We start from the raw sequence: 56,423 nt of genomic DNA, 5'->3' as shown, positions 1-56,423 counted from the left end.
AGCGGATGGTTTGCGTTGTCATGGTGAACCCGGGGACATTGCGGATCAGGCGCGCGTTACGAGAGGGGCGCGCCAGCACCGGCCTCGCGCACGTAGATCGCCATCCAGTTCCGAAGATAGCACCGCTTGCCGCAGGAAAGTATTTCCCCCGCAAGATGGGGGTTATGTGAGTTGGGTCATGACGACGTCACAGCGCGCGCGGCGTTGCAAAGCCATTGCGTGCGGTGATCGCGCCCGCAAGGAGGGGATGGTGCGGAAGTCGTGCGCGATTCGATGCTGCCGTGCGAGGCTGGCGCTCGAATCGCGCTGGCGTGCGCGCTGCCCGATGGCTGGGCGGCGGAAGCGATAGAAGAGCCGGTGGAGCTTGAAAAGGCGCGCCGCGCCCTTTCCCCGGTCAGCGGCGGATGCCGGGCCACGACACCTGGCGGCGCCGGTTACGCCACAGGCTCAGGATCACGACCAGGAACGCGATGACGAAGGCGAGCAGCGACCACACCGGCATGGTCAGGCCAAGCGTCGGCGGATAGGTGGTTTCGCAAAGGCCTTGCACCTTGAACACGCCGGGCAGCCAGTGCGCGAAAGGCAGGCCATCGACGATGGGCTGCAGCGTGTCGAAACCGCAGCTGTAGTTGGGGAACGCCTGCACCCAGACGAGCTTCGCGGACGCAATCGCGCCGCCTGCCGCCGAAAGCACCACGAGCGCTTCGAGCACGCGCACGCCGCGCCAGCTCGTCATGCGCGCGCCGAGAAAGGCGAAGACCGCGATCAGAATCAGGAAATAGCGCCCCAGGATACACAGCGGGCACGGGTCCTGATGCTCGACATACTGGAAGTACAGGGCGCCGCCCAGGAGCGCGAGGCAGATCAGGCCAAGGAGGACCAGCAGGCCGCGCTCGCGGCGCAACAGCGCGTTATCGTCGTTCATGAGGCTCATTCGTTCGGGTTATCTGGCGCAGCGCACAGGTGGCTGCGACGGCGTGACGGGATTCTAGCGCGAAGGTTGCGCGCGGCGCGGACGTGTCCTTGCCCGCACGCAGCAGGGGCTCGAGCGATTCCCGCTCAAATCAGCGCAGCGGCGCGAGCACGGCCTCGACGCCGCGTCCAATGGCGAGCAGCGCGTCATCGTTGTCAGGCGCGGCGGCGAGCATCAGTCCGACCGGCGCTGCGCCGTAGTGGTGGCACGGCAGCGAGAGCGCGCAGGCATCGAGGAAGTTGAACGCGCTCGGGTTACGCAGCACGAGCGCGTTGGTGCGCGCGAAGACATCGTCGTCGGCGACAAGCGGGGCGGCGGGCGGCGGCGCGATGGGGACGGTCGGCGCGATCACGGCGTCGAAGCGCGACCAGAGCGTGGCCTGGGCCTCAGCCATGACCGCTGCGCGCGCGGCGATCAGGTCCAGATAGTCGGCGGCCGTAGCGTGCTCGCCCTTCAGGATGCGCACCAGCACGCGCGGGTCGTACTGGTCCCGATGCTTCGCAATCAGCTCGCGATGCCACGCATACGCTTCCATCGGCGAGAAGCCGATACGGTTGATTCCGGCGAGGCGCTCGAAGGCGGCAAAGCGGACTTCGCTCACGATCGCGCCGGCCGCATCCAGATGCTTGAGCGCCGTATCGATCGTCTCCGCGACTTCGGCGTCCACGTCGTCGGTCACGTAGTTGGTGAGCACGCCGAGGCGCACGCCTTCGAGGTGGCGCGCGGCCGGCACGTGCGGCGCGAGTCCGGCGAGCACGCGGTCCGTGAGCGCGCAGCACGCCACCGTGTTGCCGATCGGGCCAAACGAGTCGAGCGTGGGGGAGAGCGGCACGCCGCCCGTTTTCGGAATGCGCCCGGCGGTGGGCTTGAAGCCCGTAAGGCCACAGAACGCGGCGGGAATGCGGATCGAGCCGCCGGTATCGGTGCCGAGCGCGACGGCGGCCATGCCGTCCGCGACCGAGGCCGCCGCGCCCGAGGACGAGCCGCCCGCCACGCGCGCGTCGCCTGCCACGCCGCGGCGCCAGGGCGAGAGCGGTGTGCCGTAGTGCGGATTCAGGCCGAGCCCCGAGAACGCGAATTCGCTCATGTTGGTGCGGCCGACCAGCACCGCGCCCGCATGGCGCAGCCGCGCGACGGCGGTGGCGTCCTCTTTGGCGGGCGCCGCATTCGCGAGCGCCGTGGAGCCCGCGCGCGTGACTTCGCCTGCTACGTCGAACAGATCCTTTACCGAGACGGGGATGCCCGCGAGCGGCGAAAGCACCGTGCCGGACGCGCGCAGGCGGTCGTGTGCGTCGGCGGCGGCGCGCACGCGCTCGGCATCGACATGCGTGAAGACGGTCGCGCCCTGGCCGGCCGGGTCGGCGATGCGCTCGAGCGCGGCTTCGGCGAGCGCGCGGCTCGTCGTGCGGCCCGCGGCGAGGTCGGCCGCGAGCCGGGCGAGGGGAGGGAACGGGGTAAAAGCGGGCGTGAAAGCGGTGGTCATGGCGGCGGAAGACTCGGTCAATGCGCGGCGGCGCGCTGCGCGAAGGTCAGCGGAGCAGGCGGGCGGCCCGCCGGCGAAGGGCGCCGAGGGCGGGCCGCGCCTGCAAGGGTCGCATCATTGTAGGTCGGCTTTTTTCCTTGCGTGCGATTTGGCTCACGCCGCGCATCGGGTAATATGCGCAGAATCGATAGCTATTTGTAAGGAAAGACCTTCATGCACCACGGAATCGGCTTCATTCAGGATCTGGCAGTCGTGATGGCGCTGGCAGGCGTCGTCACCGTGCTGTTTCATCGCCTGAAGCAGCCGGTCGTGCTCGGCTATATCGCGGCGGGCGTGATCATCGGGCCGTACACGCCGCCGTTCCAGCTCATTCACGACGAGCAGACCATCCAGACGCTCGGCGAGCTCGGCGTGGTATTCCTGATGTTCTCGCTCGGCCTCGAATTCAGCCTGCGCAAGCTCTTCCAGGTGGGCGCGACCGCCATCGTCGCGGCGCTCTCGGAAATCGTGCTGATGCTGTGGCTCGGCTACGAGATCGGCCGCGCGTTCGGCTGGGCCACGATGGATGCGCTGTTCCTCGGCGCGATTCTCGCCATCTCTTCGACCACGATCATCGTCAAGGCGCTCTCCGATCTCGGCGTGAAGCGCGAGCCGTTCGCGCAGCTCGTGTTCGGCATCCTGATCGTCGAGGACATTCTCGGCATTGCGATGCTCGTGCTGCTCGGCGGCATCGCGCAGACGGGCGAGCTCTCGCCGGGCATCGCGCTCATCACGCTCGGCAAGCTGCTGCTCTTCATGCTGGTCTCGCTGCTCGCGGGCATCCTGATCGTGCCGCGCGTGCTCGGCTATATCGCGCGCGTGGGCAACGACGAAATGCTGCTCGTCTCGGTGCTGGGCTTTTGCTTCGGCTTTTGCCTGCTGGTCGTGAAGCTCGATTATTCGATTGCGCTCGGTGCGTTCCTGATCGGCGCGGTCATGGCCGAGTCGCGCCATCTGCATCGCATCGAGCATCTCGTCGCGCCGCTGCGCGACGCGTTCTCCGCCATCTTCTTCGTGACGATCGGGCTCATGCTCAACCCGCTCGTGCTGGTCGATTACGCCTGGCCGATCGCCGTGATCTCGCTTGCCGTGGTGCTCGGCAAGCTCGTGTCGTGCGGCCTCGGCACCTTTCTCGCGGGCCACGACGGACGCACCGCCATGCGCGTGGGTATGACCGTCTCGCAGATCGGCGAGTTCTCGTTCATCATCGCCTCGCTCGGTCTCACGCTGAAGGTGACGAGCGGATTTCTCTATCCGATCGCCGTGACCGTTTCGGCCATCACGACGCTCACCACGCCTTACCTGATCCGCATCGCCGATCCGCTCTCGCAGCGCCTCGCGCGCGCCATGCCGCCTGCCGTCTCGAACGTGTTCGGCATGTACAGCCAGTGGCTGCGCTGCCTCGTGCCGCGCTCGGACGGGCCCACGATCTTTTCGCTCACGAAGCGCATCGTCGTGCAGATTGCCGTGAATCTCGCGCTCGTTTCGGCGATCTTCATCGGCGTTTCGTATGGCGCGCGCTACGCGTCGCCGTTGCTTGCGCACTGGATCGGTGACGAGCGCATTCAGCGTGTCGTGCTGTGGAGCGCGGCGCTCGTGCTCGCGATGCCGTTTCTCGTGGCGGTGTGGCGCAAGACGCAGTCGCTCGCGCTGTTGCTCGCCGAAGTGAGCGTGCAGCCGGAGAAGGCCGGGCGCTTTACGCGCGCGATCCGGCATGTGATTGCGGAACTGGTGCCCGTGGTCTCGATGTTCGGCGTGTTCCTGCTCGTGGCGGCGCTCTCGGGCACGATCCTGCCGCCCACGGGCTTTCTCGTCGGCGTGCTGGTGTGCGCGGCGGCGCTCACCATGCTGTTGTGGCGCTGGTGCGTGAAGATCCACGCGTCGATGCAGATTGCGTTGCGCGAAACCTTCGACGAGCGGCCGGATGCCTGACCAGGCGAGTTCGAGGTGCCGCTGGTGCGACGGGATGTGAGCAATTGTGTGCGGGGGTGGCGGCGGCGTGCCGTGCGACGGATAATCAAAGCCTGTTCATTCGTTCGCGCGCCGCGCGCCTGACCCCACGTCATGAGCGATAACAAATCAGACCACCCCGAGGTCCCTGACGGCGCAAGCCGTCCTGCCGATGCCGGTCCTGCCGGCGCCCCCGCGCCCTCGTCCTCGTCCTCTCCTCCTGCTGGTTCTCCCTCTGCATCGCCTTCCGCTTCGCCCTCCGGGGAAGCCGCGCAACGCGCTTCGACCGATGCGCCCGAAAGCGCTTCGACCGTCACGCCCGGCGCTGAAGGGGCGGCAGCGGCTTCCGCGCCTGGCGAGTTGCCGAAGCAGGCGCCGGCGGGCACGACGCCGAGTATTCCGATCAGCGAAACCGCCGAGGCCGGCAAGTCCGCGCCCGCGCCGGCCCCGCATACCGAACCGGCGAGCACTGGCGAGGCGGCAGCCTCTGCTGCGCCGCAACGTCCTGGTGCTGCGCCGGCCGGCTTCGGCCAGGCGCCCGACTTCACTGCACATCACCCGCCGCCGCCCGGCGCCATTCCGCCGGAACCGCCGCGTTATCTGCGCGCGAGCGATTCGGCCTGGGCGGTGTTCGGCCGCATCGTCGTGGCGCGGGCGCGGCAAATGTTCGACCGCGCCGGTCAGCGCATCACGCAGCGCACGTTGCGCATCGGCGTCTCGGCGCGGATCTTCCACCCGGAGCCGGGCGCACTAGGGCTGCGCGGCAAGACGCTGCAATACCTGGAGGAATCGATCGCACACTGGGTGATGTCTCGAGACGTCATCGTGTTCATGATCCCGACGGTCGGGCATCAAGGGATGCTGCACCCGAGCAATATCCGCTTGCGCGATTACGCGAAGCATCTCGACGGCCTGCTGCTCCAGGGAGGCGCCGACGTCTCGCCGCAGACGTATGCGGAAGTCTCGCCGCGCCCCGAATGGCCGGGCGACCGCGTGCGCGACATGTACGAACTCGAACTGCTGCATGAGTTCGTCGAATCGGGCAAGCCGGTGCTGGGCGTGTGCCGCGGCTGCCAACTCATCAACGTGGCGTTTGGCGGCACGCTTTTTCAGGACATCGCGACCGAAGTGCCGACGGCCGGCGTGCACGTGAGCGAGCATTACGACCAGCATCGCCACGCGGTCACGTTCCCGGCGGGCTCGACGTTCGCGACCATGTTCCCTGGGCGGCGCGAGGCGATCGTCAACTCGATTCACCATCAGGCGGTGAAGAGCCTCGGACGCGACCTGACTGTCGAGGCCGTTTCGGCGGGCGACGGGCTCATCGAGGCGGTGCGTTACCGGCGTTCGCCATTCGTCGTGGGCGTGCAGTGGCACCCCGAGTTCCATCGTGCGGGCGGCCCCGAACTGCTCGACTGCACGCCGCTGCTCGACACCTTCTTGCGATCTGCGCGCGAAACCCGCTTCTGATTGCAAACCACGGGCGATCACTGCGAATCGCAGCCACCCCCTCCTGGCCGCGTGACGTACTACGTCGTGCTGTTTCAGGACAAGCACTTCTGGCGCGTGATCCGTTCGCAGGACGAAGCACGTTCCGAGGCGATCTACGCAGACTTCGCGCGGCAAACCGAGCAGCTTTCGCAGTTAGAGATACGCCGGACGGAGCTGGAGGCGCAAAAGACCTTCATCGAACGCATCGGGAATGGCTTAAAAGCCTCGGTTGTTTGCGCTGAGTCTGGCGGACTTCACTGGCCGCCGAGCCGGTACACGTAACGCAGTGCGGTGATGTCGATGCCGCCCATGCGGTCGGGCTCCGAGCCCGAATAGGTCCAGCCCTGGCGCTCGTAGAACGCAATCGCTGGCGTGTTGCCGTCGAGCACGTAGAGATAGAGCTGCGTCTCGCCCTGGGCGCGCGCCCAGTCCTGCGCCGCGCGCATGAGCCGCTTGCCGACGCCGGTGCCCTGGTGCGCCGGCAGCGCATGAAGATTGTCGAGCAGGACGCCCCAGGGAGAGCCGGGCTGGCGTTCGACGCACACGAAGCCCACGGCCGCACCCGATGCAAGCTCGGCGATCAGGACGAGCCGCCGTTCGCTGCCTGGCGCTTCCATGCGCGCGCGCCAGTAAGCCGCGCGCTCGGCGTCGACTTCGCGTTCGAGAAACGCAGCGGGCAGCAGTGCGCGATACGTCGCCTGCCAGCTTGCGGCATGCATGGCGGCGAGCAAGGGAGCATCGGCGACGGTGGCCGGGCGCAGCGTGAGGGCTGGGATGTCGGTCATGCGGATGGCGGACGTGTGGGCGTCTGAATCAGGGCGCGCGTCGGGGGCCGCGCGCCAAGCCCTGCTGCAAGACATTTTGCCCCATTCGAGGACGCTCGCGGCGGGGTCGCCCGCAATGAAAGAATAATGAATTTATGTCGTAATAAATATGGAAGAATTGGGCTCTGTTGATGCTTTTTGCTAGCCTCTTTTAAGGAAATGCCCGAATATCTGAGTCCCGGCGCGTATCGCACAATAAAATGCCCGCGCGCGCGCGCGACCCTCGTTTTACCGCGAGTGATTGTTTTTCACTGTCCCGCGAGCCGCTCAGGCTTCCCGGACAGTCTCTTCAGAGAGTGTCATGTCTACCGCGTCCCACGCATCCCCTGGCGAATCAAAATTCCGGACCGTTTTCCGCGTCGTCAGCGGCAACTTCCTGGAAATGTACGATTTCATGGTCTACGGCTACTACGCTTCGGCGATCGCCCGGACCTACTTCCCGAGTGACAATGCGTTCGCTTCGCTGATGCTCACGCTGTCCGTGTTCGGCGCGGGCTTCCTCGTGCGTCCGCTCGGCGCCATCATCCTCGGCGCGTACATCGACCATCACGGCCGCCGCAAGGGCCTCATGCTTACGCTCGGCCTGATGGCGTTCGGCACGCTCGCGGTCGCCGTCGTGCCGGGCTACGCGACCATCGGCATACTCGCGCCGGCGCTCGTGCTGCTGGGGCGGCTGCTGCAGGGTTTCTCGGCGGGCGTGGAACTGGGCGGCGTCTCGGTCTATCTCTCCGAAATCGCGACCAAGGGCAACAAAGGCTTCTACGTCTCGTGGCAGTCGGGCAGCCAGCAGGTCGCCGTGGTGTTTGCCGCGCTGCTGGGCGTGCTGCTGCATCGCCTGCTGCCCGTCGAGCAGATGACGAATTGGGGCTGGCGCGTGCCGTTCCTCATCGGCTGCCTGATCGTGCCGTTCCTCTTCATCATTCGCCGCTCGCTCCAGGAAACGGAGGAGTTCGCGAAGAAGAAGCATCGTCCGTCGATGGGCGAAATCATGGCGTCGATGGTGCAGAACTGGGGCGTCGTGATCGCCGGTATGGGCATGGTCATCATGACCACCGTGTCCTTCTACCTCATCACCGCCTACACGCCGACCTTCGGCAAGGAAGTGCTCAGGTTGAACGAGATCGACACGCTGATCGTGACGGTCTGCATCGGCTTGTCGAACCTCTTCTGGCTGCCGGTTTCCGGCGCGGTTTCGGACCGTGTGGGCCGCCGCCCGATGCTGATCACCTTCACCGTGCTCACGATCCTCACCGCCTATCCCACGGTGCAGTGGCTCGTGGCGGAGCCGTCGTTCGGCCGCCTGCTCACGGTCGAGTTGTGGCTGTCGTTCCTCTACGCCTGCTACAACGGCGCGATGGTCGTGGCGCTCACCGAAGTCATGCCCGCCGATGTGCGCACGGCCGGCTTCTCGCTTGCCTACAGTCTCGCGACGACGATCGGCGGTTTCACGCCGGCGATCTCGACCTACCTCATCCACGTGAGCGGCAACAAGGCGGCGCCGGGGGCTTGGATGGGCGTCGCCGGCGTGTGCGGCCTCATCGCGACGCTCGTGCTCTATCGCACGCCGGAAGCGCGCAATCAGTACAAGGCTGCCTGATCGGCGGATTGACCGATTGAGCCGGCACTCTCGCGGCGAAAGCAATAAAAGGACGGGGCGCTCAGGCGCTCCGTTTTTCATTGTGCCGCTTACGCGTCGCGCAACTCGCTCGCGACCGTTTCCACGACTTCCGCCCATGCATGTGGGCGTGGCTGACGGACGAGCCGCGCGTGCGGGTACCACGGGCTTTCGTCGGTGCCCGCAAACCAGCGCCAGTCCGCGGCGAACGGCAGCATGACCCAGAGTTTCGCGCCCAGCGCGCCCGCGAGGTGGGCGATCGAGGTATCAATCGACACGACGCCGTCCAGACGTTCGATCACGGCCGCGGTATCCGCGAAATCCTGCAGCTTGCCGCCGAGCCGGTGGATCGAGCGTGCCCGTGGATGCGCGTCGAGCGCCGCGTGTTCCGCGGCGCTGAGTTCGGGTTGCAGGACGATCCAGTCGATACCATCGAGCGCGAAGAGCGGTTCGAGCGCGGCGAGCGCAATCGCGCGATTCTCGTGCTTCTGGATGCGTCCGGACCACGCAAGGCCGATCTTGCGCCGCGCCTGGCCGCCCAGCGAGCCGCGCCACTTGCGCCCGTAGGCCGCGCTGGTGTTGAGGTAGGGCGTGCGCGCGGACAGTGTGTCGATGCTCGTGCCGAGCGCGAGCGGCAGCGAGAGGAGCGGGCAGTGCAGGTCGGCGGCGGGCCGGGGCGTGCCCTGCTCGACGAGCGTGACGCGCCAGGCTTCAGCTGCGGGCGCGATGAGCGGCACGAGTGCGCGCTGCACTTCGAGCACGACGCGTGCTCCGGTTTTCTGTGCCGTTGCGACGACTTGCGGCACGAAGCGCACGAATTGAAGTGTGTCGCCGAAACCCTGTTCGGCCTCGATCAGCAGCGTGCGTCCGTTCAGGGGCTCGCCGTGCCAGCGTGGCAGCGTGCTTTGCGTCGTGCGCGGCGCAATCGGCGCAATCGGTGCAATCGGTGCGTTCACCTGCGGGGGCAGAATGTAGCCTGCGCCGCGCGGTGCGTTGGCGTGTGCCTCGTCGCGTGCGGCCGGATCGAGCCGCCATTCGTACTCGGGCAGTCCACGCCGGAAGTCGCCGAGCGTGAGCCACGTGAGCGCGCGATTCAAATGCGCGGCGGCCAGATCGGGCCGCACGCGCAGCGCTTCGTCGAAGGCGCGCAGCGCGGCCGCATGCCGGCCGAGCGCGTGATGCGCCACGCCGAGCGCGAGCCAGGCGAGGGCAAATTTCGGATCGAAGCCGATCGCACGCTCGTAGGGCCCGATGGCTGCGTCGTGGCGGCCGAGCGCGACAAGCGCATTGCCGAGCCCGAACAGGGCCGGCGGGAAATGCGGCTGCAGCGAAAGCGCCGTTTCGAAGGCAGCCACGGCTTCGCCGTGATGGCCGGTCGCGTCGAGCGTATTCGCAAGATTGAAATGCGCGGCGACGAAGCGCGGCTGCACGCGCAGCGCCTTCTGGAATTGTTCGACCGCGCTCGCGCTGTCGCCAAGCGCGTTGAGCGACATGCCGAGGTTGTTGTGCGCCCCGGCGTGGCCCGGGCGGATCTTGAGCGCGCGGCGAAACGAGTCGGCGGCTTCGGCATGGCGGCCGAGCGCGTGCAGCGCATTGCCGAGGTTGTTGTGCGACGAGGCGTCGCCGGGCTGCAGGCGCACGGCCTGGCCGAACGCGTACATCGCGTCCTCGTGACGGCCGATCACCGCATAGGCGTTGCCGAGGTTGTAATGCGCGAGGGCAAACGCAGGCGCGAGTGTGAGCGCGTTGCGAAAGCGCTCGATTGCGCCTTCCAGTTCGCCGAGCGCCTTGAGTGCGTTGCCGAGGTTCAGCTGGAGCGCGGCGTCGTCAGGGCGCAAAGCGACCGCGCGACGCACGAGGTCCGCGGCTTCGGCGTGCTGGCCTCGCTGATGCCGTAGCACGCCGAGCAGATGCAGCGCATCGACGTGCACGGGATCGGCGGCGAGCGTCGCGCGGTAGTCGCGCTCGGCGTCGTCCAGCCGGCCGTCGCGATGTGCGGCGTACGCGCGGACAAAAAGCTGTTCCATAACTGAAGAAGCAAAACGTTCGGGACACAAAGGCGGCATTTTCCCACACTCGCGGACCCGTTCCCGAAGTTGGCCGAATGTTGATCGAAAGTTGACTGGCATCCGTTGCTGAACTAACATTTGAACACCTGTTCATATGTATTGTGTGTATTCATGACCCCAGTTTCCGATGACGAGCGCGTCGTTCCGCTCGCCGACCTCTTCCGTCTGCTCGGCGACGCCACGCGCCTGCGTATCGTGCTCGCCTGTGTTCAGGACCGGATCGCCGTGGGGGCGATTGCCGACACGCTCGGTTTGTCGCCGTCGCTGGTGAGTCACCATCTACGGCTTTTGCGCGCCGCGCGCGTCGTGCGCGCCGAACGCGAGGGCAAGCAGGTGTTCTACGCGGCTGCGGACGCGCATATCAGCGCGATGATCGCCGGCATGCTGGAACACGTGGCCGAGCCCTCGGCGCAATGGCAGGAGGGCGCATGAGCGCAGCGGATCACGAACACGCACAAGACGCCGCAGGCGCCAGGAAGCACGAGGGCGATCACGATCACGCCCACGGCCATGCCCACGACGCCCACGCGCCGCACGGGCATGGTCACGCGCACGGCCACCATCACCATCATCACGCGCCGGTCGCGGGGCACGGCCGCGCGTTCGCCATCGCCGTCGCGCTGAACGTCTTCATCGTCGTCGTGCAGACGGTGTATGGCGTGCTCGCGCATTCCACCGCGCTGCTCGCCGACGCCGGCCACAATCTCTCCGACGTGCTCGGCCTGCTGCTCGCCTGGGGCGCCGCGTGGCTCGCAACGCGCCGTCCGTCGGCGCGCTTCACGTTCGGGTTCGGCAACTCGTCGATTCTCGCCTCGCTCGCCAACGCCGCGCTGCTCCTGCTCGCGTGCGGCGCGATCCTCGCGCAAGCGCTTGGCCGCCTGTTTTATCCGGCGCCGGTCGCGGGCTTCGACGTGTTCGTCGTGGCGACCATCGGTATGGTGGTCAACGGTTTTTCGGCGTGGCTTTTCATGCGCGGGCAAAAGGACGACCTGAACATTCGCGGCGCCTTCCTGCACATGGCCGCCGACGCCGGCGTTTCCGCCGCCGTGGCCGTGAGCGGTCTGCTGATTCTTGCGACCGGCTGGAGCTGGATCGATCCGCTCATGTCGATCGCGGTCGTGCTCGTGATCGTGTACGGCACCTGGGGGCTGTTGCGCGAGTCGGTGCGGCTTGCCCTTGCGGCCGTGCCCGAGAACGTCGACATCGTGCGCGTGCGCGGCTTCCTCGCGCAGCAGGAGGGCGTAGTCGATGTGCATGACCTTCACGTCTGGGCGCTTTCGACCACGGGCTGCGCGCTGAGCGCGCACCTCGTGATGCCGGCGGGGCACCCCGGCGACGCCGCGCTCGATCATATGGTCGAATCGCTCCAGGTCCGTTTCGGCATGCGGCACGTGACGTTGCAGGTGGATCTCGGCACGAGCGAGCATCGCTGCGCGCTGGAGATGCCGGACGGCGCGCACAGGCACACGCAAGCGCACGGGCATCCGCACGCGCACTGAAGCGCGGCCATTCGCGCAGCACCTTCTCGCGCCATTCAGAGCGCATTTGATGCGCTGCCGCGCGACCGGTCCCGGCGCGGGCGATACACTACGTAGCGTGTCGAGCGCATGGAGGTCTGCATGGCCGTGGCTTCTTCTCTCGCGCCCGTGCTCATCGTGGGCGCGGGCCCCACCGGGCTTGCCGCCGCGATGAGTCTTGCGCGTGCGCATATCCCCGTGCGGCTGATCGATCGCGCGCCGCAGCCCGGACGCCACTCGCGGGCGATCGGCATTCAGGCGCGCACGCTCGAACTGTTCGAGCAGCATCGGATCGTCGAGCCGTTTCTCGAACTCGGCCACCGCGCGCATATTGCGAACCTCTATTCGAACGGCCAGCGCCGCGCGCGGCTCGACTTCGATCCGCTCTTCACGCGCTATCCCTATCTGCTCTTCATTGAACAGACGGTTACCGAACGCATCCTCGGCGGGCATCTCGCGACGCTCGGCGTGGAGATCGAGCGCGGCTGCGAACTGCTGGAGTACACCCAGGGCTCGGCCGGCGCGAGCGCGGAAGTGCGCCGCCCCGACGGGCGCGTCGAGTCGCTGCGCTGCGCTTACGTGATCGCCGCCGACGGCGCGCATAGCACCGTGCGCCATCGCCTCGACATGAAGTTTGACGGCGAGACGATGACGCAATCGTTCCTGCTCGCCGACCTGAGCGCGAGCACGCCCTGGTCCGACGACGAGTTCCACATCTTCGCCTCGGGCGACGGTCTCGCCGCACTCTTTCCGTTCGGCCACGGCCGTTACCGCCTGATCGCCGATCACAAGGCCATGCTGCCCGCCGCGCCCGAAGGCACGATCCCCGTGCCCACGCTGGAGGAATGCCGCGACATCATCCTGCAGCGCGTGCACCATCCGGTGTCCGTCTCGGACATGAGCTGGGCGTCGTACTTCAGCGTGAACAGCCGCATGGTGCGGCAGCTGCGCGTCGAGCGCACCTTCTTTGCCGGCGACGCCGCGCACGTGCACAGCCCCGCGGGCGCGCAGGGCTTGAACACGGGCATTCAGGAAGCCTTCAATCTGGGCTGGAAGCTCGCCCGCGTGCACGCGCGCGGCGCGCCCGAGCGCCTGCTCGACACCTATCACGCGGAGCGTTATCCGATCGAGCGGCTCGTGCTGCAGCAGACGAGCTTCATGACGCAACTGGTGGAAGCCGATCACGGCCCGCTCAAGCTGCTGCGCGAGCGCGTGATGCCGGCGCTCGTCGCGCTCGGGCCGCTGCGCGACGCAGCGCGCCAGGCGGTGAGCGAGCTGTCGATCCAGTATCGCCGCAGCCCGCTCACGCTCGAGCGCGTGCTGGACGGCGGCCCCCGCGCGGGCGAGCGCGCCCCGGACGCCTTCGTGCGCGTGGTGGACGGTCCGCTAGGCAAGGCGCCAGGCAAGGGGCGCATCTTCGATCTGCACGACCCGGCGTGTTTTTCGCTGTTCCTGCTGGTGGAGGGTGACGCCGACGCTGCAGCGGTGAAAAACGGCGCGGAAGTGAGCGCCGCGCTCAAGCGATTTGCCGAAGCCGTCGAGCGGCTGTTTCCGCAGGCGCTGCGGATCTGGTGGATCGCCGACCTCGCCAACGGCGAGACGCCGCTGGCGGGCGAGGGCGCGGCCTCGCTAAGCGAATCGTACGGGCGCACGCGGCCCGCGTATTATCTGGTGCGGCCCGACGGCTATATCGGCGCGCGGGGGCGTCCCGCGTCGGACCTCAATGCGCTGCTGCGCCACTGCGAGACGTGGTACGCAGCTGCGGGCTTTGGACAGCCGCCGCCGGTCTGAACCGCGCGGCGCCGTGCGCCTCATGTGATGGGCCGGCTGGCCCGGCTCAAGCCGCCGCGGGCACCAGCGCCTCGCGATACTTCGTGAGCGAGGCGCGCACGATCTCCGTGAAGCCCGCCTGCTCGCCTTCGCCATCGAGCGCCGCGAGCAGTGTGCGGCGCATGCGCGGCTCCCAGAACTTGCGGATGTGCTCCGCGATGCCCGTGAGCGCTTCCTCGCGATCGGGCAGCGAGTCGAAGAACATGCCTATCTGGTTCGCCATTTCGATCAAGTGATCAGCTTTCATCGCCTTATTTCCCTGAGGTGGCAAGCGGTTCGCGCTGGCTCAGCAGCTCGAGCTGGGTCGTATTGAAGCGAGAGTATTCGCGCTGCCACTCCGAGGGCTGCTGCACGTGGCTGACCTGCACGGCCGTCACCTTGTACTCGGGGCAGTTCGTGGCCCAGTCCGAGGCATCCGTGGTGATGACGTTCGCGCCCGACTCGGGGAAGTGGAACGTCGTATAGACCACGCCCGGCTGCATGCGCGTGCTGACTTTCGCGCGCAGCACCGTATGGCCCGCGCGCGATTCGATGCCCACCCAGTCGCCGTCGCGGATGCCGCGGTCTTCGGCGTCCACCGGATGGATATCGAGGCGGTCCTCCTCGTGCCAGCGCGAGTTCTCGGTGCGGCGGGTCTGCGCGCCCACGTTGTACTGCGAAAGGATACGGCCCGTCGTGAGCAGGAGCGGGAAGCGGCGCGTGACCTTCTCCGGCGAGGCGATGAACTTCGTGATGACGAACTTGCCCTTGCCGCGCACGAATTCGTCGATGTGCATGATCGGGGTGCCTTCGGGCGCTTCTTCGTTGCACGGCCACTGGATGCTGCCCATCTCGTCGATCTTCTTGTACGAGACGCCGTGGAACGTGGGCGTGAGGCGCGCGATCTCGTCCATGATCTGCGACGGATGCGTGTAGTCCATCTCGTAGCCGAGCGCACGCGAGAGCAGGATCGTCACTTCCCAGTCCGAGTAGCCGGCGATCGGCGGCATGACCTTGCGCACGCGCGAGATGCGGCGCTCGGCGTTGGTGAACGTGCCGTCCTTTTCGAGGAACGACGAGCCCGGCAGCAGCACGTGCGCGTACTTCGCCGTTTCGTTCAGGAAGATGTCCTGCACGACGATGCACTCCATCGACGAAAGCGCCGCCGCCACGTGCTGCGTGTTCGGGTCGGACTGAACGATGTCCTCGCCCTGGCAGTAGAGGCCCATGAAGGTGCCGTCGAGTGCCGCTTCGAACATGTTCGGAATGCGCAGGCCCGGCTCGCTTTGCAGCGCGACGTTCCAGGCCGCCTCGAACTCGCCGCGCACGATCGAATCGCCCACGTGGCGATAGCCCGGCAGCTCGTGCGGGAACGAACCCATGTCGCACGAGCCCTGCACGTTGTTCTGGCCGCGCAGCGGATTCACGCCCACGCCTTCGCGGCCGATGTTGCCCGTGGCCATCGCGAGGTTGGCGATGGCCATCACCATCGTCGAGCCTTGCGCGTGTTCCGTGACGCCGAGGCCGTAGTAGATCGCCGAATTGCCTTGCTGCGCGTAGAGGCGCGCGGCGGCGCGCACCTGCTCGGCGGGCACGCCGGTCACTTCGGCCATCGTTTCGGGCGAGTTTTCCGGCAGCGAGACGAAATCGCGCCATTGCTCGAACGCGCGCGTTTCGCAGCGCTCGGCCACGAACGCTTCATTCACGAGCCCTTCGGTGACGATCACGTGCGCGATCGAGTTGATCATCGCGACGTTGGTGCCCGGGCGCAGCTGCAGGTGATGCTCGGCCTTCACGTGCGCGGTGTCGACGATGTCGATGCGGCGCGGATCGACGACGATCAGCTTCGCGCCCTGACGCACGCGGCGCTTCAGACGCGAGCCGAAGACGGGGTGGCCGTCGGTGGGGTTCGCGCCGACCACCATGATCACGTCCGAGTGATCGACGGAAGCGAAGGTCTGCGTGCCCGCCGATTCGCCGAGCGTCGTCTTGAGACCGTAGCCGGTGGGCGAGTGGCACACGCGTGCGCAGGTATCGACGTTGTTGTTGCCGAACGCGGCGCGCACGAGCTTCTGCACGAGGTAGGTTTCCTCGTTCGTGCAGCGCGATGACGTGATGCCGCCGATCGAATCGCGTCCGTGCTTCGCCTGAATGCGGCGGAACTCGCTCGCGGCGTAGTTGATCGCTTCGTCCCAGCTCACTTCGCGCCACGGATCGGTGATCTTCGCGCGGATCATCGGCTTCTTGATGCGGTCCTTGTGCGTCGCGTAGCCCCACGCGAAGCGGCCCTTCACGCAGGCATGGCCTTCGTTCGCCTGGCCGTTCTTGTGCGGCACCATGCGCACGACTTCGTTGCCCTTCATCTCGGCCTTGAACGAGCAGCCCACGCCGCAATAGGCGCAGGTCGTCACGACCGAGTGCTCGGCCTGGCCCAGCATCACGACGGTCTTTTCCTGCAGCGTGGCGGTCGGGCACGCGGCCACGCAAGCGCCGCACGACACGCATTCCGACTCCATGAACGATTCGTTCGCACCCGCAGCCACGCGCGATTCGAAACCGCGACCGGCGATGGTCAGCGCGAACGTGCCTTGCGTTTCTTCACACGCGCGCACGCAACGATTGCAGACGATGCACTTCGACGGGTCGTACGTGAAATACGGATTCGATTCGTCCTTTTTGTCCTTGAGGTGATTCGCGCCGTCAAAGCCGTAGCGCACTTCCCGCAGGCCCGTCACACCGGCCATGTCCTGCAGCTCGCAGTCGCCATTGGCGGGGCAGGTGAGGCAGTCGAGCGGGTGATCGGAGATGTACAGCTCCATCACGTTGCGGCGCAGCTTCTGCAATTGATTGCTTTGCGTGCGCACCTTCATGCCCGCTTCGACGGGCGTCGTGCACGAAGCGGGATAGCCGCGGCGGCCTTCGATTTCCACGAGACACAGACGGCACGAACCGAACGGTTCGAGCGAGTCGGTGGCGCAGAGTTTGGGCACGTTGATGCCGGCCTCGATGGAGGCGCGCATCACCGAAGTACCGGCCGGCACCGTCACGGACTGGCCGTCGATTTCGAGCGTGACGTCCACGTCGGCGTGGACCAGCGGCGTGCCGAAATCGGTTTCGTCGAAGGGCGAGCGTTGCTTCTTTGCCTGGGACTTGCAGGCGCAATTGCCGGAACCGCAACCACCGGCTTGGGACATGAGCGTGTCGGACATGGTGGTTCCTCGTTCAGGCGGCCGCCGGTTGTTGGCCTGCGTGTTGGGCGACGGGTTCGAGACCGAAATCTTCCGGGAAATGGTTGAGTGCGGAGATCACGGGGTAGGGCGTCATGCCGCCCATCGCGCACAGCGAGCCGGACACCATCGTGTCGCACAGGTCGCGCAGCAGCGTGACCTGCTTTTCGGACGTGTCGCCCTTGCGGATCTTCGCGATCACCTCGACGCCGCGCGTCGAGCCGATGCGGCATGGCGTGCACTTGCCGCACGATTCGAGCGTGCAGAACTCCATGGCGTACTGGGCGAGTTCGGCGAGATTCGACGTGTCGTCGTGCACGACGAGGCCGCCGTGACCCACGACCGCGCCAACCGCCGCATACGCTTCGTAGTCCATGGGAATGTCCCACTGGCTTTCCGGCAAATAGGTGCCGAGCGGGCCGCCCACCTGCACGGCGCGAGCCGGACGGCCGCTCGCGGTCCCGCCGCCGTAGTCGACCATCAGTTCGCGCAACGTCACGCCGAACGCAAGCTCCACGAGCCCGCCGCGCGCGATATTGCCCGCGAGCTGGAACGGCAGCGTGCCGCGCGAGCGGCCCATGCCGAAGTCCTTGTAGAACGCCGCGCCCTTGGCAAAGATGATGGGCACCGTGGCGAGCGTGATGACGTTGTTGATGACCGTGGGCTTGCCGTAGAGACCGGCGAGCGCCGGCAGCGGCGGCTTGGCGCGCACGATGCCGCGCTTGCCTTCGAGCGATTCGAGCAGCGCCGTTTCCTCGCCGCACACGTAAGCGCCCGCGCCCTTGGCCACGAACAGCTCGAAGCGCTTGTCGCTGCCGAGCACGTCGTCGCCGAGCCAGCCCGCCGCGCGCGCGCGCTGGATGGCTTCCTCGAGCGCCGCGATCGAATGCGGATACTCGCTGCGCACGTAGATATGGCCAACGGTCGCGCCCACCGCGATGCCCGCGATCGTCATGCCCTCGATCAGCACGTACGGATCGCTTTCCATGACGAGGCGGTCGGAGAACGTGCCCGAGTCGCCTTCGTCGGCATTGCAGACGATGTACTTCTGGTCGGCTTGCGCATTCGCGACCGTGCGCCACTTGATGCCGGCCGGGAACGCCGCGCCGCCGCGGCCACGCAGGCCCGACTCGACCAGTGCTTCGCAGATATCGGCGCCCGTCATCTTCAGCGCATTGCGCAATCCTTCGAGGCCGCCGTGGGCGGCGTAGTCGTCGGTGGAAAGCGGGTCGGTAATGCCGATGCGTGCGAACGTGAGGCGCTGCTGCTTGCTCAGATACGGAATCTGCTCGACGAGGCCGACGCTGCGTGCGTGCTGGCCGCCTTGCAAGAAGCCGGCGTCGAAGAGTGCGCCCACTTCATCGGGTTCGACGTTCGCATAGCCGACACGGCCATCGGGCGTTTGAACTTCGACGAGCGGTTCAAGATAGAGCAGGCCGCGCGAGCCGTTGCGCACGATCTCGATGCTCGCGCCGCGCGCGGCGGCTTCGCGTTCGATGGCCTCGGCGATGGCATCCGCGCCGAGCGCGAGGGCCGAGGAGTCACGGGGAACGTAGATGCATGTCATGCGGCCTCCTCGGTGCGGACGGTCGCGAGCGCGGCAGCGTAGAGCTTGTCGAACTTCTGCGGGGTCACTTTTGCGTGCAACGTGCCGTTAATCATCATGGCGGGCGAGAGCGCACATTGGCCGAGGCAATAGACGGACTCCAGCGCGACTGGACCTTCATGCGCGTGCGCGTGTTCGGCGTCGTGGCCGTGCTGTCCGAACCGGCAGCCGGTATGGGCCTCGACGTGCTGCGCGAGCGCCTCGCTGCCCATGCTGCGGCAGGCCTCGGCGCGGCACAGCTGGACCGTGACCGGCGCGGGCGGGGCAGTGCGGAAATGGTGATAGTAGGTGATCACGCCGTGGACCTCGGCGCGCGAAAGATTCAGCGCCTTCGAGAGCGGCACGACTGTGGCTGGCGGCACGAAACCGACTTCGTCCTGGATCGCATGCAGGATCGCAAGCAGCGTGCGGCCTGGCTGCGCGTGACGCAGGACGAGATCGCCCGGCGCGCTAACAGTTGTCTCTTCCATCATGGGGCATCTCCTGGGCATATATGCACTTGTTATTCATAAACTGTGCATCTATGCTGCGGTTGTCTTGTTGTCTGACCGAACAATAGGCCCGTGGAAAGGCGGACGCAATAGGAAGGAATATTTCATAATGATCAAGGTCGAGTGCCATTCGCAGCTAGTCGTGCGCGACGCGGAAGGCCGCGAGGCAAGCCTGACGGACGTTGTGCCGTTGCTTGCGCTCGTCGCCGAGGAAGGAAGCATTGCGCAGGCCGCGCAGCGTAAGGGTTTGTCCTATCGCCATGCGTGGGGGGTTTTGCGCGAAGTGGAGGAGCGCCTGGGGGGCGCGCTGATCGCGAAAGCGCGTGGCCGCGGGTCGGTGCTCTCCGAATTGGGCGAGGCGGTTCTGCGCTCGCAGCGTCTATGCGGGGAGCGGCTGCAGGGCAACCTCGAGGCGCTGGCCAGTGAAGTGGCGAGCGACCTGAACCGCTGGCTCGCGCCCGATGCGCAGGATCTGCGCATCCATGCTTCGCACGGCTACGCGGTGGCGGCGCTCGTGACGGCGCTCGTCGCCGACCAGGTGCCCGTGGAGATCAAGTACCGCGACAGCGTGGACGCGATCACGGCGCTCGCGCGCGGTGAATGCGATCTGGCAGGCTTTCACCTGCCGCGTGGCGATTTTCGGGCCGCCTGTGCCAACGCCTACCGCAGCTGGCTCGATCCACAGCGGCACGTGCTCATCCATCTCACGCAGCGCAAGCAGGGACTCTTTGTCGGTCGCGGCAACCCGAAGCAGGTCACAGGTCTCGCCGACCTCGCGCGCGGCGATATCCGCTTCGTGAACCGGCAGCCGGGCTCGGGCACGCGCCTGCTGATCGATCTGCTGCTCACACGCATTGGCGTCGATCCCGAGCGCGTGAACGGTTACGCGTCGTCGGAGCTCACGCATTCGGCGATCGCCGCATTCGTGGCGAGCGGAATGGCCGACGTGGGCTTCGGCGTGGAGCCGGCCGCGCACCATTTCGGGCTCGACTTTATCGAAATCGCGGATGAAGACTACTATTTCGCGTGTGATCGCGGCCATCTCTCGCACGAACCGCTGGCGACCGTGCTGGGTTTGCTGCGCGGCGCCGGGTTCCGTGCGTCCGTTGCGCAACTGGAGGGATACGATCCGGCGGCGTGCGGCGACGTGGTGGAACTCGAAGCCGCATGGGGCGGCCCGCGGGCGTTGTAATAGAAGGCAACGTATTCGCCGGGCTACGCTGCAGACTCAGGCGCTTTTTGTGATACTTTCAGTTCGTATTCGCTCTCACGTTTCAGATGCGCGCTCGTCGCGCCGATCGACCATGAAATTTGTTCTCAAAGTTGGTGCAGCCGCCGCAACGGCGGCAGCGTTATTTGCTACGTTCAACATTGCCTTTGCGCAGAACTCCCCGGGCGTCCCTGGCGGCATTCTGAGCGATCAGTTCAAGTTCAACGAGCATCCGCAAATGCAGTTCGCCGCGTCGGCGCCGTCGGCGAAGTATCAGCATGGCAAGCCGACTGCCGCACGCAAGCGTGGCGATCTGGGTGATCAGAACGGCTGTAATCTGCAGTGCCCGCAGGACAATTGATGATCTAGAGGCGCGCGAAAGTTGCGCCGCCGGTGGCATGAAAAAAACTCGCGAGGCCCGAATGGGCTGTCGCGAGTTTTTTTGTGTGCGCTTTGGCGGCGCGGCCGGCGTCAGGACTGTGGCAAGTAAAAAGCCCCGACAGCCTTGCGGCGCCGGGGCTCGAGTCCGCTCGTCGTGGACGACCGGAAATATCTGGTGGAGCCGGCATCAACCGGCGATGCCGTGGCGCGATATTCCGGCCTTCGCGAAGGCGCCGTTGCGTGATATCGAGCCTGGCGATAGCACGCGGTCGGCGCTGCTGTTCCTGATTTTCACTGCGTTACGTAGCGGCGAAGTGCGCGGCGCGACCTAGGACGAGTTCGACCTCGACGCCGGAATCTGGACGATCCCCAGCGAGCGGATGAAAGCGGGGGAACCGCATCGCGTCCCGCTGGCGGTGCCGGTCGGTGCGATGCTTAACAGGTTGCTGAAATACCTTCCGGGAGGGCTTCACAAAAAATTCCCGACCTCATAGGAAGTCCTGCGTGCCGCTCGCGCGACTCCGGTAAGGGGTAGGTCACCCCCTGAAAACTGCTTCTAAGCACCCTGCAAAACGGTATTTCAGCAACCTGTTAAGACGCTGAAATAACTTGAGTGTCACAAGACGCTGGTGTTTCCATCGGTGCGCGGCAAGGTGCTGTCCGGTATGACCTTGACGGCGCTACTGCGCCGCGTGAAAGCGAAAAGTCATACGCCGGGGCGCGTGGCGACTGCGCACGGATTTAGAAGCTCGTTCAGGGATTGCGCCAGCGAAAGCGGCTACGCACGCGACCTGGCCGAGCGGGCGCTCGTGCATACGGTCTCGAACAAGGTTGAGGCGGCCTACCACCGCACCGACCTTTTGGAACATCGCTGCCCGATGATGGAAGCATGGGCGGGGCATGTTCTTTCGTCCTGATGTAATTCGCAGGTGCGTCATAGCGCGCCGGGCCTCATACGCAAGGTTCGCGATACGGCGTCCCATAACGCAACGGCTTCGCCAGTGGTGAGCGACCTCTTCTCGAGCTTTACAAGCTTCCCTTGAATTTCGATCTGCCCGCCAGTGGTCAGGTCTAGCGACAGATACGGCGTGGAAGGTCCACTTGTGGTCTCGTTGACGAAGAGCGAGAACAGGTTGCCGCGCCCGCCTCCGTCCATCCGACCTTCAGCCAGCCATTCCTCGGCCCTCATGCCAGTGAGCGCGACCGGTCCCTTGCGAACCAGATGACCGTCTGCCGCTTTTAGTTCCGCGTGCATTTCAGCGCCGTCGGCTCGTTGCAGCAGGGTCGTGCTATCACAAATATCTGGCGTGGTAGACATGTCGAAACTCACGTCTTGCATGTTGTCCCAGCCGAACTGCGCGTGCACGTCTTCATTGCTCCCTGCAGGCGATCGCAGAAATCCGCCAGCAAAGCAGACGCCCGGCTCCGTTGGAACTTCGTCCGGTGCGCGGCCTCGCAGTTTGTCCATCAGGCTGAACACCACGGCTGTTTTCTCGGGTACCTCATTCTTCACACCGAACTGCTTGACGATGGGATCATTGGTCCGGTCCGGGCGGGTGTAGTCGTAGGTTTTGACCTTAAGCAGGAAGCGATAACCGCGATCCCACTTGTAGCCCTCGATATATCGTCTGTTCGGAGCTTCGTAGATGGTGCCGCGATGGACAAAGTAGTAGGTGTTATCTCCCCGTGCCTTACCAGCGGCATACAGGAACGGATACGCATCGCGGCTCGTCGTGGATTTCAATGCCTCCTCGCGTTGCGCGACCTCCTGCCGCCAGGCGTCTTCCGTCATCGCCTTCGCCTCGATGCTGACGCCCTGTATCTTCGCGCGGCCCCATTCCCAGGGGTCGCCCGGCATATCAACCAGGTAGCGGCCAACGCACCGCGTTTTCATATCCGCCGTCAATTCAGTCACGATTTGCTTTTCCTGTTGGCTCAACGGTGCCGGCTTGTGATCGCATGCGGCAACGGTAAATATCAGGCAGGCAGCAGCGAGCATTGCGCGCGTTGTCCTCATGCCTTGTAGTCCAGTGCCGTACCTCTGACGCTCTGCGCGATGCGGGTAATGGCGTGAAGCGTGAAGCGTCGGGTCGCATCCAGTTTGAAGCCTCCCTCGTGGTCGATACCCGCAAAGGCGACACAGGCACGCACCTTGTGGCCGGGCGCGCGTCCCGAGCGTACAGGCACCGTCCCGTCGCCATGCTCGTCCGCGTCCCGAAGGACAAACGTGGAATATGTGGATTTCCCGCCGAGCGTCGTCTTGACCGTCTGCCCGCCGGATGAGAGGTCATCACTGCCACGCGCTCGCAGCAGGTCGGTAATTGGAGGCGTGCCACCGCGCAGCAGCGGTGGGGTTTGCTGCGTCCACGTGACATTGCCGTATGCCCTGTGCTTGTCATCGTCGCCGTAAAAGGCATAGGTGTTGCCGTGATACTTGCCGCTGATGTCCTCGTGGAATGGCTGGACATCGCCTAGTACAAGGTCCGCAAAGGTTTTCCAATCCTGATCGACGGTTTTCTTGGCGGGATCGAGTGGATCGAGCAGCAGTTCATCGCACAGCCCCCACCAGGTGCCGCGTACCGTATAGATCTGGCTGTATGGATCGATGTTGCCGTCCTTGTCCGGTTGCGGCAAGGCAACGAACCGGTCACCGTCCCGAATCTGCAACCAGCCCATGCCGTAGTCCCGGCTCGGCAGTAGTTGCAGCGGGCCGGGCGCACTGCCGACTACCGCAGTCATGGCCGCAGAGGTTGGGCCCAGTGCCAGCCCTGCCATGCCTCGGTGCCCGCCTTCATCCGCTTATACGTGGCCGCTGCGCCCGTGGCGGGCATCACGCCATGCACGATCCCGAGCACCTTGTCCTGCGTCCCCATGACTTCCGAGTAATAGCGGGCTACCAGTCCCCCCATCGAATGGGTGACGAGAATCACCTTGTCGCATCGCCAGCCGCATTTCTCTCGATACCAGGCTGTGATTTCATCGATTCGCGTTTTCAGCCGCTCTGCCGATACGGCGTTCGATTGCAGCCAGTTGTAGCCAACCGCATGCACCGGAAACTGATATTTGTACGAGAGCGCCACCTCATCGCGCTCCAGCTTTTCCAAGCCAGGCGTGACGATATGGCAAAGGCTTTCGCGCAAGCCGTTGCGCCCGAAATCCGTTGCGGCATGGGCATCATTTAGCGCGTTTTCAAGCCATATGAGCCACTCACCGTAGCTCACGTACGCGACTTCGCCCCAGCCTCGACGGCGCAGTTCATCGTCGGTCTGCGCCGTACCGGGGGCGATCTTGCCGCGACCGTGGACCTGGGTTCCGTCCGGATCCAGAATGCGCTTACGCAGGTCTGGACCTTTCGTCATCCAAGGCTTGACGGTAGACAGGCTGTCGAGCAGCCAGACAGGCTTCGGTTGCATCCCGTTGGTTTCCAGATTGGTGCCCATGACACCCGGCACAAAGACCACTGGAATGACCCGATTCGGTACCATGTAGCAGACTGCCGTGCTGTCGTCAGGCGCGGACATGACCGACGAATAGTGAACCGATCCGTCGTCGGCGATCTTCGGCTGGATAATGCGTTCTTGTGTAGCCAATGCAGATTTCTCCCATTTGCGAGCGGCGCACCCAGGCGGGTTTTCCCAGCATGCGCAGCCTGACGCATCAGGACTGCATAGGTTGGGAGGCCGCGATGCGGGGCGATATTTCATCCCGCCTGGGACTTCTAGCGCACGGACGGCATGGACTCAATCAGACGAAGTTCGAAAGTGCGGCACCTGTTGATGGAGCTCAATGCTGGCGGCCCGATTCAACTTTCGGTGAAATCCGGCTGCGGCTCGGCAAGCTCCTGGAGCTGGCGGGACACGTACTCACTGAGCAGCATCGCCACCGCGTCTACCTCTACGCCCAGTTCGGCGGCAATGAACGGTGCGACCTTCGATGGCCACGCGAGCCATGTATCGCGCGCAGCACGGAACACGTCAAACACCACGGCCTCGGCCTGCGCAAGTTCGATCAGGCTGCCTTCGCTTTGCTCGTATTCGAGCTTGCGCAACATCGCCGCATAGTGCTCTTTCAGGCGTAGCGCTTCCGTCAGCGGCAACATGCTAGGCACCGGGTCGATAGCGCTTCCTGCCGGGTTCTCTGCGGTCGCGTTGCCGTGTCCGCTCGCCCCGTCCGTACGAGCCGCCAGCGCCCTTTCGCGAGCGTTCGCCGATTCGCCTTGCGCCACGCCGCCCCGGTCATCGCCGCGTCAATCAGGCCATCCGCGCCGCGCTCAAGCGTCCCGCGTGCGAGCGCACGGCGAACCTGTTTCACATCGCAATCTGCGCGACGTGCGAATTCCGATGCGCTGATTCGTTCGCTCATGCTGTTGTCCCTAGACAAGTTTTGCACCGCGTAGCTGGTGCGACATCCCGCCTCTGCGCAACCCGCATTGCAATCCGGCCTGGAAGGACCCGCGCACAGGGCGGGGGTGTGCCGTCTTTTTCTGGCCGGAAGATTCAGGCCGCCAGGGTAATAAAGGGCGCGCCTGACCTGAACAAAACTGAACATTCTGCGGACCCGCGCGCTGCTGCGTTACCCCGTCGCTATCGCTCCAACCGGTTTTTGCACGCACGCAGCAGCGCGTTCAGTTTGCGCAGATCGACCCGCCAGCGCGCGCTCGTCGTGCCGTGCGTGATCGCGTTGCTGGCGGATACCGCATTACCGGCTTCGGTGCGCGGCCCCGTCGAGCTTTCCCACCGCCGCCAGCGCCGTATTGCTTTGGCCTGTTTCGCCCGCTGTTCTGGCGTCCAGCGTCGTCCCATGATCGTGCGTTAATAGTTCGTTCGAAGGGTTTTTCAGAATGGGGCTACCCTGGCACCCGCCAAAACCGTCTAAACCTACCAGCGCGTACCAAGGGTGTCCCAAAGTGACTTTTTCTGACCACGACATAAAAAAGAGTCGCCTAGCCCCCGCCACATGATGGGCTGCATGATCGGCCAGAAAAGCAAAAACCCCGTAAGTCTTGATCTTACGGGGTTTTATCGTCAAATTCTGGTGGAGCCGGCGGGAATCGAACCCGCGTCCAGAAGCAGTCCATAAGCAGTTCTACATGCGTAGTTCTGTCATTTGATTTAACCGCAGCGACGCGGACGAACACGCTGCGCTACGGCGATTCACTAAATTTTCGACCTTGGCGTCGTGACGCCACCAAGGCTTAACTGACGTAAATGACCTCTGGCGGTATTGCTACCGGTCTTGCGACGCTAGCCCGTCAGTGAGCCAGGCAGAGGACGGCGGCCGTTAGGCTGCCAGTGCGAACGTATCGTCGTTTGCAGTTACGTTTTTCCCATTGATTAACGAGGTGACGGGTCCTCGGCATGCCCTGATTACTTCATAACCCCTGTCGAAACCAGGTCGGCCCCAGAGGAAGGAACAATTATCCCATATTTCGCCATATGAGGCGAACCGCGCCCGGTTCAAGGGCGCGCGCGGCTGTTCGCGATCAAAAGCCGCTTTTACATCGCCTCAGACGGCTTGCCGATGTGCTGAAGCAGGGTGAACAGCGTCGCCGTGGTGTCGGCGACATATTGCGCGTTCCAGTGCGAGGGCGGTACGTCATTGCCACAGTAGCCGTATGCGGCGGCAATCGTCGCCATGCCCGCCGCGGCGCCGGCCTGCACGTCGCGCAGATCGTCGCCAACGTAGACCACGCGCTGCGGCGCAATGCCGAGCGCCTCGGCCGCGTGCAGCAATGGCGCCGGATGCGGCTTGGAGTAAGGCGTCGTGTCGCCGCTGACCACGCAGTTCGCGCGCGTGTCCAGGTGCATCAGTTTCACGAGCGGCTCGGTGAGACGGGCGACCTTGTTGGTCACGATGCCCCAGCGCACGCCGCGGGCGTCGAGGTCGTCGAGCACTGCGTCGATGCCCGCGAAGAGCGCCGTCTCGATGCGCAGATTCGCGGCGTAGTTGGCGAGAAACTCCTCACGCATGGCGGCGAATTCGCGATCGTCGGGGCCAATCCCGAACGCGCCGCCAATCAGGCCGCGCGCGCCCGCCGAAGCGAGCGGACGCAGCTTCTCGAGCGACGCGGGCGCGAGGCCGCGCGCGTGGCGCATCTGATTGACGGCGGCGGCGAGGTCGGGGGCCGTGTCGGCGAGCGTGCCGTCGAAGTCGAACAGCACGGCGTCACAGGCGGCAAGCGCTGCGGCGCTGTCCGCGGCAGATTGGGCGTTCGTGGGTGAGTTCATGTCTGGAAGCGATGGCGCGGCGCGCCGATGTGCAGGAAATGCCGCCGGAACAGGGTGATCCAGCGGCGCCGCTCGCGCAAACGCCGTCAGGCGCCGCGCCGGCAAGCGATCATGTAATTGACGCTGGAATCGTTCGAAAGCGCGAAGCGCCGCGTGAGCGGGTTATACGTGATGCCCTTGATCTCGGCGACGTGCATGCCGGCGTCGCGTACGAACGCTGCAAGCTCCGAGGGGCGGATGAAGCGCGCGTAGTCATGCGTGCCCTTGGGCAGCATCTGCGCGATGTATTCCGCGCCGATCACGGCGAGAAGATACGACTTCACGTTGCGATTGAGCGTCGAAAAGAACACCCAGCCGCCTGGCTTCACGAGCGTTGCGCAGGCCTTCACGACTTCGGCGGGCTGCGGCACGTGTTCGAGCATTTCCATGCAGGTCACGACGTCGAACGACGCCGGTTCGCGCTCGGCGATCGCTTCGGCCGCGATCAGCTCGTAGTCCACCGTCACGCCGCTCTCGAGGCTATGCAGGTCGGCCACGCCGAGCGCCTCGCGCGACAGGTCGATGCCTTTCACGGTTGCGCCAAGCCCCGCCATCGATTCGGAGAGAATGCCGCCGCCGCAGCCGATGTCGAGCACACGCTTGGACGGCAGATGCGCATGGCTGTCTATCCAGCTCAGGCGAATGGGGTTGAGTTCGTGCAGCGGCTTGAATTCGGCGTTCGGGTCCCACCAGCGATGAGCGAGATCGCTGAATTTCTGCAGCTCGTGGGGATCGGCGTTCGTCATGTCGTGGCAGCCTGAAGCGCGGTGCGGGTCGGAAAGAATAGACCCCGAGTATATAGGCGGGTGCACAGAGCAGCAAAATGCTGCGCCGTGCCGTCAAGCTTTCCAGAACGATGAAGCCGCGCGGAGACAGGCGAAATGAAAGAAGGATAAAGCGCGGGATAAAAAAAGCCCCGCCAAAGCGGGGCTTTTGAGACTTGCGGTCGAGAGCTCGCGATTACTGCTTTTGCGTGCCGACGACTTCGACTTCCACGCGACGGTCCGGTGCGAGGCAGGCGATGAGAGCCTTGCGGTTCTTCTGGTTGCAGCCCGTCGTAACCGGGTTGCGCTTGCCCTTGCCTTCCGTGTAGATACGCTCTGCCGGAACGCCCTTGCTGACCAGGTACGACTTGACGGCTTGCGCACGGCGCAGCGACAGACGGTCGTTGTAGGCAGCCGAGCCGATACGGTCGGTGTAGCCCGTCGCGACGACGACTTCGAGGTTCAGAGCCTGGATCTTGCTTGCCAGGTCGTCCAGCTTTTCCTTGCCAGCCGGCTTCAGGATGGCCTTGTCGAAGTCGAACAGGGCATCAGCCTGGTACGTGATCTTCTGGCTGGTGATGGCCGGCGGCGGCGGAGCGACCGGCGGCTGCGGTGCCTGGGCGACCAGGGCGCCATCGCACTTGGCGTTGGCGGTGGCCGGCGTCCAGAATGCATCGCGCCAGCAAAGCTCGTTCGTGCCGTTCATCCACACGTATTCGCCGGTACCATTCACCCAGTTGTCATTGACGGCTTGTCGCGACGCCGGCACCGATTGTGCCTGAGCGGATGCAGCCACAACTGCGGTAGCTGCAATGAACGCGAGCTTTGAAAGTTTATTCATATTTCTCCTCTCGAATTTGAGATTACCGCAGGTTTACTGCGAGCCATATGACGAAGACAAGTCATACATTGCTCGAAGTATAACATTGGCAAGTTGTGGGGAACGCTTTGCGTTGTGTAGACTTCGAGCAGTGTCTAACTTTGTGCGTTGGCATTTTGCCATATCGTTCCCCTCCGACGATAAAAAAAATCCGTCCCTTTCACTGCGGCTAGTCGAACGTGGTACGCCCGCAACAAAAAAGTTCCCTTAATTTAACCTGGTATTGCGCCTGGGTAGCGGGAGTGTCACACATTGTCATCCAAATCGGTGGCGATGCATTTGATTCCGGTTCGCACTGCGGCGTTTGCGCCACGCTCAAGGCGCTTTTGAGCGCTTCGACTTCACTCCTCTAATAGGTATACGCAGGCGGCGGGCGAGGGTGTCGTGCATGGTAGAATCGCGTGATGCGCTGCGTCCGCGGCGTCCATGCGACAGCTGGGCGTCCCGCGGTGACTGCGGCGACCTCCGCTCTTCCAATTGGGGCGAGGCGTTAGCACACCGCGTGCCCAAATAAGACATCGATAATGGATCAATTCGCCAAAGAGACTCTGCCAATCTCCCTCGAGGAGGAAATGCGCCGCTCGTATCTCGATTACGCGATGAGCGTGATCGTCGGGCGAGCACTTCCGGATGTTCGTGACGGCCTGAAACCTGTCCACCGGCGCGTGCTCTACGCAATGCACGAGCTGAATAACGACTGGAACCGCGCTTACAAGAAGTCGGCGCGTATCGTCGGCGACGTCATCGGTAAGTACCACCCCCACGGCGACACGGCTGTCTACGACACGATCGTGCGGATGGCGCAGAACTTCTCCCTGCGCTACATGCTGGTCGACGGCCAGGGTAACTTCGGCTCCATCGACGGCGACAACGCCGCCGCCATGCGATACACCGAAATCCGCATGGCGAAGATCGGCCACGAACTGCTGGCCGACATCGACAAGGAAACGGTCGACTTCGGGCCGAACTACGATGGCAGCGAGAGCGAGCCGCAGATCCTGCCCGCGCGCATTCCCAACCTGCTCATCAACGGTTCGTCGGGTATCGCGGTCGGCATGGCCACGAACATTCCGCCGCACAATCTCAACGAAGTGGTCGACGCTTGCCAGCATCTGCTGAAGAGCCCGCAGGCGACGATCGACGAACTGATCGAGATCATTCCCGCGCCCGATTTCCCGACCGCCGGCATTATTTATGGCGTCGCCGGCGTGCGCGACGGCTATCGCACCGGCCGCGGCCGCGTCGTGATGCGCGCGGCCACGCACTTCGAGGAAATCGATCGCGGTCAGCGCATGGCGATCATCGTCGACGAGCTGCCGTATCAGGTGAACAAGCGTTCGTTGCTCGAACGCATTGCCGAGCTCGTCAACGAGAAGAAGCTCGAAGGCATCTCCGATATTCGCGACGAATCCGACAAGAGCGGCATGCGTGTCGTGATCGAGCTCAAGCGTGGCGAAGTGCCCGAGGTCATCCTCAACAATCTGTACAAGGCAACGCAACTGCAGGACACGTTCGGCATGAACATGGTCGCGCTGGTGGACAACCAGCCGAAGCTGCTGAACCTGAAGGAAATGCTCGAGCATTTCCTCTCGCATCGCCGCGAAGTGCTCACGCGTCGCACGGTGTACGAACTGCGTAAGGCGCGCGAACGCGGCCACGTGCTCGAAGGTCTCGCCGTTGCGCTCGCGAACATCGACGATTTCATCGGGCTCATCAAGGCCGCGCCCACGCCGCCCATCGCGAAGCAGGAGTTGATGAACCGCTCGTGGGATTCGTCGCTCGTGCGCGAGATGCTTGCGCGCGCAGAGCAGGACAATGCGGCGGCGGGCGGGCGCGAAGCCTACCGTCCGGAAGGGCTGAACCCGCAATATGGTATGCAGTCCGACGGCCTTTACCGTCTGTCCGACACGCAGGCGCAGGAAATCCTGCAAATGCGCCTCCAGCGCCTGACCGGCCTGGAGCAGGACAAGATCATCGGCGAGTACCGCGAAGTGATGGCGCAGATCGCCGACCTGCTCGACATCCTTGCGCGCCCCGAGCGCGTAACAACGATGATCTCCGACGAACTCACCTCGATCAAGAGCGAATTCGGCGACGCCCGCCGCTCGAAGATCGAGATGAACGCCACGGAGCTGAACACCGAAGACCTGATCACGCCGCAGGACATGGTCGTGACCATGTCGCATGCCGGTTACGTGAAATCGCAGCCGTTGTCGGAATATCGCGCCCAGAAGCGCGGAGGTCGCGGCAAGCAGGCGACTTCGATGAAGGACGACGACTGGATCGATACGCTCTTCATCGCCAACACGCACGATCACATCCTGTGCTTCTCGAATCGCGGCCGCGTGTACTGGGTGAAGGTCTATGAAGTGCCGCAGGGTTCGCGCAACTCGCGCGGCCGTCCGATTGTCAACATGTTCCCGCTGCAGGACGGCGAGAAGATCACCGTCGTGCTGCCGATCAAGGAATTCTCGGCCGACAAGTTTGTTTTCATGGCCACGGCGCTGGGCACGGTGAAGAAGACGCCGCTCGAAGCCTTTAGCCGCCCGCTGCGCAAGGGTATTATTGCGGTCGGTCTCGACGACGGCGACTACCTGATCGGCGCTGCGATCACCGACGGCGAACACGACGTGATGCTGTTCTCCGACTCCGGCAAGGCGGTGCGCTTCGACGAGAACGACGTGCGCCCGATGGGCCGCGAAGCGCGCGGCGTGCGCGGCATGCAGCTCGATGACAATCAGCAGGTCATCGCGTTGCTCGTGGCGGGCGACGAGCAGCAGTCGGTGCTCACGGCGACCGAAAACGGCTATGGCAAGCGCACCCCGATCACGGAGTACACGCGCCACGGCCGCGGCACGAAGGGCATGATCGCAATCCAGACTTCGGAGCGCAACGGCAAGGTGGTTGCGGCCACACTCGTCGACTCCGAAGCGCAGATCATGTTGATCACCACCACGGGCGTTTTGATTCGCACCCGCGTGTCGGAAATTCGCGAAATGGGCCGTGCAACGCAAGGTGTTACACTCATCAGCCTTGACGAAGGTACGAAGCTCTCCGGGCTGCAGCAGGTCGCCGAAGCGGACGCAGAAGTGGACGCCGAAGGTGAGGGCGAACCGGGCGAAGTCGAAGAATGATGCGTCATCCGGGCCCGTAGAAGCGTGTTCAATCGATGCGCTTACGCGGGCTTTAAGGTGGGTTTCAGCGAACCTTGTTAGTGTCAGCGAAATGAATGGTTTGCCGGGCGAACCGGTGAGCGGGCGCATAACGCGACGCGGCGCCCCGCAGTCCGCACGGCAGCGCAAATCGATTAATTTCTCAAAGGGAGTAATGATGCAAAAACGATTCAAGCAGGTGATGTTGCTGGCCGCTCTCGTGCCGACGTTTGCCATGGCGCAGGCGCTCCAGAACCAGGCGCCCGCCCAGGCACCGGCAGCGGCTGCAGCACCCGTCGATCCGGCCAAGCAAGCCGCGATCAAGGACCTGCTCGACGCGATCGACGCACAGAAGCTCGTCGGCGCAATCGGCAACAGCGCCCAGATGCAAGCCAAGCAGCTCGTCCCGGCCATCCTGTCGGACGCGCTCTCGGAAAACAAGACGATGACGGACAAGCAGAAGCAAGCTGCCGTTCCGTCGCTGCAAAAGAATGCCGTGCCGAAGCTGGTTGACTCGGCAGGCCAGGTCTTCGCGACCGACTCGTTCAAGACGGACGCCATGCAAGCTCAGTACGACGCGTATGCCAAGTACTACAGCACGCAGGAAATCAAGGACCTGACCACGTTCTACCGCAGCCCGACCGGCCGCAAGTTCATTCAGGTGCAAGACCAGGTTGGCCGCGACGTCGTGAACAGCCTGATGCAGAAGTACATGCCGCAGTCGATCAAGGCAACGCGCGACCAGGCCGACAAGGAAGTCGCTTCGGTCAAGGTCGGCAAGTAACTCCGGCGTCAGCCCTCGGCACCGCAACCATGATGTACCCTGGTGGGGCGGGATCGGCCGCATAGACCGGGAGCCCACCGCCGCGCCGTGCGTGGCGGGTTCCCGGCGACAATGCGATAATGGTCGTTTGCGCGATAAGCGCAAGCGGCCATTTTCTTTTTCTGGCGTGTTTCCGGCGGTTTTTGCCACAGCGCCTGCCTCGGGGATCCTTTTTACGATGCGCGTCTACAACTTCTCGGCCGGACCGGCAGCATTGCCAGAAGAGGTCCTGCGTCAGGCCGCTGACGAAATGCTCGACTGGCACGGCAGCGGCATGGGCGTGATGGAAATGAGCCATCGCGGCCCGGAGTTCATGCAGATCCACGCCGAGGCGCTGCTCGATCTGCGCGAACTGATGCAGGTGCCCGCCAGTCACCAGATTCTGTTTCTGCAGGGCGGCGGCATCGGCGAAAACGCGATCGTACCGCTGAACCTGTTTGGCTCGAAGCCGCGCGCCGACTTTGTCGTCACCGGCTCGTGGTCGCAGAAGTCGCAAAAGGAAGCGCTCAAGTACGGCGCAGCGCATATCGCCGCTACGGGCCGAACCGAGGCCGGCTTCACGCATTCGCCGCCGAAGAGCGAGTGGCAGCTCTCCGACGACCCCGCTTATGTGCACCTGTGCACGAACGAGACGATCGACGGCGTCGAGACCTTCGAGATTCCCGACCTCGGCGACATTCCGCTCGTGGCCGACGCCTCGTCGCACATCCTGTCGCGCCCGATGGACATCGCCAAGTACGGCGTGCTCTACGGCGGCGCGCAGAAGAACATCGGCATGGCGGGCGTGACAGTGGTGATCGTGCGCGAGGACCTGCTCGACCGCTCGATGCCGATCTGTCCATCGGCGTTCGAATGGAAGACTGTGGCCGCGAACAACTCGATGTTCAACACGCCGCCCACCTACGCGATCTATATCGCCGGGCTCGTGTTCAAGTGGTTGAAGCGCCAGGGCGGTCTCGAAGTCATCGAGACGCGCAATGTGGAAAAAGCGCAGCTGCTCTACGACACGATCGACGCGAGCAGCTTCTATATCAACAAGGTGGAGCGCCGCGCGCGCTCGCGGATGAACGTGCCGTTCTTCCTCGCCGACGAAACACGTAACGCAGATTTCCTCGCCGGCGCCAAAGAGCGCGGGCTGTTGCAGCTGAAGGGCCACAAGTCCGTCGGCGGCATGCGGGCATCGATTTACAACGCGGTGCCGCTCGACGCAGTGAAGGCGCTGGTCGAGTACATGAAGGAATTCGAGGCGAAGCACGCGTAAGCGCTCCTCGCTCACCTGGCGAAGCGGCGCCGCGCGCATCCTTTCAGATTGCCGGTTTCACGCATGGACGACGAACTCAACTCCCAACTCAAGCCGCTGCGCGAACGCATCGATGCGATCGACGCGCAGCTCATCGCGCTCCTGAACCAGCGCGCCTCGGTCGCGCTCGAAGTAGGCGAGGTCAAGAAGCATTTCAACGCGCCGGTGTTTCGCCCGGAGCGCGAGCTTCAGGTGATAGAGCGCCTGCAGAACATGAGCGACGGCCCGCTCGGCAACGATCACATCAGCGCGATCTGGCGCGAGATCATGGCCGCGAGCCGCTCGCTCGAAAAGACGATTTCGGCTGCGTTCCTCGGCCCGGTCGGCACCTATAGCGAACAGGCGATGTACCAGTACTTCGGTCAGTCGATCGAAGGCCTGCCGTGCCCGTCGATCGACGAGGTGTTCCGATCGGTCGAGGCGGGCGCCGCCGAGTTCGGCGTCGTGCCGGTCGAGAACTCGACCGAGGGCGCCGTTTCTCGCACCCTCGACCTGTTCCTCGAAACGCAGCTCGTGATTGGCGGCGAAATCGCGTTGCCGATTCAGCACAATCTGATGACGCAAAGCGGCAACCTGAGTGGCGTGAAGCGCGTATGCGCCCATCCGCAGGCGCTTGCACAGTGCCAGCACTGGTTGACGGCGAACGCGCCGCAGCTCGAGCGTCTGCCCGTGTCGAGCAATGCGGAGGCCGCTCGTCTTGCCGCCGCCGACCCGACGGTCGCTGCGATTGCGGGCGATCGCGCCGCTACGCACTACGGGCTCCTGATCGCGAACGCGCTGATCCAGGACGACCCGCACAACCGCACGCGCTTCGTCATGATCGGCAAGCAGCCGGCGGGCGCGACGGGTCGCGACCAGACCTCGATGATCGTGTCGGTGAAGAACGAGCCGGGCGCGGTATACAAGCTGCTCGAGCCGCTCGCGCGCCACAGCGTGTCGATGACGCGTTTCGAGTCACGGCCGGCGCGCGTTGGCAGCACGTGGGAGTACTACTTCTACATCGACTTCGAAGGTCACCGCGACGAACCCGCCGTGGCCGCCGCGCTCGACGAACTCAGCAAGAAAGCCGCGTATCTGAAGATCCTCGGCTCGTATCCGCGCGCACGCTGACGCGCGGAAGGCGCGGGCGGCCCGCCGCCAACCGCCCGCCGCATGAGGATGCCGGGCGGCGCGCCTTTCCCGATCCGCCCGGTAGAGACCGTTGTACGCCCGGCGCCTTGAGCCCTGGAGAGACGCATGACCACGCAATTCGGCCCCTCGTATGTGCGCGCAATCGCGCCTTACATCGCCGGCAAACCGATTTCCGAAGTCGCCCGCGAGTTCGGGCTCGACGAAGCGCGCATCGTGAAGCTCGCGTCGAATGAGAATCCGCTCGGTATGCCCGAATCGGCGCAACGCGCGATCGTGCAGGCCGCGAGCGAACTGGGCCGCTATCCCGATTCGAACGCGTTCGAGTTGAAGGCCGCGCTGGCCGCGCGCTACGACGTGCCGCCCGAGTGGATCACGCTCGGCAACGGCAGCAACGACATTCTCGAAATGGCCGCGCATGCGTTCGTCGAGCGCGGGCAGTCGATCGTCTATTCGCAGTACTCGTTCGCCGTCTACGCACTCGCGACCCAGGGCCTCGGCGCGCGCCATATCGTGACGCCGGCCGTGCGCTACGGCCACGATCTCGACGCGATGCTGGCGGCGATCGACGAAGACACGCGTCTCGTGTTCGTGGCGAACCCGAACAACCCGACCGGCACGTTCGTCGACGGCGCGCAGCTCGAGGCGTTCATCGCGAAGGTGCCCGCGCATGTCGCGGTCGTGCTCGACGAGGCATACACGGAATACCTCGCGGCCGGGAAGCGCTATGACTCGATCGCGTGGGTGCGCCGCTATCCGAACCTGCTCGTTTCCCGCACGTTCTCGAAGGCCTACGGACTCGCCGGCCTGCGCATTGGCTTTGCGATTGCGCAGCCGGAACTGACCGATCTGCTCAACCGTCTGCGCCAGCCGTTCAACGTCAACACGCTCGCGCAGGCAGCCGCCATCGCCGCGCTCGGCGACGCGCCGTTCCTCGAGCGCAGCGCGGCGCTCAACGCCGAAGGCTATCGCACGCTCACCGCGGCGTTCGAGCGCCTCGGCCTCGAATATGTGCCTTCGGACGGCAATTTCGTGCTGGTGCGCGTGGCGAAGGACGCAGCGGACGACGGCGCCGGCGAGCGCGTCAATCTCGCGCTGCTCAAGCAGGCCGTGATCGTGCGTCCGGTGGGCAACTATGGCCTGCCGCAGTGGCTGCGTGTGACGATCGGCTTGCCCGAGGAGAACGCGGTATTCGTCGCGGCCCTCGAGCGAGCGCTTGGCGCGCCGTGAGCGCGCAACCCTTACTTTATTCGGTGACGTTGTGAGTGCGTTTTCGTTTAACAAACTGGTGATTTTCGGCGTGGGCCTGATCGGCGGGTCGCTGGCGCGCGCGTTGCGCGAGCGCGGTTCGCATGGTGGAAAAGGCGCGCAGGTGATCGGCGTGGGCCGCAGCGCGCAGTCGGTATCGCGCGCGCTCGAACTGGGCGTAATCGACGGCGCCGCGACGCTCGACGACGAAGCGGCGCTCGCCGCCGCGCTGGACGGCGCCGATATCGTGCTGATCGCCGCTCCCGTTGCGCAAACCCAGGCGCTACTCGAGCGCATCGCACCGCACCTGGGGCAAGAAACCATCGTTACCGACGCCGGCAGCACCAAGAGCGACGTGATCGCTGCGGCCCGTGCCGCGCTCGGCGCACGCGTCGCTCAGTTCGTGCCGGGGCATCCCATCGCCGGGCGCGAGTCGAGCGGCGTCGACGCTGCGTTGCCCGATCTCTACGTGGGCCGCAACGTCGTGCTGTGCCCGCTCGCGGAAAACGCGCCGGCATCGGTCGAGCGCATTGCCGCGATGTGGCGCGCCACGGGCGCCGTGATCGGCGAGATGCCGGCCGCGCAGCACGATCGCGTGTTCGCTTCGGTGAGTCATCTGCCGCATGTGTTGTCGTTTGCGCTCGTCGACCAGATTCTCGCGTCGCCCGACGCCCAGCTGAAATTCTCGTTCGCAGCGGGCGGCTTCCGCGACTTCACGCGTATTGCCGCGTCGAGCCCCGAAATGTGGCGCGACGTCTGCCTCGCGAACCGCGCCGCGTTGCTCGCCGAACTCGACGGCTACACTGACGTGCTGGCGAGGCTGCGCGCGGCCATCGACGCCGGCGACGGCGCAGCGCTCGAAACCGTGTTCGCGCGTTCGCGCGCGGCGCGCGAGGCGTGGCAGGAGCGCGGCGGCAAGGGCGCGGCGGCGGCCAACGATATGACACCAGGCAAATAAGCAAGCAGGACTCAGCCCGACGGCGCGAGCGCCGCAACACCAGGCATTCTCAGGACACACTCATGGAACACCTCGATCTCGGACCGTTCACCCGTGCGTCCGGCACGATCCGTCTGCCCGGCTCGAAAAGCATCTCGAACCGCGTGCTGCTGCTCGCGGCGCTGGCCGAGGGCGAAACGACCATCACGAACCTGCTCGACTCCGACGACACGCGCGTGATGCTCGACGCGCTTGAAAAGCTCGGCGTGAAGGTGAAACGCGAGGACGACACCTGCGTCGTGCAGGGCACGCGCGGCGCGTTCCAGGCGGTGCGCGCGGATCTCTTTCTCGGCAACGCAGGCACGGCGGTGCGTCCGCTCACGGCCGCGCTCGCGGTGAACGGCGGCGACTACCGCATTCACGGCGTGCCGCGCATGCACGAGCGGCCTATCGGCGACCTCGTCGACGGCCTGCGCCAGATCGGCGCGAAGATCGACTACGAAGAAAACGAAGGCTATCCGCCGCTGCGCATCCGCCCGGCGCCGATTTCGGTCGAGGCGCCCATCCGCGTGCGCGGCGACGTGTCGAGCCAGTTCCTCACGGCGCTTCTCATGACGCTGCCGCTCGTGCGCGCCAAGGACGGCGTGACGATCGTCGAGGTCGACGGCGAACTGATCTCCAAGCCCTACATCGAAATCACGATCAAGCTGATGGAGCGCTTCGGCGTGACGGTCGAGCGCCACGGCTGGCATCGCTTCGAGGTCCCGGCAGGCGTGCGCTACCAGTCGCCGGGCAAGATCATGGTGGAAGGCGATGCGTCTTCGGCGTCGTACTTCCTCGCCGCCGGCGCGATTGGCGGTGGCCCTCTGCGCGTGGAAGGCGTGGGACGCTCGAGCATCCAGGGCGACGTTGCGTTCGCCGCGGCGCTCATGCGCATGGGCGCGAACGTCACGGTCGCCGACGACTGGATCGAGGTGCGCGGGATCGGCAACGATCACGGCAAGCTCGACCCCATCGACATGGACTTCAACCTGATCCCCGACGCGGCCATGACGATCGCCGTGGCGGCGTTGTTCGCCGATGGCGCCACCACGCTGCGCAACATCGCGAGCTGGCGCGTGAAGGAAACCGACCGCATCGCCGCGATGGCCACGGAGCTGCGCAAGGTGGGCGCGAACGTGGAAGAGGGCCCCGATTACCTGATCGTGCGTCCGCCCGAGAAACTCACGCCGAACGCTGCGATCGACACCTACGACGATCACCGCATGGCGATGTGCTTCTCGCTCGTGAGCCTCGGCGGTGTGCCGGTGCGCATCAACGACCCGAAGTGCGTGGGCAAGACGTTCCCCGATTACTTCGAGCGCTTCCTGGCGCTCGCGCAACCTTGATTCAATGAAGCCGAGTACCTTTGCCGCATGAAATCGACCCGTCCCTTTTATCCGACGCCCGTCATCACGATCGACGGCCCGACTGCTTCCGGCAAGGGCACGGTGGCCGCGCTAGTCGCCGCGCAGCTCGGCTTTCACCTGCTCGACAGTGGCGCGCTGTACCGCCTGGCGGCGCTCGCGAGCATGCGCTACGCGATTGCGGCCGACGACGCCGAGAACCTTGCGAAGCTGATCGACGATCTCCATATCACGTTCCGCGAGGGGCTTGCGCAGCTCGATGGCGTTGACGTTTCGAACGAAATCCGTGCCGAGGAAGTGGGCAACCGCGCCTCGATGATCGCTGCGCATCCGGCCGTGCGCACCGCGCTCGTGGCGCGCCAGCGGGCGTTTCGCAAGCTTCCCGGGCTCGTCGCGGATGGCCGCGACATGGGCACCGTGATCTTCCCGGACGCCGTTCTGAAGGTGTTTTTAACGGCCAGCGTGGAGGCCCGTGCGGCCCGCCGGCATAAGCAATTGATCCAAAAAGGTTTTTCTGCTAATATGGATGACTTGCTTCGGGATTTGCGTGGACGCGACGCGCGCGACAGTAACCGCGCGGCCGCACCGCTCAAGCCTGCAGCAGATGCGCAGCTTCTCGATACTTCGGCGCTCTCCGTCGACCAGGCGGTCGAACAGGTGGTGCAGTGGTATCAGGAGTCTAGCCAACTGCGGCCCGTACGGTAATCCGCGAACGGGGCAAAGCGCAGTAAAGAAAGCAGTAAGCAGTACGAGTAGGTGCCCTGGAAAGCAACAGGGCGTGTGTTAAACCCTTTAACCCCGTATGGCTTTTGCATCTGCGCCGCGAGCATCGTGTTCCGGCCTCAACGCCCGGCAGTCAAGACCGACTGGCGAGGTAGCGAAAACCATGCAAATCCAGATTTTTATGTCCGACCTGCAAACCTCCACCCCGAATACCGAATCTTTCGCGGCTCTGTTCGAAGAGTCGCTGACCCGCCAGGACATGCGCGCCGGCGAAGTGATTTCCGCCGAAGTCGTGCGCGTCGACCACAACTTCGTGGTCGTCAATGCTGGTCTCAAGTCCGAAGCCTATATTCCGCTCGAAGAATTCCTGAACGACGCGGGTGAAGTGGAAGTGCAGGCGGGTGATTTCGTTTCCGTCGCGATCGACGCGCTGGAAAATGGCTACGGCGACACCATCCTGTCGCGCGACAAGGCGAAGCGTCTCGCTTCGTGGCTGTCGCTGGAAAAGGCTCTCGACAACAACGAACTCGTGACCGGCACGATCACGGGCAAGGTCAAGGGCGGCATGACCGTCATGGTCAACGGCATCCGCGCGTTCCTGCCGGGTTCGCTCGTCGACACGCGTCCGGTCAAGGACACGACGCCGTACGAAGGCAAGACCCTCGAATTCCGCGTCATCAAGCTCGACCGCAAGCGTAACAACGTCGTGCTGTCGCGCCGCGCAGTGATCGAAGCCACGCAAGGCGAAGAGCGCGCAAAGCTGCTCGAAACGCTGAAGGAAGGCGCGATCGTCAACGGCGTGGTCAAGAACATCACCGACTACGGCGCGTTCGTGGACCTCGGCGGCATCGACGGCCTGCTGCACATCACCGACATCGCATGGCGTCGCGTGCGTCACCCGAGCGAAGTTCTCTCGGTTGGCCAGGAAGTCACCGCGAAGATCCTCAAGTTCGACCAGGAAAAGAACCGCGTTTCGCTCGGTATCAAGCAACTGGGCGACGATCCGTGGGAAGGCATCTCGCGCCGTTACCCGTCGGGCACGCGCCTGTTCGGCAAGGTCACGAACATCACCGACTACGGCGCGTTCGTCGAAGTCGAATCGGGTATCGAAGGCCTGGTTCACGTGTCGGAAATGGACTGGACCAACAAGAACGTTGCTCCGTCGAAAGTTGTCCAGCTGGGCGACGAAGTCGAAGTCATGGTCCTCGAGATCGACGAAGACCGCCGCCGCATCTCGCTCGGCATGAAGCAGTGCAAGCCGAATCCGTGGGATGACTTCAGCCGCAACTTCAAGAAGGGCGACAAGCTGCAAGGCGCGATCAAGTCGATCACCGACTTCGGCGTCTTCATCGGCCTGCCTGGCGGCATCGACGGTCTGGTTCACCTTTCGGACCTGTCGTGGTCGGAAACCGGCGAAGAAGCTGTTCGCAAGTACAAGAAGGGCGACGAAGTCGAAGCCGTGGTTCTGGGCATCGACGTCGAGAAGGAACGCATTTCGCTCGGCATCAAGCAGCTCGAAGGCGACCCGTTCAGCAACTTCGTTGCGATGAACGACAAGGGTTCGATCGTCGACGGCGTGGTCAAGTCGATTGACGCCAAGGGCGCAGTCGTGACGCTGAACGCCGACGTCGAAGGCTACCTGCGTGCTTCGGAAATCGCACAAGATCGCGTGGAAGATGCTCGCAACGTGCTGAAGGAAGGCGACAAGGTCAACGCGATGATTATCAACATCGATCGCAAGTCGCGTGGCATCAACCTGTCGATCAAGGCGAAGGACTCGGCTGAAACGCAGGAAGCAATGCGCAGCATGTCGTCGGATACGGGTTCGGCTGCCACCGGCACGACCAACCTCGGCGCGCTGCTGAAGGCCAAGCTCGACGGCCAGAACCAGTAAGCCTCAAACGGGGGCAAGCTGAAGTATGACCAAATCTGAATTGGTCGCGCAGCTGGCTACGCGATTTCCGCAACTTGTTCTCAAGGACGCGGATTTCGCGGTCAAGACGATGCTCGATGCGATGTCCGAGGCGCTTGCCAAGGGCCATCGCATCGAAATTCGTGGCTTTGGCAGCTTCGGCCTGAATCGTCGGCCGTCGCGCGTCGGTCGCAATCCCAAGTCGGGTGAAAAGGTGCTGGTGCCTGAGAAGTTCGTGCCGCACTTCAAGCCGGGCAAGGAACTGCGCGAGCGCGTGGACCGTAATTCGGGCGAGCCGCTGAAGGCGGACGAGCCGGACGACGACCTCCTGTAAGCGTTGGATCGTTTTCGATCAGGCGATTGCGGTCGTCGGCGGTCAATGCCAGATGGCCAGAATGCATGGACCGGTAAAGAGCGCTGGGGTGAACCAACCCCGGCGCTTTTTTTCGCCTGCGCCTTTCGACACTGTTTGCGCGGGCGGCCTCGTTTGATCTGGCGCTGCGCTCGCTCATACGTGTCGGCCCGCGAGCCGTTCAATTACAATACGGGACACTTCGGCGCGGCTTGTGCTGCGGCGCAGCATGTCCGCCACGCCGGCGCCTTTCTCAACTGCCAAGAGAATCCTTCAATGAGATTGATCGCCTGGGTGATCCGTGTGCTGGTGTTCGTACTGCTGCTCGTACTCGCGCTCGCCAACACGCAAACCGCGACGCTGAACTTTCTGGCCGGATATTCGTGGCAGGCCCCGCTGATCCTGATCGGCCTCGCATTTTTTGTCGTGGGGCTGCTGGCGGGCCTGCTCTCCGCGCTGCCCGGCGTGTTCCGGCTGCGCATGGAAAACGGCCGTCTCAAACGCGACTTGCGTGTGGCGCGTGAAACGCCCACGCCGAGCGTCGAGCCGCCGCTGCCGCCGCTCATCTGATTTGTATTGCCGTGCCGCGCGCCTGAACGCGTGCGGCTGATTTTCCGCTCATACCATCGCTCGCATGGATCTCGATTTTTGGTGGCTCCTTGTCATTCCCGTGGCTTTCGCGCTCGGCTGGATGGCCTCGCGCTACGACCTGAAGGCACTGCTTTCCGAAAGCGCCAACCTGCCACGCTCGTATTTTCGCGGCCTGAATTTCCTGCTCAACGAGCAGCCGGACAAGGCCATCGACGCGTTCATCGAGGTCGCCAAGCTCGACCCCGAAACCGTCGAACTGCACTTCGCGCTCGGCAATCTGTTTCGCCGCCGCGGCGAAACCGACCGCGCGATCCGCGTGCACCAGAATCTGCTGTCGCGTTCCGACCTGCCCGTGAACGAGCGCGACCACGCGCTGTATGAACTCGGCCAGGATTTTCTGAAGGCCGGCATGCTCGACCGCGCCGAGGAAACCTTCGGCAAGCTCAAGTCGGGCGACTTCGCGCTCGGCGCACAGCGCGCGCTGCTCGCGATCTACGAGATCGAGAAGGACTGGAACCGCTGCATCGACACCGCACGTCATCTCGAAACGATGGGCGCGGCGTCGCTCGACCTCGAGATCGCGCAGTTCCATTGCGAACTCGCGCAGGAAGCGCTCCAGCAGAAGAAGCCCGACGAAGCGCGCCGTCAACTGGCGCTCGCGCTCAAGGCCAACTCGCAGAACGTGCGCGCGACGATCCTCGCGGGCGACGTCGATGCGGCCAGCGACGATTGCGAGACGGCGCTCGGCCACTGGCGCGAAGTCGAGGCGCAAAATCCCGCGTATCTGCCGCTCGTCGCCGAAAAGGTCATGAAGGCCTACGAGACGCTCGGCCGCGCCGAAGAGGGCGCGCAATTGCTCACGACGTGGGTCGACGCGTATCCGTCAAACGATCTGCTCGACGTCGCCTATAAATATGTCGCCGCGCTGCGCGGCCCCGATGCGGCGCATGCGCTCGCGCGTACGCAGATGCAGAAGTCGCCGAACCTCGCCGGTATGGCGCGCCTGCTCGAAGCCCAGCAGGCCACGGCCGAAGAGCCGCGCCGCGGCGAGCTCGAGCTGATGCGCAAGCTGCTCCAGCAGCGCACCAAGAATCTGCCTCGCTACACCTGCCAGAACTGCGGCTTCCGGGCGCGCCTGTTCTACTGGCAGTGTCCGGGCTGCAGCGGCTGGGAAACCTATGCGCCGCGCCGCGTCGAGCCGGTTCCCGCGTCGAGCTGAGCCTTAAGGGCGCGCGCGCCCAGCCGGCACCTGGCCGGCCGCGCCTAGCCGGCCGCGCCCACAGTCATTCCAACATCCGCATCTGTCACCGGAGCGCCTATGAAGATCACCATTGTCGGTACCGGCTACGTCGGCCTCGTCACCGGTGCGTGTCTTGCCGAGATCGGCCACGACGTGTTTTGCCTCGATGTCGATCCGCGCAAGATCGATATCCTGAATGGCGGCGGCGTCCCGATCCACGAGCCGGGCCTGCTCGAACTCATCGCGCGCAACCGCGCGGCCGGGCGCATTACCTTTTCCACCGACATCGCGGCGAGCGTCGAGCACGGCGAAGTGCAGTTCATCGCCGTGGGCACGCCGCCTGACGAAGACGGCTCGGCCGATCTTCAATATGTGCTCGAGGCGGCGCGCAGCATCGGCCGCCACATGAACGGCTTCAAGGTGGTCGTCGACAAGTCGACGGTGCCGGTCGGCACGGCGCAGCGCGTGCACGGCGTGCTGGCCGAGGAGCTGGCGAAACGCGGCCTCGCGCATAGCGTGGATCACCGCTTCTCGGTCGTGTCGAACCCCGAGTTCCTCAAAGAGGGCGCGGCCGTGGACGACTTCATGCGCCCGGACCGCATCATCATCGGCCTCGACGAGGACGAGAACGGCACCGCCGCGCGCGAGAAGATGAAGCGTCTCTACGCGCCGTTCAACCGCAATCACGAACGCACGATCTACATGGACGTGCGCTCCGCCGAATTCACGAAGTACGCGGCCAACGCCATGCTCGCCACGCGCATCTCGTTCATGAACGAAATGGCGAATCTCGCCGACCGCGTGGGCGCCGACATAGAGTCGGTGCGCCGCGGCATCGGCTCCGATCCGCGCATCGGCTATCACTTTCTCTATGCGGGCTGCGGCTATGGCGGCTCATGCTTCCCGAAGGACGTGCAGGCGCTGATCCGCACGGCCGCGGAGTCGGGCCAGAACCTGCGCGTGCTCGAAGCGGTCGAGGAGGTCAATCACGGCCAGAAGGAAGTGCTCGTGAAGAAGATCGCCAGGGTGTGCGGCGATGACCTTACCGGCAAGCACTTTGCCGTGTGGGGCCTCGCGTTCAAGCCGAACACCGACGACATGCGCGAAGCGCCGAGCCGCCGCCTGATCGCCGACCTGCTCTCGCGCGGCGCCACGGTGGCGGCGTGGGACCCGGTCGCGGCCGAGGAGGCGCAGCGCGTGTTCGCGCTCGATCTGGCGCACGCGCCGGAGCAGCACGCGCGCCTGACGTTCGCGTCGAGCCAGGACGACGCGCTCACGGGCGCGGACGCGCTCGTGATCGTCACCGAGTGGACCGCCTTCAAGGCGCCCGATTTCGCGCATTTGAAGAAGGTGCTCAAGGCACCGCGTATCTTTGACGGACGCAACCTCTACGAGCCCGACACCATGGCGGAGCTCGGCATTGACTATCACTCGATTGGGCGGCCTCATGTCAATCTCGCAAACTCCGCAGCCTGAAGCCACGCCTGTCGCCGCGCTTGCCACCGCTATCGCGCCCGAAGTGCGCGTCGTGCCGCGCGAAAAGCTCGCTACCTCGCGCGTGCTGGTGGTGGGCGACGTCATGCTCGACCGCTACTGGTTCGGCGACGTCAACCGCATCTCGCCGGAAGCGCCGGTGCCGGTCGTGCATGTGCAGCGCAAGGAAGACCGCCTGGGCGGTGCCGCGAACGTCGCGCGCAACGCGGCGGCGCTCGGTGCCCATGCGGGCCTCCTGTGCGTGGTGGGCCACGACGAACCCGGCGAGCGCATCGTCGAGCTGCTCGACGAAAGCAACGTGAACGCGTATCTCGAGCGCGATCCCGCATTGCCGACCACCATCAAGCTGCGCGTGCTGTCGCGCCAGCAACAGCTTTTGCGCGTGGACTTCGAAAATACGCCCGCGCACGAGATCCTGCTTGCCAGCCTCGCGCGTTTCGACGCGCTGCTGCCGACGCACGACGTGATTCTGCTCTCCGACTACGCCAAGGGCGGCCTCACGCACGTTACGCAGATGATCGCGAAGGCGCGCGCCGCGGGCAAGGCGGTGCTCGTCGATCCCAAGGGCGACGACTGGGAGCGCTATCGCGGCGCGAGCCTCATCACGCCGAACCGCGCGGAGCTGCGCGAAGTGGTGGGCACGTGGAAGTCCGAGGAGGACCTGCACGCGCGCGTGACGAAGCTGCGCCGCGAACTGCAGTTCGACGCACTGCTGCTCACGCGCTCGGAAGAGGGTATGACGCTCTTTTCCGATGACGGCGCGCTGCACGCGGCGGCCGACGCGCGCGAAGTGTATGATGTCTCGGGCGCCGGCGACACGGTGATCGCGACCGTCGCGGTCATGCTGGGCGCGGGCTTGCCGCTCGTCGAGGGTGTCGCGCTCGCGAATCGCGCGGCCGGCATCGTGGTCGGCAAGCTCGGTACGGCCACCGTCGACTACGACGAACTCTTTCAATAACGTTGCGCACGCGAGCGCGCGGCGCTCGCACCCCGGCCGGAATTTCCGGAGCGTTTTTCCGGCGGGGCATCAACCTCGCGTGAACCTCGTCACCGCAGACCTATCATGACCCTCATCGTCACCGGCGCGGCCGGCTTCATCGGCAGCAACCTCGTCAAGGCGCTGAACGAACGCGGCGAAGACCGCATCATCGCCGTCGACAATCTCACCCGCGCGGACAAGTTCAGGAATCTCGTCGATTGCGAGATCGACGACTACATCGACAAGACCGAGTTCGTGGAGCGCTTCGCGCGCGGCGACTTCGGCGATGTGCGTGCGGTGTTCCACGAAGGCGCCTGTTCGGACACGATGGAAACCGACGGCCGCTACATGATGGACAACAACTTCCGCTATAGCCGCGCCGTGCTCGACGCGTGTCTCGCACAGCGCGTGCAGTTTCTGTATGCGTCGTCGGCGGCGATCTATGGCGGCTCGACGCGCTTCGTCGAAGAGCGCGACGTGGAAGCGCCGCTCAATGTGTACGGCTATTCGAAGTTCCTGTTCGACCAGGTGATCCGCCGCGTGCTGCCCACTGCGCAAAGCCAGATTGCGGGCTTTCGCTACTTCAACGTGTATGGCCCGCGCGAGACGCACAAGGCGCGCATGGCTTCGGTCGCGTTCCACAACTTCAACCAGTTCCGCGCCGAAGGCCGCGTGAAGCTGTTCGGCGAATACAACGGTTATGCGCCGGGCGAGCAGACGCGCGACTTCGTCTCCGTCGAGGACGTGGTGAAGGTCAACCTGTTCTTCTTCGATCATCCGGAGAAGACGGGCATCTTCAATCTGGGCAGCGGTCGCGCCCAGCCGTTCAACGATATCGCCACGACCGTGGTGAACACGCTGCGTGCGATGGATGGCAAGCCCGCGCTCTCGCTCGCGGAGCAGGTCAAGGAAGGGCTGATCGAGTACATCCCGTTCCCCGACGCACTGCGCGGCAAGTATCAGTGCTTCACGCAAGCCGACCAGTCGAAGCTGCGCGCAGCGGGTTACGACGCGCCGTTCCTGACGGTGCAGGAAGGGGTGGATCGTTACGTCCGTTGGCTTTCTGGCCAGGTGTAACGCGAAGCCCTGACTTCATAAACTGGATTCTCCTCGCCGGCGATGGTCGCCGGCGTTTTCAGGGAGATCCAGCATGTTCCGAAAAGTCCTTGCGGCGGCCGCGCTTCTGGCCGTATTCAGCCACGCCTTCGCGGCCGTGGACGTCAACACCGCCAACGAAGACGCGCTTCGCGGCATCAAGGGCGTTGGGCCCGCGCGCGCCAAGGCCATTCTCGACGAGCGCAGCGCGCACGGCCCGTACAAGGATGCCAGTGATCTCGGCAAGCGCGTGAAGGGCATGGGCGGCCATACCGTCGAACGTTTGCAGGCCGAAGGATTGGCGATCGGTCCTGCGCAGCCCCAAGCGGCGCAGGCGAAGGTTGCACAGGCAACGCCCGCGAAGACGGGCGCACCGCAGCCTGCTACGGTGGCGGTCAAGAAGTAGCCGTCCGCTTGCGTTTGCGTTTTACCCCGCGCGTCGCGCTTCACCGTCGCGGGGCGCAGTCTCCTTCAGGTGTCGCTCAGGTGATGTCGACCCGCGACGTTGACCCGCGGCTCGGGCCGCGGGCTTTTTGCCGCGCGTGGAGGTTGGGTCGCCAGACTGCGTCCATACCAGCGTTATGGATCCCCTGCGGTCGCTGCCCGCGTGGTTTAGAATCGACAGATCACGTCATCGCGCCTCACCGCCATTTCCATGCCCTACAAGACTATTGAAGACACGATCGGCAATACACCGCTCGTGCAGCTCGTTCGCCTGCCGGAGGACGAAATCCGCGCCCGCAACAACGTCGTGCTGGCCAAGCTCGAAGGCAACAACCCGGCTGGGTCGGTGAAGGACCGCCCGGCGCTCTCGATGATCCGTAAAGCCGAAGAGCGCGGCCGCATCAAGCCGGGCGACACGCTCATCGAAGCGACGAGCGGCAATACGGGCATCGCGCTCGCCATGACGGCGGCTATCCGCGGCTACAAGATGGTGCTCATCATGCCGGAAGACCTCTCGGTCGAGCGTCGCCAGAGCATGGCAGCTTACGGTGCGGAAATCATGCTCACGCCGGTCAAGGGCGGCATGGAATATGCGCGCGACCTCGCCGAGCAAATGCAGCGCGACGGCAAGGGCATCATCCTCGACCAGTTCGCCAATCCCGACAATCCGCTTGCGCACTACGAGACCACCGGACCGGAAATCTGGCGCGACACCGAAGGGCGCATCACGCACTTCGTTTCGTCGATGGGCACGACCGGCACGATCATGGGCACGTCCCAGTTCCTGAAAGAAAAGAATCAGGCAATCGAGATCGTGGGCGCGCAGCCGGAAGAAGGCTCGCGCATTCCGGGCATTCGCAAGTGGCCCGAAGCGTATATGCCGAAGATTTTCGACCGCAGCCGCGTCGATCGCGTGGAGAACGTGAGCCAGGCCGCCGCTGAGAACATGGCGCGCCGTCTTGCCTCGGTCGAAGGCATTTTCGCGGGTATCTCGTCGGGCGGCGCATGTGAGGTGGCGATGCGTCTTGCACGCCAGCTCGAAAACGCGACGATCGTGTTCATCGTCTGCGATCGTGGCGACCGGTATCTCTCTACGGGTGTGTTTCCCGCCTGATTGAAGTGCGGACGCAAAAAAACGGCCTTCGGTGTTTCCAAAGGCCGTTTTGCTTTGTACCGCTGAAATCAGTCTTGCTGTGCGGGTGGCGTCGTGCCCGTACCATTCGGGGCACTGTTCATCCCGTTGCCGTTGCCATTTCCGTTGCCGCCATTGATGCCGCCGTTGCCGCCATTTCCACCATTTCCGTTCGCCGGGCCCACACCCACGCCCGGCTGCGTCGCCAGCATCTGCGCCTTCACGCGCATGCCCAGCTGATACACCGCGAGCGCGTAGAAGAAGCTGCGGTTATAGCGCGTCAGCACATAAAAGTTCTTGAGCCCGAGCTTGTACTCCGTGCCGCGGCCAGGCGAAGGCAGGTCGATCACCGTGACAGGTGTGCCAGCCTCGGCGGCGATATCCACGTCCGGCTGGTCGAGCACGAGGCCCGAGCGCAGCAACTGGCTCAGCGGCCAGCGCGGTTCGGGCTTGCCGTCGGCGCCGGCCTGGGCGATGCCGAGGCTGCCCGCATCGGTGGCGATATTCCATACCACGGGCCGCCCCGATTCCCAGCCGTTCTGCCGCAGATAGTTCGCCACGCTGCCGATCGCGTCGGCCGTGCTCGCGCGCAGGTCGATGTGATTGTTGCCTTCGTAGTCCACCGCGTACTGCACGATGCTGCTCGGCAGGAACTGCGGAATGCCGATCGCGCCCGTGTACGAGCCGAGCACCGACGACGGATCGATCTGCGCGTCGCGCGTCCACACGAGGTAGTCCTCGAGATTCTTGCGGAACGTCGCCATGCGCTCGGCGCGGTTCGGCGTGTTCGGATAATCGAAGGCGAGCGTGGTGAGCGCATCGAGTGCGCGGAAGTTGCCCATGTAGCGGCCGTAGATCGTCTCCACGCCGATGATGCCCACGATCACCTCGGGCGGCACGCCAAACTCTTCCGACGCGCGCTGCAGCGTGGCCTGGTTCGCGCGCCAGAAGCTCACGCCCGCATTGATGCGCACGGGGTCGAGGAAGCGCGCCTGATACGCGCGCCAGTTCTTCACGCCCGGAACGGGCGAGGGCGTGACAAGCTTCACCGCCGTCGCCGAATAACTCGCGCTCGCGAAAAGCGCATGCAGTGCGGTGGGGTCGAAGTCGTAGCGCGCCACCATGTCGTTGATGAAGCCGTCGACGTCCGGATTGTTCGCGTAGCGCTGCGGGACGATTTCCTCTTCGAACGTCTGGCCCTGCGTCGGCGTTTGCGGCTGCGCCTGCGCAAGCGTGAGCGGCGTCTGTCGCGATTTCGGCGCGGCAGTTTGCGCGCGCGCCGCGCCGGTGCACAACGACGCCGCGACGCAAAGCGCGAGGGCGAGGGTCGTGCGACGTGGGCGGCTGGAGGCGGACAGAGCGGTCTTGAGCGTCATGAGAGCGAGAGGGGGAGAGCGGTCCAGGAAGAACCCGGGCAGTATAACCGAGCGCCTTCTGGGAATTGGGACGCTGCGCGCCGGCGCGGCGCGTGAGCACCAGGTCGCTGTGGTAACGTGGTGTCTGTTCGCGTGCCAGCCGGCGCGCCGCCAGACAATAGACAGAAGGAGACCCGCGGCCGCGCGCGTGCGCGAAGCCCGCGGCGAGTGCGACTCATGACGACCGGTTTCTTCTCTCACCCCGATTTTCTGCTGCACGAGATGGGCGAATGGCATCCTGAATGCCCCGCGCGTCTGCAGGCCATCGAAGACCAGCTGATCGCGAGCCGCATCGACGCGCTGATCGAGCGCGACGAATCGGCGCCGCTCGCGACCGAGGCGGACCTCTTGCGCGTGCATACCCAGGCGCACATCGACTTCATCCGCAACACGGCGCCCAAGGAAGGCTACGCGAGCATCGACCCCGACACGCTGATGAATCCGCACACGTGGCAGGCGGCGCTGCGCGCGGCGGGCGCGGCGATTGCGGCCACCGACGCGGTGCTCGCCGGGCGCTACGAGAACGCGTTCTGCAGCGTGCGCCCGCCCGGCCATCACGCGGAACCCGCGCGCGCGATGGGCTTTTGCTTCTTCAACAACATCGCGATCGCGGCGCGCCATGCACTCGAAGTCCATGGCCTGGAGCGCGTCGCGATCGTCGATTTCGACGTGCACCACGGCAATGGCACTGAGGCGGCGTTCGCGGGCGACTCGCGCGTGCTGATGTGCAGTTTCTTTCAGCATCCGTTCTATCCGTATTCGGGGGCCGAGAATCCGGCGCCGAACATGGTCAATCTGCCGATCGCGGCGCGCACGAAAGGCATGGAAGTGCGTGAGGCCATCGACATCATGTGGCTGCCGCGGCTGCACGAGTTCAAGCCGGAGATGGTGTTCGTCTCGGCGGGCTTCGACGCCCATCGCGAAGACGACCTCGGCAACATGGGCCTCGTGGAAGACGACTTCGCATGGATCACGGAGCAGATTCGCGAGATCGCGGGCCGCTATGCGAATGGGCGCATCGTGAGCAGCCTCGAAGGCGGCTATAACCTCTCGGCGCTTGGCCGCAGCGTGGTGGCGCATCTGCGCGTGCTGGCGGATATCTAGGCGGCCTGCGCGGCCTTGAGCGCGGACCCGCATCGCACACATTCGAACGAAGGAGACGCGCAACGTGAGTGCCATTCCCTCTTCATCACCGTCGCTCGTCGAAGTCACACGCGACGCGTATGGCGTGCCGGGCGTCGTGTGCCTCACGCTGAACCGCCCGCATGCGTTCAACGCGCTTTCCGAAGCGCTCATCGATGCCTTGCAGGGCGAACTCGCCGCGCTGGCGCAATCCGACGCGCGCGTAGTCGTGATCGCAGCGGCGGGGCGCGCGTTCTGTGCCGGCCACGATCTTCGGGAAATGCGCGCGGCGCCGTCGCACGAGTACTACGCGAAGCTGTTCGAGCGCTGCTCGAAGATGATGCTCGCGATTCAAAAGATGCCGCAGCCCGTCATTGCGCGCGTGCAGGGCGTGGCGACGGCGGCGGGCTGCCAGCTCGTCGCGATGTGCGATCTGGCGGTGGCGGCGGACTCGGCGCGCTTTGCGGTATCGGGCATCAATCTCGGGCTCTTTTGCTCGACGCCCGCTGTGCCGCTCTCGCGCAACGTCTCGCGCAAGGCGGCCTTCGAGATGCTGATGACGGGCGAATTCATCGACGCGGAGAAGGCGTTGCGCGAAGGCCTCGTGAACCGCGTGGTACCCGCCGACGAACTCGACGCCGCCGTGACCGCACTGGCCGCGAGCATCTGCGCGAAGCCGCGCGAGGCGGTCGCGGCAGGCAAGGGGCTCTTCTACCGGCAGCTCGAAATGGGCATCGATGCCGCGTATCAACTGGCCGGGCAGACCATGGCCTGCAACATGATGACCGACCCCGCGCTCGACGGCGTGCAGGCGTTCATCGAGAAACGCAGCGCGAAGTGACGCGCGTGGCCGGTCAGACGTGCCGGTCGATCCAGTCGATCAGCGCGCCAATCACGCGCTCCCGATCGAGGTCGTTGAGCGTTTCGTGGTAGCTGCCTTCATAAAGCGTGAGCGTGCGATCGGTCGATCCCACGTTCGCGCCGAATGCGCGGCTGCCTTCGGGCTCGGTGAGCTTGTCCTCGGTGCCATGCCAGATCAGCACGGGTAGCCGCAGTTGCGCGCGTCCCGCCTCGATGCGCTTCATCGCTTCCAGCAATTGCGCTCCCGTGCGGGCGGGAATCGCGCCGTGATGCACGAGCGGATCGGCGCGATTGGCTTCGACGACGTCGCGCACGCGCGCGAGCAGCGCTGCGTCGATCTTCATGGCCGGAAAGGTCGGCCAGATCGCGCTGATCACGCGGCTCGCGGCGATTTTCCACGCGGGCACGTCGCGGCCCGGCGCGAGCGCCGCGCTCGAGAGCAGCAGGCCCGCGAGCGGCACGCGCGATTGCCGCAGGCGCTCGACGGCGTAGAGCGCAGCGATTGCGCCGCCCATGCTGTGTCCCATCAGGAAGAGCGGTATGCCCTGTGCGGCGCATTGCGCGCTCGCGTGGGCGAGGAGCGCCTCGGCGTCGTCGAGATATTCGTCGAAGTGCGCAACCCAGGTGCGGCGGCCGGGGGCATGCCCGTGACCGCGCAGATCGATTGCGTAGACATCGATGCCCGCGCCGTTCAGCCGCGCGGCAAGCGCTGCATAGCGGCCCGCGTGTTCCGCCAGGCCATGAACCAGCGCGATGGCCGCGCGCGGCGGCGCGCTCGCGCGCCAGACGTAGAGCGGCAGTTCGACGCCGTCGCGTGTAGGCAGCGTCGCTTGCCCGACGGGTTCGGCGGCTTGCGCCATGGCGATGTTCTGACTGGTCTCCATCTCGCTCCCTGTTTGGGCGATTCGTGGCAGGTCGTGGCGGTTCGTTTTCGGTATCAGTCTGTCGGCAGCAGTGTAGCGGCCGCGCGGGCGGCCACGCGCTGCCAGAACCCTCTAATGCAATCCAGTTATGAAATTATCGAAATTGATTATTAAAAGGAATTTTGCGTGCCAGGGTAAAATGGCGAGCTAAATCCAGTCCATCAAACGGCGGCTGTCTGCCGGCGCGACGCGTTTTCCGCTACCCGAAAGGGGCGGCCTGCGCGAGCGGCGCGCGGCACACCCGCCGTTTTGCTTTTTTCCATGATCGAAATTCGAAACGTGTCCCAGCGCTTCGCCGGCCCACAAGGCTGGATCGAGGCGCTGCACAACGTCAATCTGACGATTCCGCCGGGCGAAGTGTTCGGCATCATTGGGCGCAGCGGCGCAGGCAAGAGCACGCTCGTGCGCACCCTGAACCTGCTCACGCGGCCCACCGAAGGCGACATCGTCGTCAACGGGCGCACGCTCACGTCGCTCTCGTCGGCCGACCTGCGCGAAGCGCGCCGCGAGATCGGCATGATTTTTCAGCACTTCAACCTGCTGTCGTCGCGCACGGTGTTCGACAACGTCGCGCTGCCGCTCGAACTCGCCGGCGTGAAGCGCGCCGAGATCGAAGCGACGGTGCTGCCGCTGCTCGAACTCGTCGGCCTCACCGCGCAGAAAGACCGCTATCCCTCGCAGATCAGCGGCGGCCAGAAGCAGCGCGTGGGGATTGCGCGCGCGCTCGCGAGCAAGCCGAAGGTGCTGCTTTCGGATGAAGCGACCTCGGCGCTCGACCCTGAAACCACGCGCGCGATTCTCGACCTGCTGCGCAAGATCAATCGCGAACTGAACCTGACCATCGTGATGATCACGCACCAGATGGAAGTGATCAAACAGGTTTGCGACCGCGTGGCCGTGCTCGATGCGGGCCGCGTGGTGGAAAGCGGCCCCGTGATCGACGTGTTCCTGCAGCCGCGCCACGAAGTCACGCGCGCGCTGCTCGGCGACGTGATCGCCCAGGAGTTGCCGCCCGCGCTCAAGGTGCGCGTGGCCGAGCATCTCGCGAAGGGCAGCGGCCACTTGCTGCGCCTCGCGTTCAAGGGCACGGGCGTCGACCAGCCGGTTCTCTCGGAGACGATTCGCCGCTTCGAACTCGATTTCAACATCCTGCACGGCCAGATCGACGAGATCCAGGGCCAGGCGTTCGGCTCGCTCGCGGTGCTCGCGGGCGGCGATCCGGTGAAGGTGGCGCAGGCCATGGCGTGGCTGCGCGAACAAGGTGTCGTGGTGGAGGAGCTGTCCCATGTGGAATGAAATGTTCGACATGTTCGTCCAGTCGTTCTGGGAGACGCTCGTCATGGTCGGCATCTCGGGGCTCGTGGGCGCGGCCTTCGGCCTGCCGCTCGGCGTGCTGCTCTATCTCACCGACCGCAACGGCGTGCTGCAGAACATCGCCGCGAATCGCGTGATGGGCGTGATCGTCAATGCCGTGCGTTCCACGCCGTTCATCATCCTGCTCGTCGCGGTGATTCCGTTCACACGTCTCGTGGTCGGCTCGTCGATCGGCACGGCGGCCGCCATCGTGCCGCTCACCATTGCCGCTGCGCCGTTCATCGCGCGGCTCGTCGAAACGGCGCTGCGCGAAGTCGATCGCGGCCTGATCGAAGCCGCCCAGGCCATGGGTGCGAGCACGAGCCAGATCGTCTTCAAGGTGCTGCTGCCCGAGTCGCTGCCGGGCGTGGTGGCCGGGCTTACCATCACGTTCATCTCGCTCGTCGGCTATTCGGCGATGGCTGGCGCGATCGGCGGCGGCGGTCTGGGCGACCTTGGCATCCGCTACGGCTATCAGCGCTTCGAACCCGAAGTCATGCTGATCGTGGTCGTGATCCTGATCGTGTTCGTGCAACTCGTGCAGTCGTTCGGCGACTGGCTCGTGCGCCGCCTGAGCCATAAATAAGCCTTAAAACAGGCAGTTTTTCGATCAACACCACTACACAAGGCAAAGGTTGGGTATGCAACGTCGTTTCATGATCCGGCTCGTCGCGGCGCTTGGCGCGGCTTCGCTCATCGCACCGCTTGCTGCGCACGCGGACGAAACCATCAAGGTGGGCGTGACGGGCGGCCCGCACGAGCAGGTGATGGAAGTCGTGAAGAGTGTGGCCGCGAAGAACGGCCTGAACATCAAGATCATCGAGTTCTCCGACTACGTGCAGCCGAATGCAGCGCTCGCGGGAGGCGACCTCGACGCCAACAGCTACCAGCACGCGCCGTATCTCGACGCGCAGGTGAAGGATCGCGGCTACAAGCTCATCAAGATCGCGGACACGGTGACGTTCCCGATGGGCATCTACTCGAAGAAGATCAAATCGCTCGCCGAACTGAAGCCTGGCGCCCGCATCGCGGTGCCGAATGATCCGACGAATGGCGGTCGTGCCTTGCTGCTGCTGCAGAGCCAGGGGCTCATCAAGTTGCGCGCCGACGCCGGGTTGAAAGCGACGCCGCTCGACATCGTGGAAAACCCCAGGAAGCTGAAAATCGTCGAGCTCGACGCGGCGCAGATTCCGCGTTCGCTCGACGACGTGGACGCCGCGGCGATCAATACGAACTTCGCCATGCAGGCGGGCCTGAAGCCGAAACAGGACACGATCGCAATCGAAGACCCGAAGGGGCCGTACGTGAATATCCTCGCGATCCGCGAGGCCGACAGCAACAAGCCCTGGGTGGCGAAGCTGGTCGCCGCGTACCACTCGCCGGAAGTGAAGCGGTACATCGAAACGACGTTCGGCGGGGCGGTCATTACCTCCTGGTAGACAGCTCGATGCCGTGAAATTAGAGATATTTTTCGGCGCCCGGGCTTGATGCCCGGGTTTTTTCCACCGTAAAATCGCACGATCGTTCGCTACCGACGACCGGGGTGCGGCAGCGGTGGTTCGTGAAAATTGCTGGTGGCAGATCGGCCCGACAGGGCTATCGCTATAATGTCCGCCAGGTTGACGTATTCGTAACTTCGGAGCATGTGAATGAAAGTCCTTGTGCCAGTCAAACGCGTAGTCGATTACAACGTGAAGGTTCGTGTGAAGTCGGATGGCACGGGCGTCGACATCGCCAACGTGAAGATGTCGATGAACCCGTTCGACGAAATCGCCGTGGAAGAAGCGGTGCGTCTGAGGGAAGCGGGCGTGGCGACGGAAGTCATCGCGGTGTCCGCGGGCGTCACGCAAGCGCAGGAAACGCTGCGCACGGCGCTGGCCATCGGCGCGGATCGCGCGATCCTGATCGAGTCGAACGAAGACCTGCAGCCGCTGGCTGTGGCCAAGCTCCTGAAGGCGCTCGTCGACAAGGAACAGCCGCAACTGGTGATTCTCGGCAAGCAGGCCATCGACGACGATTCGAACCAGACTGGCCAGATGCTCGCCGCGCTGGCGAACCTCCCGCAGGCTACGTTTGCTTCGAAGGTCGTGGTTGCAGACGGCAAGGCTACGGTGTCGCGCGAAGTGGATGGCGGCGCGGAAACGCTGTCGCTCACGCTGCCCGCGGTCGTCACGACGGATCTGCGCCTGAACGAGCCG

General features: G+C 64.7%; 52 protein-coding genes, 1 other RNA gene and 1 pseudogene (1 of these 54 running past the window's edge). 34 read left to right on the top strand and 20 right to left on the bottom strand.

What is annotated here, in order from left to right; translation table 11 throughout:
* The 3 genes from xdhA to M3I56_RS00260 all read right to left on the bottom strand — a co-directional run.
* On the bottom strand, positions 1–22 hold the 5' portion of the coding sequence (xdhA, locus tag M3I56_RS00270; RefSeq protein WP_254351990.1) for a xanthine dehydrogenase small subunit. The gene continues 1,535 nt to the left of window position 1, outside the view; the window shows 22 of its 1,557 coding nt (coding positions 1–22); the start codon lies at positions 20–22; its stop codon lies beyond the left edge, outside the window.
* Positions 23–394: 372 nt separating this feature from the next.
* On the bottom strand, positions 395–925 hold the full coding sequence (locus M3I56_RS00265) for a disulfide bond formation protein B (RefSeq protein ID WP_254351989.1): 531 nt from the start codon (positions 923–925) through the stop codon (positions 395–397).
* A 139-nt stretch (positions 926–1,064) separates the two neighbouring features.
* Entirely contained in the window at positions 1,065–2,456 is a 1,392-nt protein-coding gene (locus tag M3I56_RS00260; RefSeq protein WP_254351988.1) for an amidase, read from the bottom strand.
* A 213-nt stretch (positions 2,457–2,669) separates the two neighbouring features.
* Here M3I56_RS00260 and M3I56_RS00255 point away from each other — a divergent pair, with 213 nt between their 5' ends.
* The 3 genes and pseudogenes from M3I56_RS00255 to M3I56_RS00245 form a co-directional block, all read left to right on the top strand.
* Positions 2,670–4,427 carry a cation:proton antiporter gene (locus M3I56_RS00255; RefSeq protein ID WP_254351987.1) on the top strand — a complete coding sequence of 586 codons (1,758 nt, stop codon included), beginning with the start codon at positions 2,670–2,672 and terminating at the stop codon, positions 4,425–4,427.
* A gap of 132 nt (positions 4,428–4,559) precedes the next feature.
* On the top strand, positions 4,560–5,915 hold the full coding sequence (locus M3I56_RS00250; RefSeq protein WP_254351986.1) for a gamma-glutamyl-gamma-aminobutyrate hydrolase family protein: 1,356 nt from the start codon (positions 4,560–4,562) through the stop codon (positions 5,913–5,915).
* A gap of 48 nt (positions 5,916–5,963) precedes the next feature.
* Positions 5,964–6,143, top strand: a pseudogene (locus tag M3I56_RS00245) (DUF2968 domain-containing protein); the annotation flags it as partial.
* Between the two features lie 47 nt (positions 6,144–6,190).
* Here the strand turns inward: M3I56_RS00245 and M3I56_RS00240 are convergent.
* A complete protein-coding gene (locus M3I56_RS00240) occupies positions 6,191–6,721 on the bottom strand; it encodes a GNAT family N-acetyltransferase (protein ID WP_254351985.1) in 531 nt (176 codons plus the stop codon).
* A 340-nt stretch (positions 6,722–7,061) separates the two neighbouring features.
* Between M3I56_RS00240 and M3I56_RS00235 the strand changes: the two genes are divergently transcribed.
* Positions 7,062–8,357, top strand: coding sequence for an MFS transporter (locus M3I56_RS00235; protein ID WP_254351984.1), 1,296 nt, complete (start codon positions 7,062–7,064; stop codon positions 8,355–8,357).
* An 89-nt stretch (positions 8,358–8,446) separates the two neighbouring features.
* On the opposite strand, the gene M3I56_RS00230 is transcribed toward M3I56_RS00235, so the two are convergent.
* The gene (locus M3I56_RS00230; protein WP_254351983.1) at positions 8,447–10,402 is read right to left on the bottom strand and encodes a tetratricopeptide repeat protein; all 1,956 of its coding nucleotides are present in this window, start codon (positions 10,400–10,402) and stop codon (positions 8,447–8,449) included.
* Between the two features lie 153 nt (positions 10,403–10,555).
* Here M3I56_RS00230 and M3I56_RS00225 point away from each other — a divergent pair, with 153 nt between their 5' ends.
* From M3I56_RS00225 to M3I56_RS00215, 3 genes are all read left to right on the top strand, one after another.
* Entirely contained in the window at positions 10,556–10,876 is a 321-nt protein-coding gene (locus M3I56_RS00225; RefSeq protein ID WP_028208195.1) for a helix-turn-helix transcriptional regulator, read from the top strand.
* Positions 10,873–11,943, top strand: coding sequence for a cation diffusion facilitator family transporter (locus M3I56_RS00220; protein WP_254351982.1), 1,071 nt, complete (start codon positions 10,873–10,875; stop codon positions 11,941–11,943). Before M3I56_RS00225 ends, M3I56_RS00220 begins: the two co-directional genes overlap by 4 nt.
* Before the next feature lie 120 nt (positions 11,944–12,063).
* Positions 12,064–13,752 (top strand): FAD-dependent monooxygenase, encoded by a 1,689-nt coding sequence (locus M3I56_RS00215; RefSeq protein WP_254351981.1) that lies wholly within the window; start codon positions 12,064–12,066, stop codon positions 13,750–13,752.
* Between the two features lie 46 nt (positions 13,753–13,798).
* Here the strand turns inward: M3I56_RS00215 and M3I56_RS00210 are convergent, their stop codons facing one another.
* The 4 genes from M3I56_RS00210 to M3I56_RS00195 are packed head-to-tail and all read right to left on the bottom strand — an operon-like array spanning position 13,799 to position 19,073.
* Positions 13,799–14,038, bottom strand: coding sequence for a formate dehydrogenase subunit delta (locus M3I56_RS00210; protein ID WP_254351980.1), 240 nt, complete (start codon positions 14,036–14,038; stop codon positions 13,799–13,801).
* Positions 14,039–14,042: 4 nt separating this feature from the next.
* Positions 14,043–16,979 carry a formate dehydrogenase subunit alpha gene (gene fdhF, locus M3I56_RS00205; RefSeq protein ID WP_254351979.1) on the bottom strand — a complete coding sequence of 979 codons (2,937 nt, stop codon included), beginning with the start codon at positions 16,977–16,979 and terminating at the stop codon, positions 14,043–14,045.
* 13 nt (positions 16,980–16,992) lie between these two features.
* Positions 16,993–18,564, bottom strand: coding sequence for an NADH-quinone oxidoreductase subunit NuoF (locus tag M3I56_RS00200; RefSeq protein ID WP_254351978.1), 1,572 nt, complete (start codon positions 18,562–18,564; stop codon positions 16,993–16,995).
* Entirely contained in the window at positions 18,561–19,073 is a 513-nt protein-coding gene (locus tag M3I56_RS00195) for an NAD(P)H-dependent oxidoreductase subunit E (protein ID WP_254352332.1), read from the bottom strand. Before M3I56_RS00195 ends, M3I56_RS00200 begins: the two co-directional genes overlap by 4 nt.
* 130 nt (positions 19,074–19,203) lie before the next feature.
* On the opposite strand from M3I56_RS00195, the gene M3I56_RS00190 reads away from it, so the two are divergent.
* The 4 genes from M3I56_RS00190 (at position 19,204) to M3I56_RS00175 (ending at position 21,602) form a co-directional block, all read left to right on the top strand.
* Complete coding sequence (locus tag M3I56_RS00190) at positions 19,204–20,286, top strand: substrate-binding domain-containing protein (protein WP_254351977.1); 1,083 nt, start codon at positions 19,204–19,206, stop codon at positions 20,284–20,286.
* A gap of 112 nt (positions 20,287–20,398) precedes the next feature.
* Positions 20,399–20,665, top strand: coding sequence for a hypothetical protein (locus M3I56_RS00185; RefSeq protein WP_254351976.1), 267 nt, complete (start codon positions 20,399–20,401; stop codon positions 20,663–20,665).
* A 37-nt stretch (positions 20,666–20,702) separates the two neighbouring features.
* Positions 20,703–21,017, top strand: a complete 315-nt coding sequence (locus M3I56_RS00180; protein ID WP_254351975.1) for a hypothetical protein — start codon at positions 20,703–20,705, stop codon at positions 21,015–21,017.
* A 309-nt stretch (positions 21,018–21,326) separates the two neighbouring features.
* Positions 21,327–21,602, top strand: coding sequence for a hypothetical protein (locus M3I56_RS00175; RefSeq protein WP_254351974.1), 276 nt, complete (start codon positions 21,327–21,329; stop codon positions 21,600–21,602).
* 17 nt (positions 21,603–21,619) lie between these two features.
* Here M3I56_RS00175 and M3I56_RS00170 read toward each other — a convergent pair whose 3' ends face one another.
* From M3I56_RS00170 to ompA, 9 genes are all read right to left on the bottom strand, one after another.
* Positions 21,620–22,684, bottom strand: coding sequence for a T6SS immunity protein Tli4 family protein (locus tag M3I56_RS00170; RefSeq protein WP_254351973.1), 1,065 nt, complete (start codon positions 22,682–22,684; stop codon positions 21,620–21,622).
* A gap of 14 nt (positions 22,685–22,698) precedes the next feature.
* Positions 22,699–23,361: a hypothetical protein gene (locus tag M3I56_RS00165; RefSeq protein ID WP_254351972.1), complete on the bottom strand. Its 663-nt coding sequence runs from the start codon at positions 23,359–23,361 to the stop codon at positions 22,699–22,701.
* A gap of 59 nt (positions 23,362–23,420) precedes the next feature.
* Positions 23,421–24,275 carry a triacylglycerol lipase gene (locus tag M3I56_RS00160; RefSeq protein ID WP_254351971.1) on the bottom strand — a complete coding sequence of 285 codons (855 nt, stop codon included), beginning with the start codon at positions 24,273–24,275 and terminating at the stop codon, positions 23,421–23,423.
* 212 nt (positions 24,276–24,487) lie between these two features.
* Complete coding sequence (locus M3I56_RS00155; RefSeq protein ID WP_254351970.1) at positions 24,488–24,784, bottom strand: hypothetical protein; 297 nt, start codon at positions 24,782–24,784, stop codon at positions 24,488–24,490.
* A gap of 484 nt (positions 24,785–25,268) precedes the next feature.
* Positions 25,269–25,487 carry a hypothetical protein gene (locus M3I56_RS00150; RefSeq protein WP_254351969.1) on the bottom strand — a complete coding sequence of 73 codons (219 nt, stop codon included), beginning with the start codon at positions 25,485–25,487 and terminating at the stop codon, positions 25,269–25,271.
* Positions 25,488–25,717: 230 nt separating this feature from the next.
* Positions 25,718–26,087: a transfer-messenger RNA gene (gene ssrA, locus M3I56_RS00145) on the bottom strand.
* A 93-nt stretch (positions 26,088–26,180) separates the two neighbouring features.
* The gene (locus M3I56_RS00140; RefSeq protein WP_254351968.1) at positions 26,181–26,912 is read right to left on the bottom strand and encodes an HAD-IA family hydrolase; all 732 of its coding nucleotides are present in this window, start codon (positions 26,910–26,912) and stop codon (positions 26,181–26,183) included.
* Between the two features lie 86 nt (positions 26,913–26,998).
* Complete coding sequence (ubiG, locus tag M3I56_RS00135) at positions 26,999–27,697, bottom strand: bifunctional 2-polyprenyl-6-hydroxyphenol methylase/3-demethylubiquinol 3-O-methyltransferase UbiG (protein ID WP_254351967.1); 699 nt, start codon at positions 27,695–27,697, stop codon at positions 26,999–27,001.
* Positions 27,698–27,911: 214 nt separating this feature from the next.
* Positions 27,912–28,556, bottom strand: a complete 645-nt coding sequence (ompA, locus tag M3I56_RS00130; protein WP_028208185.1) for an outer membrane protein OmpA — start codon at positions 28,554–28,556, stop codon at positions 27,912–27,914.
* 563 nt (positions 28,557–29,119) lie between these two features.
* Between ompA and gyrA the strand changes: the two genes are divergently transcribed.
* The 17 genes from gyrA (at position 29,120) to cysM (ending at position 48,533) form a co-directional block, all read left to right on the top strand.
* Positions 29,120–31,729 (top strand): DNA gyrase subunit A, encoded by a 2,610-nt coding sequence (gyrA, locus tag M3I56_RS00125; RefSeq protein WP_254351966.1) that lies wholly within the window; start codon positions 29,120–29,122, stop codon positions 31,727–31,729.
* A gap of 196 nt (positions 31,730–31,925) precedes the next feature.
* Positions 31,926–32,531, top strand: a complete 606-nt coding sequence (locus M3I56_RS00120) for a DUF2059 domain-containing protein (protein ID WP_028208183.1) — start codon at positions 31,926–31,928, stop codon at positions 32,529–32,531.
* A 217-nt stretch (positions 32,532–32,748) separates the two neighbouring features.
* Positions 32,749–33,831 (top strand): 3-phosphoserine/phosphohydroxythreonine transaminase, encoded by a 1,083-nt coding sequence (gene serC, locus M3I56_RS00115; protein ID WP_028208182.1) that lies wholly within the window; start codon positions 32,749–32,751, stop codon positions 33,829–33,831.
* A gap of 63 nt (positions 33,832–33,894) precedes the next feature.
* Positions 33,895–34,980 (top strand): prephenate dehydratase, encoded by a 1,086-nt coding sequence (gene pheA, locus M3I56_RS00110; protein WP_028208181.1) that lies wholly within the window; start codon positions 33,895–33,897, stop codon positions 34,978–34,980.
* Positions 34,981–35,106: 126 nt separating this feature from the next.
* Complete coding sequence (gene hisC / locus M3I56_RS00105; protein ID WP_254351965.1) at positions 35,107–36,228, top strand: histidinol-phosphate transaminase; 1,122 nt, start codon at positions 35,107–35,109, stop codon at positions 36,226–36,228.
* The gene (locus M3I56_RS00100; protein ID WP_254351964.1) at positions 36,215–37,204 is read left to right on the top strand and encodes a prephenate dehydrogenase/arogenate dehydrogenase family protein; all 990 of its coding nucleotides are present in this window, start codon (positions 36,215–36,217) and stop codon (positions 37,202–37,204) included. Before hisC ends, M3I56_RS00100 begins: the two co-directional genes overlap by 14 nt.
* Positions 37,205–37,266: 62 nt before the next feature.
* On the top strand, positions 37,267–38,571 hold the full coding sequence (gene aroA / locus M3I56_RS00095; RefSeq protein ID WP_028208178.1) for a 3-phosphoshikimate 1-carboxyvinyltransferase: 1,305 nt from the start codon (positions 37,267–37,269) through the stop codon (positions 38,569–38,571).
* Between the two features lie 27 nt (positions 38,572–38,598).
* Positions 38,599–39,294, top strand: a complete 696-nt coding sequence (cmk, locus tag M3I56_RS00090; protein WP_028208177.1) for a (d)CMP kinase — start codon at positions 38,599–38,601, stop codon at positions 39,292–39,294.
* A gap of 181 nt (positions 39,295–39,475) precedes the next feature.
* On the top strand, positions 39,476–41,206 hold the full coding sequence (gene rpsA, locus M3I56_RS00085) for a 30S ribosomal protein S1 (RefSeq protein ID WP_254351963.1): 1,731 nt from the start codon (positions 39,476–39,478) through the stop codon (positions 41,204–41,206).
* A 25-nt stretch (positions 41,207–41,231) separates the two neighbouring features.
* A complete protein-coding gene (locus M3I56_RS00080) occupies positions 41,232–41,558 on the top strand; it encodes an integration host factor subunit beta (RefSeq protein ID WP_254351962.1) in 327 nt (108 codons plus the stop codon).
* A gap of 294 nt (positions 41,559–41,852) precedes the next feature.
* A complete protein-coding gene (locus M3I56_RS00075) occupies positions 41,853–42,146 on the top strand; it encodes a lipopolysaccharide assembly protein LapA domain-containing protein (RefSeq protein WP_028208175.1) in 294 nt (97 codons plus the stop codon).
* 64 nt (positions 42,147–42,210) lie between these two features.
* On the top strand, positions 42,211–43,386 hold the full coding sequence (gene lapB, locus M3I56_RS00070; RefSeq protein ID WP_254351961.1) for a lipopolysaccharide assembly protein LapB: 1,176 nt from the start codon (positions 42,211–42,213) through the stop codon (positions 43,384–43,386).
* A gap of 99 nt (positions 43,387–43,485) precedes the next feature.
* On the top strand, positions 43,486–44,883 hold the full coding sequence (locus M3I56_RS00065; protein WP_254351960.1) for a UDP-glucose/GDP-mannose dehydrogenase family protein: 1,398 nt from the start codon (positions 43,486–43,488) through the stop codon (positions 44,881–44,883).
* A complete protein-coding gene (gene rfaE1 / locus M3I56_RS00060) occupies positions 44,855–45,859 on the top strand; it encodes a D-glycero-beta-D-manno-heptose-7-phosphate kinase (protein ID WP_254351959.1) in 1,005 nt (334 codons plus the stop codon). Before M3I56_RS00065 ends, rfaE1 begins: the two co-directional genes overlap by 29 nt.
* A gap of 105 nt (positions 45,860–45,964) precedes the next feature.
* A complete protein-coding gene (gene rfaD, locus M3I56_RS00055; protein ID WP_254351958.1) occupies positions 45,965–46,957 on the top strand; it encodes an ADP-glyceromanno-heptose 6-epimerase in 993 nt (330 codons plus the stop codon).
* A 73-nt stretch (positions 46,958–47,030) separates the two neighbouring features.
* A complete protein-coding gene (locus M3I56_RS00050; RefSeq protein ID WP_254333674.1) occupies positions 47,031–47,381 on the top strand; it encodes a helix-hairpin-helix domain-containing protein in 351 nt (116 codons plus the stop codon).
* Positions 47,382–47,630: 249 nt separating this feature from the next.
* Complete coding sequence (cysM, locus tag M3I56_RS00045; RefSeq protein WP_254351957.1) at positions 47,631–48,533, top strand: cysteine synthase CysM; 903 nt, start codon at positions 47,631–47,633, stop codon at positions 48,531–48,533.
* 68 nt (positions 48,534–48,601) lie between these two features.
* Here cysM and mltB read toward each other — a convergent pair whose 3' ends face one another.
* Positions 48,602–49,927, bottom strand: a complete 1,326-nt coding sequence (gene mltB / locus M3I56_RS00040; RefSeq protein ID WP_254351956.1) for a lytic murein transglycosylase B — start codon at positions 49,925–49,927, stop codon at positions 48,602–48,604.
* A 216-nt stretch (positions 49,928–50,143) separates the two neighbouring features.
* Here mltB and M3I56_RS00035 point away from each other — a divergent pair, with 216 nt between their 5' ends.
* Positions 50,144–51,070 (top strand): histone deacetylase family protein, encoded by a 927-nt coding sequence (locus M3I56_RS00035; protein ID WP_254351955.1) that lies wholly within the window; start codon positions 50,144–50,146, stop codon positions 51,068–51,070.
* Between the two features lie 64 nt (positions 51,071–51,134).
* Positions 51,135–51,929, top strand: coding sequence for an enoyl-CoA hydratase (locus M3I56_RS00030; RefSeq protein ID WP_254351954.1), 795 nt, complete (start codon positions 51,135–51,137; stop codon positions 51,927–51,929).
* Between the two features lie 13 nt (positions 51,930–51,942).
* On the opposite strand, the gene M3I56_RS00025 is transcribed toward M3I56_RS00030, so the two are convergent.
* Positions 51,943–52,833, bottom strand: coding sequence for an alpha/beta hydrolase (locus tag M3I56_RS00025; protein WP_254351953.1), 891 nt, complete (start codon positions 52,831–52,833; stop codon positions 51,943–51,945).
* A gap of 300 nt (positions 52,834–53,133) precedes the next feature.
* Between M3I56_RS00025 and M3I56_RS00020 the strand changes: the two genes are divergently transcribed.
* The 4 genes from M3I56_RS00020 to M3I56_RS00005 form a co-directional block, all read left to right on the top strand.
* Positions 53,134–54,168, top strand: a complete 1,035-nt coding sequence (locus M3I56_RS00020; RefSeq protein WP_028209080.1) for a methionine ABC transporter ATP-binding protein — start codon at positions 53,134–53,136, stop codon at positions 54,166–54,168.
* A complete protein-coding gene (locus M3I56_RS00015) occupies positions 54,158–54,811 on the top strand; it encodes a methionine ABC transporter permease (protein WP_254351952.1) in 654 nt (217 codons plus the stop codon). Before M3I56_RS00020 ends, M3I56_RS00015 begins: the two co-directional genes overlap by 11 nt.
* A gap of 55 nt (positions 54,812–54,866) precedes the next feature.
* Positions 54,867–55,664, top strand: a complete 798-nt coding sequence (locus tag M3I56_RS00010; protein WP_254351951.1) for a MetQ/NlpA family ABC transporter substrate-binding protein — start codon at positions 54,867–54,869, stop codon at positions 55,662–55,664.
* A 210-nt stretch (positions 55,665–55,874) separates the two neighbouring features.
* Positions 55,875–56,423, top strand: a 549-nt coding sequence (locus tag M3I56_RS00005; RefSeq protein ID WP_254351950.1) for an electron transfer flavoprotein subunit beta/FixA family protein, incomplete at its 3' end; no start/stop codon positions are given.

It is taken from the genome of Paraburkholderia sp. CNPSo 3281 (assembly GCF_024206515.1).
Lineage (GTDB): Bacteria > Pseudomonadota > Gammaproteobacteria > Burkholderiales > Burkholderiaceae > Paraburkholderia > Paraburkholderia nodosa.
This window is presented reverse-complemented; position numbering and strand designations above follow the sequence as displayed.

What these genes read in the sequence shown, in the direction of transcription:
- cmk (WP_028208177.1), top strand. Translation starts at nt 38,599, where the DNA reads ATGAAATCGACCCGTCCCTTTTATCCGACGCCCGTCATCACGATCGAC.
- fdhF (WP_254351979.1), bottom strand. Translation starts at nt 16,979, where the DNA reads ATGTCCGACACGCTCATGTCCCAAGCCGGTGGTTGCGGTTCCGGCAAT.
- M3I56_RS00210 (WP_254351980.1), bottom strand. Translation starts at nt 14,038, where the DNA reads ATGAAAGCTGATCACTTGATCGAAATGGCGAACCAGATAGGCATGTTC.
- M3I56_RS00215 (WP_254351981.1), top strand. Translation starts at nt 12,064, where the DNA reads ATGGCCGTGGCTTCTTCTCTCGCGCCCGTGCTCATCGTGGGCGCGGGC.
- mltB (WP_254351956.1), bottom strand. Translation starts at nt 49,927, where the DNA reads ATGACGCTCAAGACCGCTCTGTCCGCCTCCAGCCGCCCACGTCGCACG.
- cysM (WP_254351957.1), top strand. Translation starts at nt 47,631, where the DNA reads ATGCCCTACAAGACTATTGAAGACACGATCGGCAATACACCGCTCGTG.
- M3I56_RS00185 (WP_254351976.1), top strand. Translation starts at nt 20,399, where the DNA reads ATGAAATTTGTTCTCAAAGTTGGTGCAGCCGCCGCAACGGCGGCAGCG.
- M3I56_RS00075 (WP_028208175.1), top strand. Translation starts at nt 41,853, where the DNA reads ATGAGATTGATCGCCTGGGTGATCCGTGTGCTGGTGTTCGTACTGCTG.
- M3I56_RS00195 (WP_254352332.1), bottom strand. Translation starts at nt 19,073, where the DNA reads ATGGAAGAGACAACTGTTAGCGCGCCGGGCGATCTCGTCCTGCGTCAC.
- M3I56_RS00120 (WP_028208183.1), top strand. Translation starts at nt 31,926, where the DNA reads ATGCAAAAACGATTCAAGCAGGTGATGTTGCTGGCCGCTCTCGTGCCG.
- M3I56_RS00150 (WP_254351969.1), bottom strand. Translation starts at nt 25,487, where the DNA reads ATGGGACGACGCTGGACGCCAGAACAGCGGGCGAAACAGGCCAAAGCA.
- aroA (WP_028208178.1), top strand. Translation starts at nt 37,267, where the DNA reads ATGGAACACCTCGATCTCGGACCGTTCACCCGTGCGTCCGGCACGATC.
- M3I56_RS00010 (WP_254351951.1), top strand. Translation starts at nt 54,867, where the DNA reads ATGCAACGTCGTTTCATGATCCGGCTCGTCGCGGCGCTTGGCGCGGCT.
- M3I56_RS00180 (WP_254351975.1), top strand. Translation starts at nt 20,703, where the DNA reads ATGAAAAAAACTCGCGAGGCCCGAATGGGCTGTCGCGAGTTTTTTTGT.
- pheA (WP_028208181.1), top strand. Translation starts at nt 33,895, where the DNA reads ATGGACGACGAACTCAACTCCCAACTCAAGCCGCTGCGCGAACGCATC.
- M3I56_RS00260 (WP_254351988.1), bottom strand. Translation starts at nt 2,456, where the DNA reads ATGACCACCGCTTTCACGCCCGCTTTTACCCCGTTCCCTCCCCTCGCC.
- M3I56_RS00140 (WP_254351968.1), bottom strand. Translation starts at nt 26,912, where the DNA reads ATGAACTCACCCACGAACGCCCAATCTGCCGCGGACAGCGCCGCAGCG.
- M3I56_RS00165 (WP_254351972.1), bottom strand. Translation starts at nt 23,361, where the DNA reads ATGGGCTGGTTGCAGATTCGGGACGGTGACCGGTTCGTTGCCTTGCCG.
- M3I56_RS00170 (WP_254351973.1), bottom strand. Translation starts at nt 22,684, where the DNA reads ATGCTCGCTGCTGCCTGCCTGATATTTACCGTTGCCGCATGCGATCAC.
- M3I56_RS00200 (WP_254351978.1), bottom strand. Translation starts at nt 18,564, where the DNA reads ATGACATGCATCTACGTTCCCCGTGACTCCTCGGCCCTCGCGCTCGGC.
- rfaD (WP_254351958.1), top strand. Translation starts at nt 45,965, where the DNA reads ATGACCCTCATCGTCACCGGCGCGGCCGGCTTCATCGGCAGCAACCTC.
- lapB (WP_254351961.1), top strand. Translation starts at nt 42,211, where the DNA reads ATGGATCTCGATTTTTGGTGGCTCCTTGTCATTCCCGTGGCTTTCGCG.
- M3I56_RS00190 (WP_254351977.1), top strand. Translation starts at nt 19,204, where the DNA reads ATGATCAAGGTCGAGTGCCATTCGCAGCTAGTCGTGCGCGACGCGGAA.
- M3I56_RS00025 (WP_254351953.1), bottom strand. Translation starts at nt 52,833, where the DNA reads ATGGAGACCAGTCAGAACATCGCCATGGCGCAAGCCGCCGAACCCGTC.
- M3I56_RS00240 (WP_254351985.1), bottom strand. Translation starts at nt 6,721, where the DNA reads ATGACCGACATCCCAGCCCTCACGCTGCGCCCGGCCACCGTCGCCGAT.
- M3I56_RS00230 (WP_254351983.1), bottom strand. Translation starts at nt 10,402, where the DNA reads ATGGAACAGCTTTTTGTCCGCGCGTACGCCGCACATCGCGACGGCCGG.
- serC (WP_028208182.1), top strand. Translation starts at nt 32,749, where the DNA reads ATGCGCGTCTACAACTTCTCGGCCGGACCGGCAGCATTGCCAGAAGAG.
- M3I56_RS00080 (WP_254351962.1), top strand. Translation starts at nt 41,232, where the DNA reads ATGACCAAATCTGAATTGGTCGCGCAGCTGGCTACGCGATTTCCGCAA.
- gyrA (WP_254351966.1), top strand. Translation starts at nt 29,120, where the DNA reads ATGGATCAATTCGCCAAAGAGACTCTGCCAATCTCCCTCGAGGAGGAA.
- M3I56_RS00235 (WP_254351984.1), top strand. Translation starts at nt 7,062, where the DNA reads ATGTCTACCGCGTCCCACGCATCCCCTGGCGAATCAAAATTCCGGACC.
- hisC (WP_254351965.1), top strand. Translation starts at nt 35,107, where the DNA reads ATGACCACGCAATTCGGCCCCTCGTATGTGCGCGCAATCGCGCCTTAC.
- M3I56_RS00250 (WP_254351986.1), top strand. Translation starts at nt 4,560, where the DNA reads ATGAGCGATAACAAATCAGACCACCCCGAGGTCCCTGACGGCGCAAGC.
- M3I56_RS00015 (WP_254351952.1), top strand. Translation starts at nt 54,158, where the DNA reads ATGTGGAATGAAATGTTCGACATGTTCGTCCAGTCGTTCTGGGAGACG.
- M3I56_RS00065 (WP_254351960.1), top strand. Translation starts at nt 43,486, where the DNA reads ATGAAGATCACCATTGTCGGTACCGGCTACGTCGGCCTCGTCACCGGT.
- ompA (WP_028208185.1), bottom strand. Translation starts at nt 28,556, where the DNA reads ATGAATAAACTTTCAAAGCTCGCGTTCATTGCAGCTACCGCAGTTGTG.
- M3I56_RS00255 (WP_254351987.1), top strand. Translation starts at nt 2,670, where the DNA reads ATGCACCACGGAATCGGCTTCATTCAGGATCTGGCAGTCGTGATGGCG.
- M3I56_RS00265 (WP_254351989.1), bottom strand. Translation starts at nt 925, where the DNA reads ATGAACGACGATAACGCGCTGTTGCGCCGCGAGCGCGGCCTGCTGGTC.
- rpsA (WP_254351963.1), top strand. Translation starts at nt 39,476, where the DNA reads ATGCAAATCCAGATTTTTATGTCCGACCTGCAAACCTCCACCCCGAAT.
- rfaE1 (WP_254351959.1), top strand. Translation starts at nt 44,855, where the DNA reads ATGTCAATCTCGCAAACTCCGCAGCCTGAAGCCACGCCTGTCGCCGCG.
- M3I56_RS00050 (WP_254333674.1), top strand. Translation starts at nt 47,031, where the DNA reads ATGTTCCGAAAAGTCCTTGCGGCGGCCGCGCTTCTGGCCGTATTCAGC.
- M3I56_RS00220 (WP_254351982.1), top strand. Translation starts at nt 10,873, where the DNA reads ATGAGCGCAGCGGATCACGAACACGCACAAGACGCCGCAGGCGCCAGG.
- M3I56_RS00225 (WP_028208195.1), top strand. Translation starts at nt 10,556, where the DNA reads ATGACCCCAGTTTCCGATGACGAGCGCGTCGTTCCGCTCGCCGACCTC.
- ubiG (WP_254351967.1), bottom strand. Translation starts at nt 27,697, where the DNA reads ATGACGAACGCCGATCCCCACGAGCTGCAGAAATTCAGCGATCTCGCT.
- M3I56_RS00035 (WP_254351955.1), top strand. Translation starts at nt 50,144, where the DNA reads ATGACGACCGGTTTCTTCTCTCACCCCGATTTTCTGCTGCACGAGATG.
- M3I56_RS00020 (WP_028209080.1), top strand. Translation starts at nt 53,134, where the DNA reads ATGATCGAAATTCGAAACGTGTCCCAGCGCTTCGCCGGCCCACAAGGC.
- M3I56_RS00155 (WP_254351970.1), bottom strand. Translation starts at nt 24,784, where the DNA reads ATGTTGCCGCTGACGGAAGCGCTACGCCTGAAAGAGCACTATGCGGCG.